Consider the following 56,855-nt stretch of genomic DNA (forward strand, 5'->3'; position numbering starts at 1 on the left):
ATCGGCACGACCGGCAACGGCGCCGACGGCATCTCGTCGACGGGCGCGGGCACGCGCATCGCGACCGATGCGGCGAGCGTCGTGCGCACCGCGGGCGAAAATGCGCGCGGCATCGTCGTGGCCGGCGCCGATGCGACGCTGGCCGCCGACGGCACCACCGTCTCGACCACCGGCGCCGGCGCGCATGGGCTGGTCGTCGGCGGCGGCGCGACCGCGCTGCTGTCGGGCGCGAAGATCGCGGCGGCGGGCGCGGCAGCCGACGGCGTCGTCGCGCAAAACGGCGGCCGGATCGGCGACACCGGCTCGACGCTCACGAGCGCGGCCGGCAACGGCGCGACCGTCGACGGCGGCGGCGCGCTCGCGCTGACCGGCACGACGCTCCACGGCGCGACGGCCGGCTTGCTGAGCGTCGACTCGCGGGCGAGCGGCGCGACGAGTTCGGTGCTGATCGACGGCGGCAGCGTCGCGTCGGTCGCCGGCCCGGCGTTCGCCGCGCGCGGCGGCGCGGTCGACATCGCGGTACGCAACAGCACCATCGTGACGGCCGGCAACGGCACGCTGCTCGACCTCGCGAACGGCAGCGTCGCGCGCTTCGACGCTTCGGCCGTGACGCTGGCCGGCGACATCGTGTCGGACGCGTCGAGCACCGGCACCGTGTCGCTGACGAACGGCACGACGCTGACGGGCAAGATCGATCCGGTCGCGCTGAACGTCGACGCGACGAGCGCATGGCGGATCACCGGCAACTCGGTGCTGAGCAGCCTGAACAACGCGGGCCTGGTCGCATTCGCCGCGCCGTCGGGCGCGGCGACGGCGGCGGGCAGCTACAAGACGCTGACCACCGGCGGCTACGTCGGCAACGGCGGCACGATCGCGCTGAACACCTATCTCGGCGCCGACGCGTCGCCGACCGACCGGCTGATCGTGAACGGCGGCGCCGCAAGCGGCACGACGGCGCTGAAGATCGCGAACACCGCCGGCAGCGGCGCGCAGACGACCGGCGACGGCATTCCGGTGGTGGTCACGGCGAACGGCGGCACGACGGCCGCGTCCGCGTTCCATCTCGCCGGCCCGGTCCAGGCCGGCGCATACGAATACCGGCTCTATCGCGGCGGCCAGCTCGACGCGAACGGCTGGTATCTGCGCTCGCAGCTCGATCCGTCCAACCAGGTCATCGCGGTCGGCCCGCTGACCGCCGGCGGCGGCGCCGGCACGCTCGCGTACCGTCCGGGCGTCGCGGGCTTCGCGATGACGCCGCTCCTGAACGCCGACTACGGCTTCTCGACGCTCGGCAAGCTGCACGAGCGCGTCGGCGACGTGTACAACGTCGACAAGCAGGCGCCCGGCAATCGCGACGGCGTGTGGGGCCGCATCGGCGGACAGAGCTTCGATGCGAACGCGGGCCGCTTCGCGGCCGACGAGCGCACCTTCTTCGCGCAGTTCGGCAAGGACTGGACGCTCGACCAAGCGCCAGGCGGCGGCAGCACGCATGCGGGCGTGACGGCGAGCATCGGCGTGTCGAATGCGAGCTTCAGCGATCTGGCGCGCGCCGATGCGCCGGGCCTGTCGACGTCGACCGGCTCGGTCGAGATGCACGCGCAGAGCGCCGGCGGCTACTGGACGCGCTATCTGGCCGACGGCACCTACTTCGACAGCGTCGGGCAGGTCACGCACTACGGCAACCGCTATCGCGACAGCTACGGCAACGACGCATCGCAGAACGGCTTCGGCATCGCGCTGTCGCAGGAAGCCGGCAAGCCGTTCGGCATCGGCGCCACGCCGATCGCGATCGAACCGCAGGCGCAGCTGATGTATCAGTACCTGAAGCTGAACGGGTTCAACGACAGCGTGTCGGCGGTGTCGGGCACGACGAGCCACGCGCTGCGCGGACGCCTCGGCGTACGGATGTTCCGGCCGAACCTCGGGGCGAGCGCGTTGGGCGCGGCGACGCCGTATTTCACGGCCGACGTGCTGCACGACTTCCTGTCGCCGGGCCAGACCGTCGTCGGCGGCACGCCGTTCGCGACGCATCTGGGCCGCACGTGGTACGAGCTCGGCCTCGGCGTGACCGCGGCCTTCGGCAAGTCGGGCACGCTGTACGCGAACGTCAAATACGCGCGCAACATCGGCGGCGACTACCGGCGCAGCGTCACCGGCCAGGCCGGCTACCGCTACAGCTGGTAACGCAGGACGCGTCGCGTCGCCCGTGCGCCGCTGCCGTTCGGCGGCAGCGGCCGAAAAAAAACCGCCCGGCGCTGGGCCGGGCGGTTCGTCGAAGCGGCGTGCGCTACACGGGAGCGTTCAGTGGAGGATTTTCGCGAGGAAGTCCTTCGCGCGATCCGACTTCGGATTCGAGAAGAAATCGTCCTTGCGGTCGTCCTCGACGATCGCGCCCTTGTCCATGAAGATCACGCGATGGGCGACCTTCTTCGCGAAGCCCATTTCGTGCGTGACGACCATCATCGTCATCCCTTCCTGCGCGAGTTCGACCATCACGTCGAGCACCTCGTTGATCATTTCCGGATCGAGCGCGGAGGTCGGCTCGTCGAACAGCATCGCGATCGGGTCCATCGACAGCGCGCGCGCGATCGCGACGCGTTGCTGCTGGCCGCCCGACAGCTGGCCCGGAAACTTGTGCGCGTGCGCCTTCAGCCCGACGCGATCGAGCAGCTTCAAGCCCTTGTCGGTCGCCTCGTCCTTGCTGCGGCCGAGCACCTTGATCTGCGCGAGCGTCAGGTTCTCGGTGATCGACAGGTGCGGGAACAGCTCGAAATGCTGGAACACCATCCCGACCTTCGAGCGCAGCTTCGACAGGTTCGTCTTCTTGTCGCCGACCGACTGGCCGTTCACGAGGATCTCGCCCTGCTGGAACGGCTCCAGGCCGTTGACCGTCTTGATCAGCGTCGACTTGCCCGAGCCCGACGGCCCGCACACCACGACGACCTCGCCCTTGCTGACCTCGGTCGTGCAATCGGTGAGGACCTGAAACTGGCCGTACCACTTCGAAACGTTCTTGATGGAAATCATCTTGTGACCTTTTTCTGGAGACCTTTGACGAGGGCAGAAGCCAACGAGCAAATCACGAAATAGCATGCGCCGGCGAACAGCACCATCTCGACGGTCGTGCCGTCGCGATCGCCGACGTTCGCGGCCGTGCGGAAGAAGTCCGCGAGACTGATCACGTACACGAGCGACGTGTCCTGGAACAGCACGATCGCCTGCGTGAGCAGCAGCGGCACCATCGCGCGAAACGCCTGCGGCAGGATCACGAGGCGCATCGCCTGCGCGTAGTTCATGCCGAGTGCGAACGCGGCGTTCACCTGCCCGCGCGGCACCGCCTGGATGCCGGCGCGAATGATCTCGGAATAATACGCGGCCTCGAACAGCGAGAACGCGACCATCGCCGACGCGAGCCGGATGTCGATCGTCGGCGACAGCCCGAGCACGCCCTGCAGCAGCTGCGGCACGATCAGGAAGAACCACAGCAGCACCATCACGAGCGGGATCGAGCGGAACACCGTCACGTAGCCCTTCGCGAACCACGCGAGCGGCTTCACGCCGGACAGCCGCATCAGCGCCAGCAGCGTGCCCCAGACGATGCCGATCACGATCGCGATCAGCGTGATCTTGAACGTGACGATCGCCCCCGTCCACAGCGTCGGTATCGCGCCGGGAATACTACTCCAGTCGAACTGATGCATCACTTGCCTCCGATGTAGCCGGGCAGCCGCGTGCGGCCTTCGATCCAGCGCATGAACGCCATCACGACGAGGTTGATGACCACGTAGGCGAGCGTCACCGCGATGAACGACTCGTAGGTCTGCGCGGTGTAGTCGACCAGCTGGCGCGCCTGCGCGGACAGGTCGAGCAGGCCGATCGTCGATGCGACCGCCGAGTTCTTGAAGATGTTCAGGAACTCCGACGTGAGCGGCGGCACGATGATCCGGTACGCGACCGGCAGCAACACGTAGCGGTACGTCTGCCATTGCGTGAAGCCCATCGCGAGGCCGGCCGCACGCTGGCCCTTCGGCAGCGCGTTGATGCCCGAGCGCACCTGCTCGCACACGCGTGCGCCGGTGAACAGCCCGAGACAGACGATCGACGCGGTGAAGAACTGCGTGCCGGGCGGCAGCTGCTTGATCCAGGTGCCGATCGACGCGGGCAGCAGCTCCGGCACGACCAGGTACCAGACGAAGAACTGCACGATCAGCGGGATGTTGCGGAAGATCGACACGTAGACGGTGCCGAGCGCGGCGAGCCATTGGTTCGGCACGGTGCGCAGCACGCCGAACAGCGAACCGACGATCAGCGCGATGACCCAGGCGACCAGCGACACTTCGATCGTCACCCAGAAGCCGGACATCAGCCATCCGAAGTAAGTCGTCGGCTCGCCGGTCGAGACGGGGCTCAGGAAGACGCCCCAGTTCCAGTGGTAAGACATGGGCAAGACTCCAGCAAAAAGAAACGGAAGAAGCGTGGCCTCTTCCGTTTCAGTAGCGTCATTTCTGCGTCAACGGCGGCGTGGTCAGTCGAGCGCCTTGTCGTTCGGGTTCGCGTACAGCTTCTTCATCGAATCGGACAGCGGGAAGTTCAGGTTCAGCCCCTTCGGCGGGATCGGGTTCTCGAACCACTTCGCGTAGATCTTCGCGGCTTCGCCCGACTTCTCGACTTGCGAGATCGCCTCGTCGACGACCTTCTTGAAGTCCGCATCGCCCTTGCGCATCATGCAGCCGTACGCCTCTTCCGACTGCGGCGTGCCGACGATCACCCATTCGCCCGGCTGCTTCGCCTTCGCGCGCTCGCCTGCGAGCAGCGCGTCGTCCATCATGAACGCGACCGCGCGGCCCGATTCGAGCGTGTTGAACGAGTCGCCGTGGTCCTTCGCGCTGATGATGCTCATGCCGAGCTGCTTGTCGTTGTTCATCTTGCGCAGCAGGCGCTCGGACGTCGTGCCCGCGGTCGTCACGACCGTCTTGCCCTTCAGGTCGGCGAAGTCCTTCACGCCGGAATCCTTCTTCGTCATCAGACGCGTGCCGATCACGAAGATCGTGTCGGAGAACGCGGCCTGCTGCTGACGCTCGAGGTTGTTGGTCGTCGAGCCGCACTCGATGTCGACCGTGCCGTTCTGCACGAGCGGGATGCGGTTCTGCGACGTGACCGGGATGTTCTTCACCTGCAGGTTCGGCAGGTTCAGCTTCTTCTTCACGGCATCCACGACCTTCATCTGGAAGTCGCGCGAATAGCCGACGACCTGCTGGTTCTGGTCATAGTAGGAGAACGGAATCGACGATTCGCGGTGGCCCAGCGCGATCACGCCCGTGTCCTTGATCTTCTTCAGCGTGCCGGTCTCCTGTGCATGCGCGCCGCTCGCGAACGCGCACAGCGCCGCGATCATCAGGACTGCCTTCTGGTATTTCATTTTGGTCATCTCCTTGGCTAAAACCCGCGCCAGTGTATCAAAGTAATATTTTTGAAAGTACTGGTTGTTTACCGCACTACGAATCGTCCTGTGCGTCGCCGTCCTCCCGGCTTCGCGCGGCGCTCTGCGCGCCCGAATGCGCACGCGGGCGACGCCGGATTCGGCATCGCCCGCGAGGGTTCATGTACGCAATCGGGTCGATTGCGTCATGTATCGTTCATAGTGGGCCGAGCGACGCTCGGCCACGCACGATCACGGGTACAGACCGCGCATTTCGCGCGCCATCAGGATGCGCTTGCACGCGACGATGAACGCCGCCGTGCGCACCGACACGTTGTGCTCTTCCGCGACCGCCCATACGCCGGCGAACGCTTCGCGCATCACGCGCTCGAGGCGATGGTTGATCTCGTCTTCGGTCCAGAAGAAGCTCGAGAAATCCTGCACCCACTCGAAGTACGACACGGTCACGCCGCCCGCGTTGGCGATCACGTCGGGGATCACCAGCACGCCGTTCGCGCTCAGGATGTCGTCGGCCGCGGTCGTGGTCGGGCCGTTCGCGCCTTCGACGATGATCTTCGTGCGGATCTTCGACGCGTTCTTCTCGGTGATCTGGTTTTCCAGCGCCGCCGGGATCAGGATGTCGGTTTCGACCGTCCAGAACTCGTCGTTCGGCATCGGCTCCGTGCCCTCGAAACCCGCGACGCCGCCCGTGCGCGCCACGTGGTCGAGCAGCTTGTTCGCGTCGAGGCCGGCCGGCTGATAGATCGTGCCCGTGTGATCCTGCACCGCGATCACCTTCGCGCCCGCTTCCTGGAACAGCTTCGCCGCGATGCCGCCGACGTTGCCGAAGCCCTGCACCGCGATGCGCGCGCCTTCGATTTCGAGGCCCTTCTTCTTCGCCGCTTCGCAGCCGACCACGAACACGCCGCGGCCCGTCGCTTCCTTGCGGCCGAGCGAACCGCCGAGCGAGATCGGCTTGCCGGTCACGACGCCGGTCGACGTCTGGCCCTGGTTCATCGAATACGTGTCCATCATCCACGCCATCACCTGTTCGTTGGTGTTGACGTCCGGCGCCGGAATGTCGGTGTTCGGGCCGATGATGATGCCGATCTCGCTGGTGTAGCGGCGCGTCACGCGCTCGAGCTCACCGCGCGACAGCTTGCGCGGGTCGACGCGGATGCCGCCCTTCGCACCGCCGTACGGCACGTTCACGGCCGCGTTCTTCACCGACATCCATGCCGACAGCGCCATCACTTCCGACAGCGTCACGTCCTGGTGGTAGCGCACGCCGCCCTTGCCCGGACCGCGCGACACGTTGTGCTGCACGCGATAGCCTTCGAAGTGCGCGACGGTGCCGTTGTCGAGCTCGATGGGCACGTCGACGATCAGGATGCGCTTCGGACGCTTCAGCGTTTCGAGCCAGCGCGACAGCGAACCGAGGTACGGCGCGACGCGATCGACCTGCTGAAGATAGTTGCCCCACGGGCCGAGATCGTCGGCGTGCAGGTAGGACGGGATGGACTGCAATTGCGAAGACATGGATGCTCCAACGTTCAACGGATTGCGCACATTGTCGAAAAACCCGTTTTTTTTATCCAATGCCGTTTGCTTATTCGATTATGCGTTTCTTGCATGATCGCGATTTTGCGCAAATCCACGGGCGATTTTCGCAAGAACGGCGGCGAACGGGCAGGGATCGGGTGGGGGAAAAATGCGAGGGATCGGGAGCGCGAGGCGGCTTGCGGCGGGCTGCCTGGGGGGATTGCAAGGGAGCCGTTAGGCGCGGGGGTGGGCGGACGGTTGGACGGTTGGACGGTTGGCGGTTGCGCGACCGTTGGTCGTCTCGGTCATCCCAGCCGTCTCGGTCCGTCCCAGCCGTCTCGGTCATCCCGGCCGTCAGCCGGCCCCATGTCCGCCGTCAATCGACCGTCAACCAGCCCTCACCCAGCCGTTTCACGCAGCTCGTCGCGCACGACTTCCCACAGCGCCCGAACCAGCTTCTGGCGCGGGTCGTCGCCCTGCAGCGCGAGCTTGTCGCAGTAGAGGCGGATATCCATCGTCAGCGTGAACGGATGCGTGCCGCCGCGCGCCGAGCGGTCGAGGCGGATCAGGCTGCCGCTCGCGATCGCGTCCTCGACCGCGCTGTGCGGCAGGAACGCGACGCCGTGGCCCGCGAGCGCCATCGCCTTCAGCCCTTCGGCCATGTCGGTTTCGTACACCCGATCGAGGAACAGCGGCGTCGGCGCATTCGCCACGATGACTTCGGTCATCCGGCCGAGATACGCGTTCGGCGTATACGACAGGTACGGCACGCGCGCCTCGGCGGTGCCCGGCAGCGTGTAGCGCGGCCGGCCCGCGCGCGCCGGCGCGGAAAACGCGCTGATCGGCTCGCTGCCGAGCACCAGCATGTCGTAGCGCGCCGGATCGAGCGCGACCGGATGGCTCGGATGGTGATAGCCCATCACGAGATCGCAGCCGCCTTCGACGAGCGACAGCACCGCGTCGTGCACGTTCAGCGCGCGCAACCGCGTGTGGACCTGCCCCATCTTCGCCTCGATCCGCTGCAGCCAGCGCGGGAAATACGTGAGCGACAGCGTGTGCGGCACCGCGAACTCGATCGTCGGCACCGGCGCGCCGACGTGACCGCGCAGCAGCGTGCGCGCCTCGTGCGCCTGCGACAGCATCGTCAGCGCCTGTTCGTAGAAGATCTGGCCGGCTTGCGTGAGCCGCGTCGGATAGACCGAGCGGTCGATCAGCTCGGTCGCGAGCCACGCCTCGAGCGCCTGGATGCGTCGCGAGAAAGCCGGCTGCGACACGTGGCGCAACTCGGCCGACCGGCTAAAGCTGCGCGTTTCCGCGAGCGAAACGAAGTCTTCGAGCCATTTCAGTTCCATGCGGATCGGGCGCGGCGGGCGGCGGGTCGGGGAGAAGCGAGCATTCTACCGGCCGCCGGCCGCACTCGGCCGCAGTCGGTCGCACGCGGCCGGACGCCGCCACGCTCGGCCCGACCGGTTCGGCCGGCCCCGGCCCGCGCCGATGGTAAAATGCCGGATTCTCCTCCCCTCGTTCGCCCGGCCCCCGAGGCCCCGCCCGACCATGTCCGACACTCGTCCCGATACGCTTTTCGCCCTCACCGCGCTCTCGCCCATCGACGGCCGCTACGCCAGCAAGACCGAAGCGCTGCGCGACTGGCTCTCCGAAGCCGCGTTCATGCGCCACCGCGTCACCGTCGAGGTGCACTGGCTGATCGCGCTGTCGCGCGCCGGCTTCGCCGAAATTCCGCGCTTCTCCGACGCGTCCGAGCAATTCCTGCTGCAGCTCGCCGAGCGCTTCACCGCGCACGACGCCGCCCGCATCAAGGACATCGAGCGCGTGACGAACCACGACGTGAAGGCCGTCGAATACTGGCTGAAGGAATCGGTGAAGGGCCAGGCCGAGCTCGAGAAGGCGAGCGAGTTCATCCACTTCGCCTGCACGTCCGAGGACATCAACAACACGTCGCACGGGATGATGCTCGCCGGCGCGCGCGAGCACGTGATCGTGCCGGCGCTGCGCACCGTCCACCAGCGTCTCGTCGCGCTCGCGCACGCCCTGGCCGATCAGCCGATGCTGTCGCGCACGCACGGCCAGCCGGCCAGCCCGACGACGCTCGGCAAGGAGCTCGCGAACGTCGCCGCCCGTCTGGGCCGCGCGATCGCGCGCATCGAGAAGGTCGAGATCCTCGGCAAGATGAACGGCGCGGTCGGCAACTTCAACGCGCATCTGTCGGCGTATCCGGAATTCGACTGGGAAGCGTTCTCGCGCGACGTGATCGAAAACCGCCTGAAGCTCACTTTCAACCCGTACACGATCCAGATCGAGCCGCACGACTACATGGCCGAGCTGTTCGACGCGGTCGCGCGCGCCAACACGATCCTGCTCGACCTCGACCGCGACGTGTGGGGCTACATCTCGGTCGGCTACTTCAAGCAGAAGACGAAGGCCGGCGAGATCGGCTCGTCGACGATGCCGCACAAGGTCAACCCGATCGACTTCGAGAACTCGGAAGGCAACCTCGGCCTCGCGAACGCGACGCTGCGCCACCTCGCCGACAAGCTGCCGGTGTCGCGCTGGCAGCGCGACCTGACCGACTCGACGGTGCTGCGCAACATGGGCGTCGCGCTCGGCTACTCGCTGCTCGCGTACGACTCGCTGATCCGCGGCCTCGACAAGCTCGAAGTGAACCCGCAGCGCCTGCACGACGACCTCGACAACTGCTGGGAAGTGCTCGCGGAGCCGGTGCAGACGGTGATGCGCCGCTACGGCATCGAGAATCCGTACGAGCAGCTGAAGGAGCTCACGCGCGGCAAGGGCATCACGCGCGAAGCGCTGCAGGAATTCGTCGCCACGCTCGCGATCCCGCAGGACGCGAAGGATCGCCTGCTCGCGATGACGCCCGCGTCGTACATCGGCAAGGCCGTCGAGCTCGCGAAGCGGATCGCATAAGCGCGACCGTCGGCTGACGCAAAAAAGCCCGATGCGAACTGCTTCGCATCGGGCTTTTTGCTGTTCAGGCGGTCGGAACGGAATCGTCCGCCCGGCTCGAGCGGCAGCTCAGTGCTGCTGCGCGAGGCCGATCTTCACCATCACTTCGTCGACGATCTGTTCGGGCGTCAATTCGATGCTGACCTCGATCGCTTCGTCCGCGCCCGGCTCCTCGAGCGTCTCGAGCTGGCTCTTCAGCAGCGACGGATCGAAGAAGTGGCCGGTGCGCGTCTTCAGGCGCTCGCGCAACACGTCGAACGAGCCCTTCAGATACACGAACCGCACGTCGGCGTCGGTGCCGCGCAGCACGTCGCGATACGAGCGCTTCAGCGACGAGCACGTGAACACGGCCGTCTCGCCCGCGCGCTGCTTTTCCTCGATGGCCGCCCGAATGGCGCGCAGCCACGGCCAACGGTCGTCGTCGGTCAGCGGAATGCCGTGGTGCATCTTTTCCTTGTTGGCGGCGCTGTGAAACGCGTCGCCGTCGGTATAGCTGCACGACAGGCGTTCCGCCAGCATTTCGCCGATTCGCGACTTGCCCGCGCCCGACACGCCCATTGCGATCAGAATCATTGACTACCCCTTGTTACAGAACCATGCTGAGCGCCAGCGTGAAGCCCAGGCCAAGCACGGAGATGATGGTTTCGAGCAACGACCAGGTCTTGAACGTCTGACCGACCGTCATCCCGAAGTATTCCTTGATCAGCCAGAAGCCGCCGTCGTTCACGTGCGAGAAGATCAGCGAGCCCGAGCCCGTCGCGAGCACCAGCAGCTCCGGGCTGACCGTCGTGCCGGCCGCCGCGGCGATCGGCGCGACGATACCGCAGGCCGTCGTCATCGCGACGGTTGCCGAACCCGTCGCGAGACGCATCAGCGCCGCGACGAACCAGCCGAGCAGCAGCGGCGACAGATGCGCGTGCTTCGCCGTCTCGACGATCTGCTGCGAGATACCGCTGTCGCGCAGCACGCCGCCGAAGCCGCCGCCCGCGCCGACGATCAGCGTGATGCCGGCGATCGGCGCGAGACACTCGCTGCAGAACTTCTGGATCTGGTCGCGGTTGAAGCCCTGCAGCTTGCCGAACGTGAAGAAGCTCACCAGCACGGCGATCAGCAGCGCGACGTCGGAGTTGCCGGCAAAGCGCAGCAGGTTGTTCGGCAGCGACTTCGGCGCGAACACGAGATCGGCCCAGCTGCCGACGAGCATCAGCACCACGGGCAGCAGGATCGTGAACAGCGTGAGGCCGAAGCCCGGCAGCTCGCGATTGTCGCCATCGGCGCGCGTATCGACGAACTGCGCGGCCAGCGGATTGTTGTCCGGCAGCTTCACGAACTTCGAGATCGTCAGCGCGAACAGCGGGCCAGCGATGATCGCGGTCGGCACGCCGACGATCAAACCGAACGCGATCGTCTTGCCGATGTCGGCGCCGTATTGCTGAACGGCCAGCAGCGCGGCCGGGTGCGGCGGGATCAGCCCGTGCACGACCGACAGGCCGGCCACCATCGGCAGCCCGACGACCAGCAGCGACTTGCCGGTACGCTTCGCGACGTTGAACGCGATCGGAATCAGCAGCACGAAGCCGACTTCGAAGAACACCGGCAGGCCGACGATGATCGCGACGAACATCATCGCCCAGTGAATGTTCTTTTCACCGAACCAGTCGATCAGCGTGGTCGCGATCCGTTCGGCGCCGCCCGATTCGGCCATCATCTTGCCGAGCATCGTGCCGAGACCGACGACGATCGCAATGTGGCCGAGCGTGCCGCCCGTGCCCGTTTCGAACGACTTGACGATCTTGTCCATCGGCATCCCGACGGCGAGACCGAGGCCCAGCGAAACGATGATCAGCACCAGGAACGGGTAGATCTTGAAGCGCGCGATCATCAGGATCAACGCGGCAATCGCGATCAGCGTGAAAACGAGCAGCATGCTGCCTTGGACAGCCCCCATGTGGCACTCCTCCTAGGATTGTTCGAAACCGGGCGAGTGGTTGCGAGTATGCCCGGCTATGCAGGTCTCCGAAACACCGGGGGTACCCACCCGGTCAGGACGCTGAATTTTACTTATCTTTGCGGCCCGCGGATAGAACCGGTTCCATCAGCAAAAACCCTCGGAAAAACAAGCACTAAGCGCCCGTTTCCCGAGGGTTCGGATGTCATTGCGTACAAGCATCAACGCGGCAGCTGGCTCGCGGCTTGCGCGAGACGCGTGACTTCGGCCCAGTCCTGCGCGGCGAGCGCGGCCTTCGGCGTGAGCCACGAGCCGCCGACGCACACGACGTTCGGCAGCTTCAGGAAGTTCGGCGCGGTTTCGACCGTGATGCCGCCGGTCGGGCAGAACTTCAGCGCCGGGAACGGGCCGTGGAACGCCTGCAGCATCGGCACGCCGCCGGCCTGCTGCGCGGGGAAGAACTTCACGGTCTCGTAGCCGAATTCGAGCGCCTGGATGATGTCGCTCGGCGTCATCACGCCCGGCAGCAGCGGCAGGCCGGCGTCGAGCGACGCGAGGTGCAGGTCCTTCGTCAGGCCCGGCGACACGCCGAACTTCGCGCCCGCGCGCTTCGCCTGCGCGCAGTGCTCGGGCTTCGTGATGGTGCCGACGCCGACGACGATGTCGTCCGCCAGCTGGCTCGCGCGCTGGATCGCCTCGATGCCGGCCGGCGTGCGCAGCGTGATTTCGAGCACCTTGACGCCGCCCGCGTGCAACGCGCGCGACACGTGTTCGCCCTGCTCGACCGAGTCGAATGCGAGCACCGGAATCACCGGGCCCAGCTTCACGATTTCAGCAATCGTCTTCATTGATGGAGCTCCTTGAAATTCATGCAGCGACGTGAGCGGCGGTTTCGCCGACCAGCGTCCCGAAAACCGATGCGCCCTGCTCGGCCGGCGCGGCCGCCGCGCGGAACACGCCGAACAGTTCGCGCCCGAAACCCGTTTCGTTGTCGGCCTGGTGCAGCGGCTGCGCCACCGGGCGCACTTGCCATTCGGCGTCGTCGATCTCGATGTCGAGGACGCCGGCTTCCGCGTCGATCACGAGCATGTCGCCCGTCTTCACCTTGCCGAGCGGGCCGGCGAGCAGCGCTTCCGGCGACACGTGAATCACCGCCGGCACCTTGCCCGACGCCCCCGACATGCGGCCGTCGGTGACGAGCGCGACATGGAAGCCCTGATCCTGCAGCACGCCGAGCAGCGGCGTCAAACGATGCAGCTCGGGCATCCCGTTCGCACGCGCGCCCTGGAACCGCACGACGGCGACGAAATCGCGCTTGAGCTCGCCGCGATCGAACGCCGCCTGCACGGCCTCCTGCGAATCGAACACGATCGCGGGCGCCTTCACCTTGCGATGCTCGGGCGCGACCGCCGAAATCTTGATCACGCCGCGGCCGAGCCGGCCCTGCATCAGGCGCAGGCCGCCGTCCGGCTGGAACGGCTCGCGAATGCTGCGCAGCACCTTCGTGTCGTGGCTCTCGGCGGTGCCGTCGACCCACGTCAGCTTGCCGTCGATCAGCTTCGGCTCCTGCGTGTAGTGCGACAGGCCCTTGCCGGCGACCGTCGTCACGTCTTCGTGCAGCAGACCGCCTTCGAGCAGGTTGCGCACCAGGAACGCGACGCCGCCGGCCGCGTGGAAATGGTTTACGTCGGCCTTGCCGTTCGGATAGATCTTCGCGAGCAGCGGCACGACCGCCGACAGCTCGTCGAAATCGTTCCAGTCGATCAGGATGCCGGCCGCGCGCGCGATCGCGACGAGGTGCAGCGTGTGGTTGGTCGAGCCGCCGGTCGCGAGCAGCGCGACGATCCCGTTGACGATCGCCTTCTCGTCGATCACGTGGCCGATCGGCGTGTACTGGCCGCGCTCGACCGTCAGGTCGAGCACGCGGCGCGCGGCCTGCGCGGTCAGCGCGTCGCGCAGCGGCGTGTGCGGGTGAACGAAGGCCGAGCCCGGCAGGTGCAGGCCCATCAGCTCCATCAGCATCTGGTTGCTGTTCGCGGTGCCGTAGAACGTGCAGGTGCCGTGACCGTGATACGCGGCCGACTCGGCTTCGAGCAGCGCGTCGCGGCCGACCTGGCCGGTCGCGAACTGCTGGCGGATCTTCGCCTTGTCGTCGTTCGACAGGCCGCTCGTCATCGGGCCGGCCGGCACGAAGATGGTCGGCAGGTGGCCGAACTGCAGCGCGCCGATTAGCAGGCCCGGCACGATCTTGTCGCAGATGCCGAGACACAGCGCCGCATCGAACATGTTGTGCGTCAGCGCGATCGCGGTGCCCATCGCGATCGCCTCGCGCGAGAACAGCGACAGCTCCATCCCGGCGTTGCCCTGCGTGATGCCGTCGCACATCGCCGGCACGCCGCCCGCGAATTGCGCGACGCCGCCGTTCTCGCGCGCGGCGGCCTTGATGATGTCGGGAAAATCCTTGTACGGCGCGTGCGCGGACAGCATCTCGTTGTACGAGGACACGATGCCGATGTTGGGCTCGCGGATCGCCTTGATCTGGAACTTGTCGCTGCCTTCGAGACCGGCGAAGCCGTGCGCGAGGTTCGCGCACGACAGCGCGCCGCGCGCCGGGAACTTGCCTTGCGCGCGGTCGATGCGCTGCAGATAGGCCGAACGGGTCGATTGGCTGCGGGCGATCACGCGATCGGTGACTTTCGCCAGGGTGGGATGCAGCGACGTCATGCTGGGCGCTCCTGTATGCCGGACGACACCGGCGGTTGGAATCGTGGGGACGATCGAGTTGCGTCGAACGAACGAAGGAAGTCTAGTAGAAAAACTACACACATGCAATGCACATGATCCTGCTCGCAACCGCCATTCCCAATACCAGCAAGGCATTACTCAGTGAAAACCCTAATTCGCCCCGACCATTGACCCACAAAGGCATGCCAGATGCGCTAGCATTTTCATGTAGATTTTCTACAATTCGATTGCGATACACTCCGTCATCCGAACCCGATTCCCTTTCCGCCGTCCCATGCTGCCTCGCATCGAAGCGATCCGCCCCGAGTTGCGCCCGTCCGAGCGCAAGCTCGCCGACTACATCCTCGCCGCGCCGCGCGAGGTGCTCGACCTCGCGATGACCGAGCTGTCGACCCGCGCGGGCGTCAGCCAGCCGACCATTGCGCGCTTCTGTCAGGCGCTCGGCTGCAGCGGCTTTCGCGAATTCAAGATCCGGCTCGCGCAGAGCGTCGCGCCCGGCGTGTCGTCGGTGTACCGCGACGTCGAGCCCGACGAGCCCGCGCCCGGCATCATCGGCAAGGTGTTCGACCGCACGATCGGCGCGCTGATCGAAGTACGCAACAGCCTGTCGGCCGGCAGCGTCGCCGACGCGATCGCGCTGCTGTCGCACGCGTCGCGCATCGAGTTCTACGGCGCGGGCGGCTCGGGCATCGCCGCGCAGGACATCCAGCACAAGTTCTTCCGGCTCGGCGTGCCGAGCGTCGCGTATTCCGACCCGCATACGTTCTCGATGTCGTCGGCGCTTCTCGGGCCGCACGACGTCGTGGTCGCGATCTCGAACACCGGCCGCACGCGCGACATCGTCGACGCCGCGCGCTCGGCGCTCGCGTGCGGCGCTAAGGTCGTCGCGATCACGCAAAGCCATTCGCCGCTCGCGAAACTGGCGACGGTGAGCCTCGCGTCGAACGTCGCCGAGGAAACCGACGTGTTCTCGCCGATGACGTCGCGCATGTCGCATCTCGCGATCGGCGACATCCTGGCGGTCGGCGTCGCGCTGTCGCGCGGGCCGGCGCTGATGGAGCGCGTCGGCCGCGCGAAGGAGGCGATCACGCGCCGCCGGATCGACGATCCGGCAAAGGACTAGCGCGCGACGCCACAGCAAAAACGGCGCCCCATCGGAGCGCCGTTGCAGGTCGATAGCCGCGGTTGGCCCGCGGCGCGTGCCGCTCGCTCAGAACGGCTTGATCACGACCAGCGCGACCGCGATCAGCATGCCGAGCACCGGCAGCTCGTTGAACACGCGATACCACTTGTCGGTGCGGCGGTTCTCGCCGCGCTCGAACACCTTCAGCAGATGCCCGCAATACGCGTGGTAGATCACGAGCAGCAGCACCACCGTGACCTTCGCATGAATCCACCCCTGCCCCTGGCCGATGCCGATCACGAGCCAGAGCCACAGCCCGCAAGCGAGCGCCGGCACGGCGATCAGCGTCATGAAGCGGAACAGCTTGCGCGCCATCAGCAGCAGGCGCCGCACCGCGGCCGGATCGGTTTCCATGGCCAGGTTCACGTAGATGCGCGGCAGGTAGAACAAGCCGGCGAACCACGCGGCGATCAGTACGATATGGAAGGTCTTGACCCAGAGCATTGCCATCGGTTGTGCGCCTCGCGTTACTGACGGCCTTCGCCGTGCCCGAGCACGACGTACTTCAGCGACGTCAGCCCTTCCAGGCCGACGGGGCCGCGTGCGTGCAGCTTGTCGTTCGAAATGCCGATTTCCGCGCCGAGGCCGAACTCGAAGCCGTCGGCGAAGCGGGTCGACGCGTTCACCATCACGCTCGCCGAATCGACTTCGCGCAGGAAGCGCATCGCGCGATCGTGATCCTCGGTGACGATCGCATCGGTGTGGTGCGACCCATAGTGATTGATGTGCTCGATCGCCGCGTCGAGCCCGTCGACGACCTTGATCGCGAGCACCGGCGCCAGATATTCGGTGTGCCAGTCCGCGTCGGTCGCGTCGACCAGCGGACCGACGCCCGCATCGGCGAGCACCGCGCGCGCGGCCGCATCGACGCGCAGCTCGACCTGCTTGTCGCGATACAGCTTGCCGAGCGGCGGCAGCAGCGCGGCCGCGATGCCGCTCGACACGAGCAGCGTCTCCATCGTGTTGCAGGTGCCGTAGCGGTGCGTCTTCGCGTTGTCGCACACGGTGAGCGCCTTCGCGAGATCGGCGCGATCGTCGACATACACGTGGCAGATGCCGTCGAGGTGCTTGATCATCGGCACGCGCGCCTCGTTGATCAGGCGCTCGATCAGGCTCTTGCCGCCGCGCGGCACGATCACGTCGACGTATTCGGTCATCGTGATCAGCTTGCCGACCGCCGCGCGATCGGCGGTGGCGACCACCTGCACCGCGTCCTGCGGCAGCCCGGCCGCCTCGAGCCCCTCGCCGATCAGCTTCGCGAGCGCCGCGTTCGATTCGAGCGCCTCGGAGCCGCCGCGCAGGATCGTCGCATTGCCCGACTTCAGGCACAGCGCGGCCGCGTCGATCGTCACGTTCGGCCGCGACTCGTAGATGATCCCGATCACGCCGAGCGGCACGCGCATCTGGCCGACCTGGATCCCGCTCGGGCGGTACTTGAGATTGCTGATCTCGCCGATCGGATCGGCGAGCGACGCGACCTGGCGCAGCCCTTCGACCATCGTCTTCAATGCCTTGTCCGACAGCGTCAGGCGGTCGATGAACGCCGCGTCGAGCCCCTTGTCGCGGGCACGCGCGACGTCGCGCGCGTTCGCTTCCTTCAGCGCCGAGGCGTCGCGCTCGATCGCGCGCGCGACGGCGTCGAGCGCCGCGTTCTTCGCGGCCGTGCTGGCGCGCGCCATCGCGCGCGACGCGTGCCGGGCACGGCGGCCCAGGTCCGTCATGTACTGGTCGATATCCATGGTGTGACTCGAGAAACGAGCCGCTTCGCGCGGCGTGAATTCGGGGGAAAGCGTCGGCGCGCGGGCAACACGGGCCGCGCGGCCTGTCGGAGCATTGTAAGCGGGTTGCAGAACGGACGCTGAGCGCGCCGGGCGGGCTTAACGCCGCACGCGACCCGCGGTCGGCGGTCGCTCGCCGCGCTCGCCCGCGACCGTCATCGCGAGCTGGAACAGGCCGTCCCACGGGTCGGGCGGCGGATCGTCGTGCGTGCGGCGGCCGGGCGTGACGGCCGACAGCCCCTTCACCTGCCGGTCGAGCTTCGCGGCGAACGCGAGCGCCTTCTCGAGCATTGGCTCCGACACGCGATTCAGCGCCGGGGCGATCAGCCGCTCGCGCGGCCCCCACACGCGGTTCTCGCGCAGCAGCGTCGCGAGCGGCTTGCCGGCGCTCGCGCCGCGCTTGATCCGCAACAGCGTGCGCAGTTCCTCGACGACGGCCCACATCACCAGCACGATCGCCTCGCCCTCGCCTTTCAGGCCGTCGATCATCCGCGCGAGCCGCGCGGCATCGCCGGCGAGCATCGCCTCGTTCAGCTTGAACACGTCGTAGCGCGCGACGTTCAGCACCGCGTCGTGCACCTGCTCGAACGCCAGCACGCCTTGCGGATACAGCAGCCCGAGCTTCTGGATTTCCTGATGCGCGGCGAGCAGGTTGCCCTCGACGCGCTCCGCGATGAACTGCAGCGCGCGGCGGCCGTCTTCGCCGGGCGCGACGCGCTGGCCCTGCATCGACAGACGCTGGCCGATCCAGTTCGGCAGCTGCGCACGGTCGACCGGATCGATCTTCAGCGCGACGCCGCCATTCTGCAGCGCGGTGAACCAGGCGGACTTCTGCGTGGCCGCGTCGAGGCGCGGCAACGTGACGAGCATCAGCGCGTCCGGATTGGGCGTCGCCGCGAGCGTCTTCAGCGCGTCGGCGCCTTCCTTGCCCGGCTTGCCCGACGGAATACGCAGCTCGATCAGCTGGCGCTCGCCGAACAGCGACATCGCCTGGGTCGCGCCGAGCAGCACGCTCCAGTCGAAGCCGCGCTCGACCGTATGCACCGAACGCTCGGTGAAGCCGGCCGCGCGCGCGGCCGCACGAATGCGGTCGCACGCTTCCTGCGCGAGCAGCGGCTCGTCGCCGTAGACGGTGTAGAGCCCGGCCATCCCCTTCGCGAGGTGCGGCTCCAGCGCATCAAGTCGCAATTGCATCGGTGCGTGCGCGGCAGATCAGAGCGGCGGCGGCGGCAGCGGCGCGCGCGGCGCCACGCCCGGCACCACGTCTTCCGGCGCCGGCGTCAGCGAGTGGACGATCGCGAGACGCCGCATCAGCTGGTCGACCGCATCGTTCTGCATGTCGGCGTACAGGATGTCGGCTTCCTGGGCCTTCGCGTTCGTGTACTGATCGCTGTACGTCATCGCGCGGTTCAGCGCGATCGCGCTCGGCGGGATCAGCACGGTGCCGTCCTTGCTCGTCAGCGTGTAGTTCAGCGTGTAGAACAGCGCGTACTCCTGCGCCGAGCCGTACTTGTTCAGCGTCAGCGTGTTCTGGCCGCGCGACTCCCACATGCTCAGCACCGCGTCGGCATCGTCCGGCGACTTGACGATCTTCGTGTCGCTGCCGGCCTCGACGAGGCGCACCAGGCGCGCCTGCACCGGCGCCGGCGCGCCGGCGATCAGCAGGTGCTTGAACGCGTAGTTCTGCTGGCCGCGCAACTGGAAACCGCATGCCGACAGCGCGAGCGCGCTGCCGGCGGCGAGCATCAAAAACGATCTGCGGATCACCTTCGCTCCTTCTGTGTGCACCCGACGGCCGGCGGCCGTCAGACGACGATGTTCACGAGCCGGCCCGGCACGACGACGATCTTCTTCGCCGGCTTGCCGTCGCTGAACTTCGCGAATGCTTCGTCGGCCACCGCCGCGGCTTCGATCGCTTCGCGCGTCGCATCCTTCGCGACCTTCAGCGCGCCGCGCACCTTGCCGTTCACCTGCAGCACGAGTTCGATCTCGGCCTGCTCGAGCGCGGCCTCGTCGACCTTCGGCCACGGTGCGTCGAGCAGCGGGCCGAATTCGTCCGCGTAGCCGAGCGCCTTCCACAGTTCGAACGTGACGTGCGGCACGACCGGGTACAGCACGCGCAGCAGCACGCCGTACGTCTCGCGCAGCACGCCGGGCGTCGCGCCCTTCGCGCCGTCGATCGCGTTCAGCATCTTCATCGCCGCCGACACGACCGTGTTGTACTGCAGGCGCTGGTAGTCGAAGTCGGCCTGCTTCAGCACGCTGTAGATTTCGCGGCGCAGCGCCTTGTCGGCGTCGCCGAGCGACGCTGCGTCGAAGCCCGCGCGCGCGGCGAGCGCCTCGCGGTTGCCGGCGCCGAAGCTCCACACGCGGCGCAGGAAGCGGCTCGCGCCCTCGACGCCCGCACCCGACCACTCGAGCTGCTGCTCGGGCGGCGCGGCGAACATCGTAAAGAGGCGCGCGGTGTCGGCGCCGTACTGGTCGATCAGCACCTGCGGATCGACGCCGTTGTTCTTCGACTTCGACATCTTCTCGATGCCGCCGAGCACCACCGGCTGGCCGTCGGCGTTCAGCGTGGCGCCCACCGGGCGGCCCTTGTCGTCGTGCGTGACCGTCACGTCGGCCGGGTTGTACCAGGTCTTCTTGCCGGTCGCGTCTTCGCGATAGTACGTCTCGTTGAGCACCATCCCCTGCGTGAGCAGGTTCTTGGCCGGCTCGCCGAACTTCACGAGGCCGAGGTCGCGCATCACCTTGGTCCAGAAGCGCGAATACAGCAGGTGCAGGATCGCGTGTTCGATGCCGCCGATGTACTGATCCATCGGCATCCAGTAATCGGTGCGCGCGTCGACCATCGTGTCGGCGTCCGGCGCGGTGTAGCGCGAGAAGTACCACGACGAATCGACGAAGGTGTCCATCGTGTCGGTTTCGCGCTTCGCGGCCGCGCCGCACTTCGGGCACGTGCAGTTCAGGAACGCCTCAGACTTCGCGAGCGGGTTGCCCGTGCCGTCCGGCACGAGGTCTTCCGGCAGCACGACCGGCAGATCCTGCTCGGGCACCGGCACGTCGCCGCACGACGGGCAGTGGATGATCGGAATCGGCGTGCCCCAGTAGCGCTGGCGCGACACGCCCCAGTCGCGCAGGCGCCAGGTGACCTGCTTGTCGCCGAAGCCGCCGGCCTTCAGGTCGGCCGCGACCGCGTCGACTGCTTCCGTGTAGCGCAGGCCGTCGTACTTGCCGCTGTTCACGCAGACCGCGGCGTCCTTGTCGCCGTACCACTCCTGCCATGCGTCCAGCGAGTACGTCTGCCCTTCGGCGGCGATCACCTGCTTGATCGGCAGCCCGTATTTCTTCGCGAACGCGAAATCGCGCTCGTCGTGGCCCGGCACGCCCATCACCGCGCCTTCGCCATAGCTCATCAGCACGTAGTTGCCGATCCAGACCTCGACCGCCTCGCCGGTCAGCGGGTGCGTGACCGAGAAGCCCGTCGCGATGCCCTTCTTCTCCATCGTCGCGACGTCGGCTTCGGCGACGCCGCCGCGCTTGCATTCGTCGATGAACGCCTGCAGCTCGGGCTTGCCCTGCGCGAGGCGCGTCGCGAGCGGATGCTCGGCCGCGATCGCGCAGAACGTGACGCCCATGATCGTGTCGGCGCGCGTCGTGAACACGCGCAGCAGCGCCTTCTCGCCGTCGAGCTCGTACGGGAACCCGAAGTTCACGCCGAAGCTCTTGCCGATCCAGTTCTGCTGCATGATCTTCACGCGCTCGGGCCAGCCGAGGCCGTCGAGATCGTTCAGCAGCTCATCCGCGTATTGCGTGATGCGCAGGTAGTACATCGGGATTTCGCGCTTCTCGACGAGCGCGCCCGAGCGCCAGCCGCGGCCGTCGATCACCTGCTCGTTCGCGAGCACGGTCTGGTCGACCGGGTCCCAGTTCACGGTGCCCGTCTTCTTGTACGCGATGCCCTTCTCGAGCATCTTCAGGAACAGCCACTGGTTCCACTTGTAGTAGTCGGGCTTGCACGTCGCGATCTCGCGCGACCAGTCGATCGCGAGGCCCATCGACTGCATCTGCCCCTTCATGTAGTCGATGTTGTCGTAGGTCCACTTCGCGGGCGGCACGCCGTTGGCCATCGCGGCGTTCTCGGCCGGCATCCCGAACGCGTCCCAGCCCATCGGCATCAGCGTGTTGTAGCCGTTCATCCGCAGATAGCGGTACATCACGTCGTTGATCGTGTAGTTGCGCACGTGACCCATGTGCAGCTTGCCGGACGGATACGGCAGCATCGACACGCAGTAGAACTTCGGCTTCTGCGAATCTTCCTTCGTCTTGTAGGCATCGGCTGCGCGCCAGTCGCCCTGGGCGGCGGCTTCGACGTCGGCGGGTACGTATCTCTCGTGCATGGTGTGGTTCGGACTAGGCTTTAAGCGGCGCGCGATTCAGGCGGGCACGCGGAAGTGGACGAAATCGGGCAGCCCGGCGGCGGCGGCAGGCACACGGGTCGCGGGCCTGCATCGTGGTTGCCGGATCTTCGCCGGGTAACCCGGCGGTGCTCCGGGTTACCCGGCGAAACCCTGCCGACCGGGCGGAAACGACGATTATACCGTCCGTGACGGCCGGTACGGCCGGTGTCGCGGGCCGGCATGCATTCTTGTGCGGAGCGCGTGCATGCGACGCACGCCGCTCAGGGTTTCGCGCCCGCGGCGGTGGGCGCGGCGGCGCCCGCCGGCGGCGGGTCGGTGACGAAGCCGATCCGCGTCAGGCCCGCGGCCTGCGCGGCGCCCATCACCTGCGCGATCACGTCGTAGCGGGTCGCGCGCGACGCGCGCAGCCGCAACTCGGGCGGCGCGGCGGCGGCGGCGGCCGCCCGCAGGCGCGCGGGCAGCGCGTCGAGCGTGACGGGCGTGTCGTCCCAGTAGAGCTTGCCGGCGTCGTCGATCGACAACGTGACCGACTGCGGCGTATCGCGCGCGACGCCGGCCGCGACCTTCGGCAGGTCGAGCCGGATCGCGTGCGTCATCAGCGGCGCGGTGATGATGAAGATGACGAGCAGCACGAGCATCACGTCGATCAGCGGCGTCATGTTGATCTCCGCCATCGGCGCGGACGTCTTGTGGTGCTCCAGCCCGCCGAATGCCATGGTCGTTCCTCCGGGCCGCGGGTTATGCGGGTTGGGCGGGTTGGGCCGGCCGCACGGGTTGCGCGCACACGAACACGTGCAGGTCGCGCGCGAAGCCGTCGAGTTCCTCGGTGAGCTGGCGCACCAGCCGTCCGAGGATGTTGTACGCGAGCACCGCGGGGATCGCGACGACGAGCCCGAACGCGGTCATGATCAGCGCCTCGCCGACCGGCCCCGCGACGTTCTCGATCTGCGCCTGCCCGCTCACGGCGATGCTGCCGAGCGCATGGTAGATGCCCCACACGGTGCCGAGCAGCCCGACGAACGGCGCGGTGCTGCCGATCGACGCGAGCAGCACCTGGCCGAACTCGAGGCGCCGCTGCGAGCGCAGCATCGCGTGACGCAGCGCGCGCAACACGCGTTCGCCGCGCTCGACGCGCGCGGCCAGCGCGGCGGGATCGTGTTCGTCGGCCGCATCGCGCGCGGCTTCGGCGAGCGGCACGAACACGCGCTCGCGATCGGCGCCGGCGAGCGCGGCGATGCCCGCGTCGAGCGACGCCGCCCGCCAGAACGCGGCGAGCGCGCGCGGCCCCTGCCGCTTCGCGCGGACCAGCAGCCACGATTTGACGAGCAGGAAGCACCAGCTGGCGACGGACATCGCCAGCAGCACGTAGGCGACGGCGTGCGTGATCGCATCGCCGCTTTCGAGGTAGTGGACAACGCCGGTGGGAATCGCCATCGGAGTTTCCCCGTGAGGATCAGCGCAGGCCGAGCACGTCCTGCATGTCGAACAGGCCGGCGCCGCGCGCCGACAGGAAGCGGACCGCACGCAGCGCGCCCTGCGCGTACGACACGCGGCTCGACGACTTGTGCGTGATTTCGATCCGTTCGCCGATGCCGGCGAACAATACGGTGTGATCGCCGACGATGTCGCCGCCGCGCACCGCCGCGAAACCGATCGACGACGGATCGCGTTCGCCGGTCACGCCGTGGCGGCCGTACACCGCGCAGTCGTCGAGCGAGCGGCCGAGCGCGCCGGCCACGGCCTCGCCCATCATCAGCGCGGTGCCCGACGGCGCGTCGACCTTGTGACGGTGGTGCGCCTCGATGATCTCGATGTCGTAGCCGTGCGAGAAGTGCTGCGCCGCGAATTCGAGCAGCTTCAGCGTGACGTTCACGCCGACGCTCATGTTCGCCGCGAACACGATGCCGAGCTTCGCCGCCGCAGCCTGCAGCTGCGCCTTCTGCTCGGCCGTGAAGCCGGTCGTGCCGATCACGAGCTTCACGTCGTGGCGCAGCGCGGCCTCGATGTGGGCAATCGTGCCCTCCGGCCGCGTGAAGTCGATCAGGTAGTCGGCCTGCGCGAACACCGCGTCGAGATCGTCGGTCAGCTTGATGCCGGTGTCCTTGCCGACGAACGCGCCCGCGTCCTGGCCGAGAAACGGCGACCCGGCGCGGTCGAGTGCGCCGACGAGCTGCGCGTCGGCATCGTTGAGAACGGCTTCGATCAGCATCCGGCCCATACGGCCCGATGCACCGGCAATCGCAATCTTCATGGCTTTCTACACGACAGGTCTAAAGGCGGGCGGCGCCTGCCGCCCCCGATTCCGCACGCGGGCCGCTTACTGGGCCGGCGCGGTGAGCGGCTGGTTCTGCAGGTTGTCCGCGCCCTGCGGGCCGACCGGCGGCGACGCGTCGTTCGACACGTTCGGCTGCGGCGGACGATGGAACTGGAACTGCGGCTGGATCGCCGGCGCCGCGCCCGGCGGCTGGCCGCCCGGCACCGGCGCGCCGCCCGAGGCCTGCGCGGCCGGCGTGAAGCGACGGGCCGTCGCGCCCTGCCCCGATACCTGGTTGGTCGCGCGGTTCGCCGCGCGTGCGGCCTGCGCGTTCGCATCCTGGTCGAGTGCCGCGGCGGACGCCGGCTCGGCGGCCGGGCTCGCGGCAGCGCTCGCCTGCGCGGCGCTGGCGGCGGCAGCAGCGGCGGCTTCGGACGCCTTCTTCGCCGCGGCAGCGGCCTTCGCCTTCTTGCCGCCGCGATCGCCGTCGATATCGGCGAGCAGGTCGAGCTCGGACGGCAGGTTATCCGCACCCGTCCAGCTGGCGAGGCGGTCGCCCGCGAACGTCAGCACGAGGTCGCGCTGCTGGACCACGGAAGTCGAGCCGCGCTTGAAGTAAAAGAGGTAATCCCAGCGATCGGCGTGGAACATGTCCGACAGCAGCGGCGTGCCGAGCAGCGCGCGAACCTGTTCGCGCGTCATGCCGGCCTGCAGTTGAGCGGCCTTCTCCTGCGACACGAAGTTGCCCTGCACAACCGTGATCCGATAGGGCGTGATGCTCTGCGCGATGCGCTGCGTCACGCTGTCGTACGACGAACAACCCGCCAGCGCGGCAACGGCGGCGGCAGCGATGATGGCACTCCGCATGCGACTCCTCTGAAAGTGCGAAAGAGATTCCGGGAACATTTCCGTCACCGAGCTGGCCCGCCCCGCGGGCCGCGCGTGTTTCTGGAACGGCCAAAAGCCGGTAACATTGAAGCCCTGCATTGTACTCTAGGGATGCCTAGCCATGACCAATCCGACCGATCTCAAGAATATCGGGCTAAAGGCCACCCTACCGCGCCTCAAGATTCTCGAGATCTTCCAGCAAAGCCCGGTGCGTCACCTGACCGCCGAAGACGTCTACCGCAACCTGCTCAACGAGCAGCTGGACATCGGGCTCGCCACCGTTTACCGCGTGCTGACGCAGTTCGAGCAGGCCGGCCTGCTGTCGCGCAGCAACTTCGAATCGGGCAAGGCCGTGTTCGAGCTCAACGAAGGCTCCCACCACGATCACCTCGTGTGCCTCGATTGCGGCCGCGTCGAGGAATTCTTCGATGCCGAGATCGAAAGCCGCCAGCAGACGATCGCGAAGGAACGCGGCTTCCACCTGCAGGAGCATTCGCTCGCGATGTACGGCTCCTGCACGACGGAGAACTGCCCGCACCGCAAGCACTGAGACTGAGCGCTCGTCCGCGCATGCGCGACGGCCCGGCCGGCATCCCGCCGCCCGGGCCGTGTCGTTTTTGGCGTCGCCGCCGGCCGGCGCCGCGTCAGGCCGCGCCCGCGCTCGCTGGGCCTAGCCCGAGTTCGAGCACCCACGGGTCGGCCAGCGCGATCTCGTCGCAGTTCGGCTGGGGGCCGCCGCGGTCGACGATCACGAAGTCACTGACCGCGTCGAGCGCGAGCAGCGGATGGTGCCAGACACCTTTTGCGTAGTTCACGCCCTGCCAGCCCTCGGCGACGAACGCGCGCATCGCGTCGGGCCGGAATTCGCCGGCCGGCGCGACGACGATCGCATAGCGCGCGACCGCCGCGAGCGGGATGAATGCCTGGCTGCCGTGCGGATGGCGCTCCATCAGCGTCAGCGCGACGGGCAGCGCGCGCGGCTGCGCGCGAAACACGCTGACGAGCGGCCGGCCGCCGTCCGCGCAGACGTCGATGGTCGCGAGATCGTGGAAGCGCTCGGTCGTACCGCCGTTGATCGGGAAGTGCCGCGCGCCTTCGAGCGCGATCACGTCGCCGAACGGCGCGAACGCGTCGCGGGTCAGGCGCTGCGCGCGCAGGATGCGGGGTCCGCTCATGCCGATGCCCTCCGTCAGGCCGGTTCGCCCCACAGACGCAGCCGCGACACGCCGCCGTCCGGGAAGATGTTGAAGCGCACGTGCGTGACGGGGCCGAGCGCCGCCAGCTGGTCGAAGGTGTGCACGCGGTCCATCTGGAGCTTCTGCTCGCCGAGCAGTTCGGCCCAGAACATCGCCTGCGTGACGAGCGAATCGTCGGTGCCGCCCGCGACGCGCGCCGCCTGCAGCGAACAGCGGTCCGGGAAGTTGCCTTTGAAGAATGCCGTATCGACGTCGACGCGCCGGATGACGCCCGGCCGCGCGAGCGCGACGATCGCCCAGTCGTTGCCGGGCTCGCGGCGCCGCCGCGTTTCCCAACCGTCGCCCATGTTCGCGCCGCGCCCCGGCATCAGCATCTGCGACGCCGCACCGAAGTGCTGGTTGTTCGCCGCCACCAGGTAGCCGCCGTTCTCGATCGCGGCCAGATCGACGAGTTCGCCGGCCGCCACGTCGTGCCAGTCGCGCTGCGGCTGACCGTACACGCGCAGCCGCGCGAGGCCGCCGTCCGGATACAGGTTCACGCGCAGATGCGTGACCGGCTGCGCGTCGCTCACGCTCACGTAGTGGTGCGCGTTGCCCTGCAGCGTCGTCGCGGGGACGATCGTGCGCCATGCGGCGTCGTCGGGCGGCGTGTCGCCGTCGACGCTGCACGCGTCGATCGACGCGGCCGGCGGAAAGTTGCCGGTGAAGTGGCTGGTGTCCAGATCGACGCCGTGGACCACGCCCGGCCGCGCGAGCCGGATCACGCAGAAATCGTGGCCGGTCGTGCGCTTGCGGCGCGTTTCCCAGCCGTCCATCCACTTGCCGTGGTCGTCGTACTTGCCCGGAATGAACACGGCCGGCTCGGGGTTCAGCATGCGCTCCTTCGGCGCGAAGAACTCGTCGCTGGCGAACAGCGCCTGCGCGCCGAGACGCGGATCGGCGAGGTTCATGTAGCGGCGCGTGAACGCCGGCGCATTCGGATCGAGGATGGGGGCTGCCATGTCGTCTCCACTATCTTGATTTTGGCGACGGCCGGCGGATCGTTACGCCGGCCGCGGGAAAGGAATTCGCGCGCCGCGGCCGGGGAAGCCGCGACGCGCGCGTGGGGCTCAGAGCGCGTGCGCCTGATCGCCGGCCACCGGTGCGGCGGCGCCCTGCTCGGCCGCCGGCACGTAGCACAGCTCGCGGTTCAGCACGCGCTTGGCGCGCACGCGGTCGATGTCGTTCTCCCAGACCGCAACGACGACCGTCGCGACGCAGTTGCCGATCAGGTTGGTCACGGCGCGCGCGATGCCGACGAACCAGTCGACCGGCAGGATCAGCACGAGGCCGAGCACGGGAATCGCGGGAATCGCCGACAGCGTCGCCGCGAGGATCACGATCGCCGAGCCCGGAATCCCGTGCGCGCCCTTCGACGTGACGAGCGACACGAGCAGCACGACGATCAGGTCGTGCGTCGACAGCGGCGTGTTGGTGGCCTGCGCGATGAACAGCACGGCGAGCGTCAGGTAGATCGAGAAGCCGTCGAGATTGAACGAATAGCCGGTCGGGATCACGAGGCCGACCGTCGAATCCTTGATGCCCATGTATTCGAGCTTGCTCATGACCTGCGGCAGCACCGCGTCCGACGACGCCGTGCCGAGCACGATCGACAGCTCCTCGCGCAGGTAGCGGATCAGCTTGAACACCGAGAAGCCGGCGATGCGCATCACGATGCCCAGCACGACCGTGACGAACACGAAGCAGCTCAGGTAGAACACCGCGACGAGGTAGCCGAGCTGCTTGAGCGACGCGACGCCGTACTTGCCGGTCGTGAACGCGATCGCGCCGAGCACGCCGAGCGGCGCGAGCTTGATGATGAAGCCGATGATGCGGAAGAACACGTGCGACAGCTCGTCGATCAGGCCGTTCACCCGCTGCGCCTTGTCGCCGAGCAGCGACAGCGCCGAGCCGAACAGCACCGCGAACACCAGGATCTGCAGGATGTCGCCCTTCGCGAAGGCGTCGATCGCGGTCTCCGGGATGATCTTCATCAGGTAGCCGGCCGTGTCCTTCAGGCTTTCGGCGTTCTTCGCGTACGTCGACAGCGACGCCGCATCGAGCGAGCGCAGGTCGATGTTCATCCCGACGCCTGGGCGCGTGAGCCAGGCGAGCACGAGGCCGATGCCGAGCGCGAGCGTCGTCATCACCTCGAAGTAGACGACCGCCTTCAGGCCGACCCGGCCGACCTTCTTCAGGTCGCCCGCGTTGGCCATCCCGCTGACCACGACGCAGAACACGATCGGGCCGATGACCATCTTGATGAGCTTCAGGAAACCGTCGCCGAGCGGCCGCAGCGACTCGGCGAAATGCGGGAAGAACGCACCGAGCGCCACCCCGAGAATCAATGCGATGACTACCCGGCCAAACAGCGAATTGAGGAATTTCGACACGGCGCTCTCCCGATCCAACGGTTGCAGTTTCGTCTGTTCATACTGGTATGACCAGTGCTGTTATGGTGGATAGTAGGAAGCCGATATAGTCGCGTCAAGGATGGACAAAATAGGGATTTCCCGCGCTTCGAGCCCGGCACGACGGGGGCCGGAACGCGACGGGTCGTGGCTTACCCGTAGCGCCGTCGTGCGCGGCGCGCGTGCGGATTACAATGCCGGTCAGACCGGCCATTGCACAGATCATGAAAAACGTTCCGCACACCGTGACCGACGCCGCCATCGCGACGATCCGCGACCGGATCGAGGCAGGCGTGTATCCGGTCGGCAGCCTGCTGCCGGCCCAGCGTCAGCTCTCCGAGGAGCTGGAGATCAGCCGCGCGTCGCTGCGCGAGGCGCTGTCCACGCTCGAGGCGCTCGGGATGCTGCGCATCCGCGCCGGCAAGGGCGTCTATGTGGAGAGCGCGCAGGCGAGCGCCGCGCATGCGTGGCAGTTCGCCGAGCAATCGTCGCCGCCCGACACCTACCAGATGCGCTATGCGCTCGAAGGCTTCGCCGCGCGGATGGCCGCGCACGTCGTCACCGACGACGACATCGCGTGGTTCGAGGACAACCTTGCCGAGCTGCACGTCGCCTTGACCGAAAGCGAGCTCGACGAAGCGTCGCGCCTCGACTTCGACTTCCACATGCGGATCATCCATCTCGCCGGCAACGCGGCGATCGAGTCGGTGCTGCGCAGCAGCGCGGACATCATGAAGGAAAGCCAGCGCATGCCGTTCTACCGGCGCGAGCTGCTGCTGTCGACGTGGCAGGAGCACCGCGCGATCGTCGATGCGCTGAGCGCGCGCGACGCGGCCGCGGCGGGCGATGCGATCGAGACGCACATCACGAATGCTGCGCGCCGTGCCGGGATCTTCTTTCCGACGCCGGGCGGTTGACGCACGGCGCGGGCGTCGCATGGCAGTCGCGCACCTGGCGCTCGCGGGCCGGGGAAACGGCTCGGCGCGCTGCTCATGTAGCGCCGGACAATAAAAAACCCGGCCGAATAACCGGGCCGGGTTCGTGCATCGCGCCGGCCGCGTCGCCGCGGCCGCACGATTCGCAGACTTACTTCGCGTTCGCGAATGCGACTGCCGTATCGAGCATGCGATTCGAGAAACCCCACTCGTTGTCGTACCAGCTCGACACCTTGACGAGACGGCCCGACACCTTGGTCAGCGTTGCGTCGAACGTCGACGAAGCCGGGTTGTGGTTGAAGTCGATCGACACCAGCGGTGCATCGTTGTAGCCGAGGATGCCCTTCAGCGCGCCTTCCGAAGCTTCCTTCATGATCGCGTTGACTTCCTCGACCGTCGTGTCGCGCTTCGCGATGAACGACAGGTCGACGATCGACACGTTGATCGTCGGGACGCGGATCGCATAGCCGTCGAGCTTGCCGTTCAGTTCCGGCAGCACCAGGCCGACCGCCGAAGCAGCGCCCGTCTTGGTCGGGATCTGGCTGTGCGTGGCCGAACGCGCGCGGCGCAGGTCTTCGTGATAGACGTCCGTCAGCACCTGGTCGTTCGTGTAGGCGTGGATCGTCGTCATCAGGCCGGTTTCGAGGCCGATCTGGTCGTTCAGCGGCTTGACGAGCGGCGCCAGGCAGTTCGTCGTGCACGATGCGTTCGAGATGACCGTGTGCTCGGCCTTCAGCACGTTGTGGTTCACGCCGTAGACGATCGTCGCGTCGACGTCCTTGCCGCCCGGCGCCGAGATGATCACCTTCTTCGCGCCGCCCTTCAGGTGGGCGCTCGCCTTTTCCTTCGACGTGAAGAAGCCCGTGCATTCCATCACGACGTCGACGCCCAGCTCGCCCCACGGCAGTTCTGCCGGGTTGCGGTTCGCGAGCACGCGGATCTTGTCGCCGTTCACGACCAGGTAGTCGCCGTCGACCGACACTTCGCCCGGGAACTTGCCGTGCGCGGTGTCGTACTGGGTCAGGTGCGCGTTCGTCTTCGCATCGCCCAGATCGTTGATCGCGACGATCTCGAGATCGTGCTTCTTGCCGTTTTCATAAAACGCGCGCAGCGTGTTGCGGCCGATACGGCCGTAGCCGTTGATTGCGACGCGGATCGTCATGGTCTATCTCCTGATGGCTGAAAAAATTCGTTTCGTGCAGCTTCACGGTGCGACGCGCGCGGCCGGCCGCGCGCGCCGCGAATGCTCTTAGGCCAGCACGGCCTTCGCCGTCTCGATCACGTGCTCGACGGTGAAGCCGAAGTACTTGAACAGCACGCCGGCCGGCGCCGATTCGCCGAACGTGTCGATCCCGACGACGCCGCCTTCGAGGCCGACGTACTTGTGCCAGAAGCCGGTCACGCCCGCTTCGATCGCGACGCGGCGCACGCCGTGCGGCAGCACGCGCTCGCGGTACTCGGCGTCCTGGCGGTCGAACACGTTGGTCGACGGCATCGACACGACGCGCGCCGCGATGCCCTGCTGCGCGAGCGGCTCGACGGCCTTCATCGCGAGTTCGACTTCGGAGCCCGTCGCGATCAGGATGATCTTGCGCGCGACGATCTCGTCGTCCCAGTCCTTCAGCACGTAGCCGCCCTTCTCGATGTTCGCGATCTGCGCATCGGTACGCGGGTTGAACGCGAGGTTCTGGCGGCTGAAGATCAGGCTCGACGGACGGTCGGCGGCAACCGCGTGGGTCCATGCGACGGCCGTCTCGACCGTGTCGGCCGGACGCCACACGTCGTGGTTCGGGATCAGGCGCAGGCTCGATACGTGTTCGATCGACTGGTGCGTCGGGCCGTCTTCGCCGAGGCCGATCGAGTCGTGCGTGAACACGAAGATCGACGGCACCTTCATCAGCGACGCGACGCGCAGCGCGTTGCGGCTGTAGTCGGAGAACGTCAGGAACGTGCCGCCGAACGGCTTGTGGCCGCCGTGCAGCGCGAGGCCGTTGATCGCGGCGCTCATGCCGAATTCGCGCACGCCGTAGTTGATGTGGTTGCCGAGCACGACGCCCGCGCCTTCCGGATTCGCGCGCACCGCCTTCGACGCCTTCCAGTTGGTCAGGTTCGAGCCGGTCAGGTCGGCCGAGCCGCCGAGCAGTTCCGGCAGCACCGCGGCGAGCCCTTCGATCGCCTGCTGCGACGCCTTGCGGGTCGCGACCGTCTCGCCGCGCTGGTTCGCGCCGGCGACGATCGCCGCTGCCTTCTCGGCCCAGTCGGCCGGCAGCTTGTTGGCCATCCGGCGCTCGAATTCGGCTGCTTCGGCCGGGTACTTCGCGCGGTACTGCGCGAACGTGTCGCTCCAAGCCGCTTCGGCGCGCTGGCCGGCGTCCTTCGCGTCCCATGCCGCATAGACTTCCTGCGGAATCACGAACGGCTCCCAGGTCCAGCCGAGGGCTGCGCGCGTCTTCGCGATTTCTTCCGCGCCGAGCGCCGCGCCGTGCACGTCGTGGCCGCCCGCCTTGGTGGCCGCGCCCTTGCCGATCACCGTCTTGCAGCAGATCAGCGTCGGCTTGTCCGACAGCTTGGCCTTCGCGATCGCGGCGTCGACCGCGTCGACGTCGTGGCCGTTCACGTTCGGGATCACGTTCCAGCCGTACGCCTCGAAGCGCTTCGGCGTGTCGTCATGGAACCAGTTGACGACGTCGCCGTCGATCGAGATGCCGTTGTCGTCGTACAGCGCGATCAGCTTGTTCAGCTTCAGCGTGCCGGCCAGCGAGCAGGCTTCGTGCGAGATGCCTTCCATCAGGCAGCCATCGCCGAGGAACACGTAGGTGTGGTGGTCGACGATCTTCGCGCCGTCACGGTTGAACTCGTCGGCCATCAGCGCTTCGCCGAGCGCCATCCCGACGGCGTTCGCGAGACCCTGGCCGAGCGGGCCGGTGGTCGTCTCGACGCCCGGCGTGATGCCGTATTCCGGATGGCCCGGCGTCTTGGAGTGCAGCTGGCGGAAGTTCTTCAGCTCTTCGATCGGCAGGTCGTAGCCGGTCAGGTGCAGCAGCGAGTACAGCAGCATCGAGCCATGGCCGTTCGACAGCACGAAACGGTCGCGGTCTGCCCAATGCGGGTTCGTCGGGTTGTGCTTGAGGTGACGCGACCACAGCGCCACGCCGATTTCGGCCATGCCCATCGGCATGCCGGGGTGGCCGGAGTTCGCTTGCTGGACGGCGTCCATCGCGAGCGCACGGATCGCGTTGGCCATCAAAGTGGTGGAGGCGGGAGACGAAGTCGTCATGTCGAGTCCGGAGAACGAGTCGAGGAAACGGGAGCACGGCGGCATCCGGAAGCTCGAGCGTCGAACGTTCCCGGCGCGCGATGCGGCGCCTGAAGGACGCGAAGCGGACGGAGCCGACGGACGGGGCTGCAAAGCTCGGCATTTTAACAGATGGGCCGACATTTCCCCTGCCGGCGCTCCGTGTTCGGGCACGCATTTCCGGCAAACCGCGCGCCTCCTATAATTCAGGCGTCGGAACTGCCCGCCCCGCGCGCCCCCCCGTGAGCACGACCCTCCTTTTTCATCCCACGCCCGACGCCGCGTACGGCTTTCCCAACGCGCGACGGCTCGCGCACGTCGCCTCGCCGCACCAGCACATCGAAGTGTGGGACACCCCGCAGCTCGGCCGCCTGTTCACGCTCGACGGCCGGCCGATGACGTCGGTCGGCGACGAATACGTGTACCACGAGTGCATGACGCACCCGGCCGCGCTCGCGCATCCGTGCCCGAAGAAGGCGCTCGTGCTCGGCGGCGGCGACGGCGGCGCCGCGCGCCAGTTGCTCAAGCACGCGTGCATCGAGCGGATCGTCGTCGCCGAACTCGACGACGAAGTGGTCGGGATGGCGCGCCGCTATCTCGACGACGTGCACCAGGGCGCGCTCGACGATCCGCGCGTCGAGGTCGTGATCGGCGACGCCGCGCAGTTCGTCGCGTCGACCGTCGAGCATTTCGATCTCGTCGTGTTCGACCTCACGCCGCCCGACTCGCCGGCGGCCGGCCTCTATACGCGCGAGTTCTACGCGCGGCTCAAGCGGATCCTGACGCCGCGCGCCGCGCTGTCGATGCATCTGGGCTCGCCGCTGTTCCATGCGGCGCGCATCGCCGCGCTGCTCGACGATCTGCGCGCGAGCTTCGCGTTCGTCGACCCGCTGTCCGCGCACGTGCCGCTGTACGGCTCCCAATGGCTGATGGCGATCGCGAGCGACACGCTCGACGCGGCCGCGCTGTTCGCACACGACGTCGACGAGCGGCTCGCCGCCCGCCGCGTGCACGGATTGCGCTACTACGATGCGCGACTTCATGCGGCCCTCTTTGCCCTGCCGCGCGCGCTGCGCGATACACTGGGCGGGCGCCGCTGAGCTTGGCGCAACGCGTCGTGATGCCGGTTGATCGCGCGCTCGTCGGCGCGCAGCGGGCGGGCGCGGTAAACGCCCGTCGCGGCGGCCGCATGCGGCCGAACGCCCGCGCGACGACCTTTCCACAGGAGATTTGATGACCGATCCACGTCCGGCCAACGTGCCTTGGTTGACGCCTTATCTGGCCGTGCGCAACGCGCGCGCCGCCATCGACTTCTTCAAGGCCGCATTCGGTTTCGCGCTGCGCGACGTCCATGACGAGGACGGCGCGATCATGCACGTCGAGATGACCTATCACGATCAGCTGATCGTGATGTTCGCGCCCGAAGGCGCATTCGGCTCGACCGCGCTCACGCCGAAGCATGCGAACGCGACCGCGCCGCAGTCGTTCTATCTGTACGTCGACGACGTCGACGCGACCTGGCAGCGCGCGCTCGATGCGGGCGCGAAGTCGCTGAGCGCGCCGCAGGACCAGTTCTGGGGCGACCGCTTCGCGCAGATCGAGGATCTCGACGGCTACCGCTGGGCACTCGCGTGCCGGGTGCGCCCATGAACGGAGCCGCAATCGAGATGAACGAGGCGACCACCACCGCGGCCGTGCCGCGCTTTTTCGTCGAAGCGACGCTGCGCGCCGGCGCGACGCTCGCGTTGCCGGCCGACGTCGCGCGTCACGCGCAGGTGCTGCGGCTGGAGCCCGGCGACGCGCTGGTGCTGTTCGACGGCAGCGGCGGACAGTACCGCGCGCAGCTCGTCGAGATCGACAAGCGCAACGCGCTTGCGCAGCTCGACGCGTTCGAGCCGGTCGAGGCCGAGCCGCCGTACCGTGTGACGCTCGCGCAAGGCATCGCCGGCGGCGACAAGATGGACTGGGTGATCGAGAAGGCCGTCGAGCTCGGCGTCGCGGCGGTCGTGCCGCTGACGACGGCGCGCGGCGTCGTGAAGCTGTCGGGCGAGCGCGCGGACAAGCGCGTCGCGCACTGGCGCGGCGTCGTGCGCGCATCGTGCGAGCAGTGCGGGCGCAACCGCGTGCCCGAAGTCGCCGCGGTGCGCGGGTTCGGCGCGTGGCTCGACGCGCTGCCCGCGGCGCCGGCCGACGGCGAGTTGCGGCTGCTGCTGTCGCCGCGCGCGAGCATTCCGTTCGCGTCGCTGCCGGATCAGCCGCCCGCGGCTACGGTCACGCTGCTGATCGGGCCGGAAGGCGGGTTGTCGCCGGACGAGGAAAACGCGGCGCGTGCGCACGGCTTCACCGCGCTGTCGCTCGGCCCGCGCGTGCTGCGCACCGAAACGGCCGGCGCGGCCGTACTCGCGGCGCTGGCCGCGCGCTGGGGCGGGTGGTGATGCGGCGGGCCGCCGCGCGTGGCAAGCGGCGGCCCCGAACTCTCGGCGAGTCGCATATCGAGCACCGGCTGCGCCCGGCCCGCGCGAGCGCGGACGCAAAAAAGCCCGCTCGACGCGGGCTTCCTGCAGGATGGGCCGCGTAGGCGGCCGCCGCACCTGCGCTTACGCGAACGAATAGAACACGCGGAACGCGACCTTGCGCTCGGCCCAGAACTCCGCGGCCTCGCGGAACACGTCGAGCAGCGTCTCGCGCCCTTCCTTGTCGAACTTCTGCGCGATCGGCAGCCCTTCGAGGACGATCACGAAACCGGGCTGTGCGCCGGCCTTCGCGACGAGGTCGGTCAGGCAGTCGTACAGCGCGTCGTAGTTCTTGCCGAAATGCTTTGGAAACAGAAACGACGTCGCGATCGTCTCCATCACTTCCTGCTTCGACTGCGCGGCGCCGCAATACGCATACAGGAAATGCTGGCCGAGCCGACCGGCTTCGTCGGCGAGATCCTGCACGCGGAACGCGCGGATCGACTGCACGAGATTGGGTCGGACGGTCGTGAAAAGGCTCATAGGCTCCTCGTTCGATGAAAGCCCGGGCTCGGCCGCCTGTTGCTCAGGCGCGCCGCCGGCCTGTGCCGCCGCGTGTAGTTGCATCACGCGCTGAAACAGATTGCCGTCGCCGGCCGCGAACAGTTCCGCCGCCGCCGTATCGTGCGCGTAGATGGAGTCGCTCATGCCGTTCATCCCGAAGTCATTCAACAATACGTTTAAAACTGTTGTAGTGGTCGTCTGTGTAATAACAGTTGTCGGTCCGGCGCAGCGGCCCGCCACAGACGATCCGACGCGCGCCGCGATTGCGCGCGCGCGGCGTCGGGACCGTGTACTCGTGGTAGTAGCCGCGCTTCGCCTTGGGCAGGATCCGTTCGCGATTGCCGAACACGACGCCGTCCTTCTCGTAAGGATAGGGGCCGCCGTCGGCGATCAGGCCAAGCGTGGTCACGGCCTCGCGCGGCAAACGCGCCGCGGGGACCGTATCGACCCCGGCTGCGGCGACGTCGGCCGAAGCGGCCTGCCGTGCGTATGCGGCGGAAACCAGACTGCCCGTCGGCGCGCCGACGATACCCATCGCAAACATCGCGAAGACGGACGCGAGCGCGCCGTTGCGGAGCCACTTGCGTGCCATGAACCAGGGTTCCCGCTGTTAAATCAAGTAGTTGACGACCAACCAAAGGCGTTAGCGTAGCGCTATTGTTCCCGCGAATCAATGTTCGTTTGGAAACCGAAAGCCCGATGCCCCGCCGCAACGGGCATTTTTTACCTAAATCACGTCACTTTTATCTTTCATAGGATAAAATGGCGGCGGCATCTGTCACCTGGCGAGATCTGCCTCCTTGCCACGCTCATTACCCGGAGTGGAGAGATGCCGTTGTTGATTAGGGAAAGCGCCTTCGCGCGATACCCGACGGCGTGCCCGTTGCGGGCACGCCTCTTTTTGCCTTTGTTGACAATTTCATCCGCTGTGCCGCGCCGGTTCGACCGGGCGGCACTCGCGTGTTGGCTCAGCGCGACGCGTTCACGTCGGCGACCAGCAGCGCCGCCATATTGACGATGCGGCGAACGGTCGCCGATTCGGTCAGCACGTGCACCGGCTGCGCGGCGCCCAGCAGGATCGGCCCGATCGCGATGTTGTTGCCGGCGGCCGTCTTCAACAGGTTGTACGCGATGTTCGCCGAATCGATGTTCGGCAGGATCAGCAGGTTCGCGTCGCCCTCGAGCGTCGATTCGGGCAGGATCTCCTTGCGCAGCGCCGCGTCGAGCGCGACGTCGCCGTGCATCTCGCCGTCGACCTTCAGCTCCGGCGCGCGTTCCTGCAGGATCGCGAGCGTATCGCGCATCTTCTGCGCGGACGGCGCGTTGCTCGTCCCGAAATTGGAGTGCGACAGCAGCGCGACCTTCGGCTCGATGCCGAACCGGCGCACTTCCTCGGCGGCCATGATCGTGATCTCGGCGAGTTCCTCCGGGGTCGGATCGACGTTCACGTGCGTGTCGACCAGGAAGATCTGGCGGCCCGGCAGCACGAGGCCGTTCATCGCCGCGTAGACGCTGCAGCCCGGGCGCTTGCCGATCACCTGGTCGATGAAGTGCAGGTGGCGGTGCGTGGTGCTGATCGTGCCGCAGATCATCCCGTCCGCTTCGCCCTTCTTCACCAGCATCGAGCCGATCAGCGTCGTGCGACGACGCATCTCCACACGCGCCAACTGCTCGCTGATGCCCTTGCGCGCCATCATCTTGTGGTACGTCTGCCAGAAATCGCGGTAGCGCTCGTCGTGCTCGGTGTTGACGACGGTGAAATCGGCGCCCGGCGTCAGGCGCAGCCCGTAGCGCTGGATACGGTGCTCGATCACCGACGGGCGGCCGATCAGGATCGGCTTCGCGAGCTTCTCGTCGACGATGATCTGAACCGCGCGCAACACGCGCTCTTCCTCGCCCTCCGCGAACACGACGCGCTTCTTCTCGCCGGGCGCGGCGCGCGCGATCTGGAAGATCGGCTTCATCGTCGTGCCGCTGTGATAGACGAACTGCTGCAGATGCTGCTTGTACGCGTCCATGTCCTCGATCGGGCGCGTCGCGACGCCGCCGTCCATCGCGGCCTGCGCGACGGCCGGCGCGATCTTGACGATCAGGCGCGGGTCGAACGGCTTCGGAATCAGGTATTCGGGGCCGAACGACAGATCCTGGATCCCGTACGCGGTCGCGACGATGTCGCTCTGCTCGTGCTGCGCAAGCTCGGCGATCGCATTGACCGCCGCAATCTCCATCTCGCGCGTGATCGTCGTCGCGCCGACGTCGAGTGCGCCGCGGAAGATGAACGGGAAGCACAGCACGTTGTTGACCTGGTTCGGATAGTCGGTGCGGCCGGTGGCCAGCACGGCGTCCGGGCGCACTTCGAGCGCGAGTTCGGGCAGGATCTCGGGCGTCGGGTTCGCGAGCGCGAGGATCATCGGCCGTTCGGCCATGCCCTTCACCATCTCCTGCTTCAGCACGCCGCCGGCCGACAGGCCGAGGAAGATGTCGGCGCCTTCCATCACCTCGGCGAGCGTGCGTGCGTCGGTTTCGCGCGCGAACCGCTCCTTGTCCGGGTCCATCAGCTCGGCGCGGCCCTTGTACACCACGCCGGCCAGGTCGGTCACCGTGATGTTCTCGAGCGGCAGGCCGATGTCGACCAGCAGGTCGAGACACGCGAGCGCGGCCGCGCCGGCGCCCGACGCGACCAGCTTCACCTTCTTGATGTCCTTGCCGACGACCTTCAGGCCGTTCGTGACGGCCGCGGCCACGACGATCGCGGTGCCGTGCTGGTCGTCGTGGAACACCGGAATCTTCATCCGCTTGCGCGCTTCGCGCTCGACGATGAAGCAGTCGGGCGCCTTGATGTCCTCGAGGTTGATCCCGCCGAAGGTCGGCTCGAGCGCGGCGATCACGTCGACGAGCTTGTGCGGGTCCGACTCGTTCAGTTCGATGTCGAACACGTCGATGCCCGCGAACTTCTTGAACAGCACGGCCTTGCCTTCCATCACCGGCTTCGACGCGAGCGGGCCGATGTTGCCGAGCCCGAGCACGGCGGTGCCGTTCGTGACGACGCCGACCAGGTTGCTGCGCGCGGTGAAGCGCGCGGCGTTCAGCGGGTTCTCGACGATCTCCTCGCACGCGAACGCGACGCCGGGCGAATACGCGAGCGCGAGGTCGCGCTGGTTGATCATCTGCTTGGTGGGGGCGATCGCGATTTTCCCGGGCGTCGGGAATTCGTGATAGTCGAGGGCGGCTTCGCGGAGCTTGGCTTTGGAGGAGGCTTGAGTCGACATGTGTCTCGTGGCGGGCGGATTAGAATGACTGTTCCACGGCATTGTAGCGCCAATCCAACCCCGTCAGACCGGCGTTTCGGGTGCAACAGCCGCGACAAAAATGGACTGAACGGTGCAGAAACGGCGCCGTTCGCCTCGTACAATGCCGTTCCTTTCACCGCTTCCGGGTCCGTCCGCCGTGCCAGCCGCCCTGTCCGAGTTTTCGCTGATCGATCGCTTCTTCGCGCGCCGCGCGGCCCGCGGCGCCCGCACGTCGACGCTCGGCATCGGCGACGATTGCGCGCTGCTCGAGCCGCGCTCCGGAAAACTGCTGGCCATTTCGACCGACATGCTGGTGGAAGGCCGCCACTTCTTCCCCGACGTCGCGCCCGACGCGCTCGGTCACAAGACGCTCGCGGTCAATTTGTCCGACCTCGCCGCGATGGGCGCCGCGCCGCGCGCGTTCACGCTCGCGTGCGCGCTGCCGCGCGCGGATGCCGCGTGGCTCGACGCGTTCAGCCGCGGGCTGTTCGCGCTCGCCGACCGGTTCGGCTGCGAGCTGATCGGCGGCGACACGACGAGCGGGCCGCTGAACCTGTGCGTGACGGTGTTCGGCGAAGTGGCGCCGGACGCCGTGCTGCGGCGCGATGCCGCGCGCCCCGGCGACGACGTCTGGGTGTCCGGCACGCTCGGCGACGCGCGCGCGGGCCTCGGCGTCGCACGCGGAGAATGGCGCGCCGGCGCGGACGACGCAGCGGCGTTCCGCCGCGCGCTCGAGCGTCCCGAGCCGCGCATTGCGCTCGGGCTCGCGCTCGCCGGCGTAGCGCACGCGGCGCTCGACATCTCGGACGGGCTCGCCGGCGATCTCCAGCACATCCTGACGCGCTCGAACGTGGGCGCGGACGTCGACGCCGATGCGGTGCCGCGCTCGGCGGCGCTCGCGGCGTTGCCGCCCGACGTGCAGCGGCGCTGCGCGCTCGCCGGCGGCGACGACTACGAGCTGTGCTTCACCGCGCCGCCCGCGGCCCGCGCGGCGGTCGAGGCAGCCGGCGCGAGCGCGACGGTGCGGGTCACGCGAATCGGTACAATACGCGCGTTGTCTTCGCCGTCGGAGCGGCCCGCGATCGCGTGGCGCGACGCCGCCGGCGCGCCCCTCACCCTCACGTTGCACGGCTTCGACCACTTCGATGCACACTGATCCGACGCACGCGCAAGCCGAGGCAGCGCCCGGCGCCGCCCCGCTCGCCCCGCGGCGCGCGAGCGCGCGCTTCATGCTGTCGCACCCGGCGCACCTCGTGTCGCTCGGCTTCGGCAGCGGGCTCGCGCCGTTCCTGCCCGGCACGTTCGGCACGCTGTTCGGCTGGCTGACGTTCGTCGTGCTCAACCGCTATCTGACGGTGCCCGAATGGTGGGCGCTGATCGCGCTCGGCTTCGCCGCCGGCACCTGGCTGACCGGCTTCACCGCACGCAAGATGGGCAACGCCGATCCGGGCCCCGTCGTCTGGGATGAAATCGTCGCGATCTGGCTCGTGATGCTGTTCGTCACGCCGGCGACCTTCGTCGGCCAGCTGTGGGCGTTCGTCGTGTTTCGCCTGTTCGACATGTTGAAGCCGCCGCCGATCCGCTACTTCGACCGCCGCGTGAAAGGCGGGCTCGGCATCATGGTCGACGATCTGGTCGCCGCGTTCATGACGCTGCTCGTGATCGCGCTGTGGCGCTCGGTCGTCGGCTGACCGATTTCCCGACTCCCGTTTCCCGACGCGCATGCCAACCGATTCCGTCGTCCATCAGCTTGCGATCCGCGCAGGCAACAAACTGCGTGACGAGCACCTGTCGCTCGCCACCGCCGAGTCCTGCACGGGCGGCATGATCGCCGCCGCGATCACCGACATCTCCGGCAGCAGCCAGTGGTTCGAGCGCGGCTTCGTCACCTATTCGAACCAGGCCAAGAGCGAGATGATCGGCGTGCCGCCCGACCTGATCGAGAAGCACGGCGCGGTCAGCGAGCCGGTCGCCCGCGCGATGGCCGAAGGCGCGCTGCGCAACAGCCGCGCGCAGGTCGCGCTGTCGGTCACCGGCATCGCCGGGCCGGGCGGCGGCAGCGAGAAGAAGCCGGTCGGCACCGTGTCGTTCGCGTGGAGCAACCGGCTGCACACCGACGTCGAGACGCTCGTGTTCAAGGGCGACCGCGAGCAGATCCGCACGCAGGCGGCCGCGCATGCGCTGCGCGGGCTCTTGAAGCTGCTCGACGAACGCGAGGGCTGATCCGCCCGCCCCGCCCGCTCGGCGGATCGCGCCGTACTTCACGACGATCCGGTTTCCGTCTGCCGTCTCCCCGGCGTGCCGTTATTACGGATCGATGACAAGCGCGAGCGACGCGCGCTGGCCGCGCAACGATGCGGCAGGAATCCGAGGGGAAGGTATTCGTCGCGTGCGCCAGGACGGCACACGTTGCGATCGACGCGCGCAGTTCGCGGTCCACGAATGCGGCTGCGCACGCCGACGCGGCGAGCGGCCGCCCGAACGGGCGGCCGGCAAGGTCAGCGATACGCGTTGATCGCGTCGCGCGTCTTCTGAGCGGCAAGCGCGGCGGCTTCGGCGAAATCCTCGTCGCGGCTCGCGTACAGGATCGCGCGCGACGAGTTGATCATCATCCCCGTGCCGTCGGCGGTGCGGCCCGCGGTGACGGTCGCCTGCACATCGCCGCCCTGCGCGCCGATGCCCGGAATCAGCAGCGGCATGTCGCCGACGATCCCGCGCACGACCTCGATCTCGTTCGGGAACGTCGCGCCGACCACGAGGCCGAGCTGGCCATTCTTCGCGTTCCACTTGTTCGCGGCCAGATCGGCGACGACCTGGTACAGCGGCCGGCCATTGGTGTCGAGGAACTGCAGGTCGGAGCCGCCCGGGTTCGACGTGCGGCACAGCACGATCACGCCCTTGCCTTCATGCTCGAAGTACGGCTCGACCGAGTCGTAGCCCATGTACGGATTGACCGTGACCGCGTCCGCGCGATAGCGCTCGAACGCTTCGCGCGCGTACTGCTCGGCCGTGCTGCCGATGTCGCCGCGCTTCGCGTCGAGGATCACGGGCAGGCCCGGATGCTGCAGATGGATATGGGCGATCAGGCGCTCGAGCTGGTCTTCCGCGCGATGCGCGGCGAAGTACGCGATCTGCGGCTTGAACGCGCTCGCATACGGCGCGGTGGCGTCGACGATCTGCCGGCAGAATTCGAAGATCGCATCGGGCTGGCCGTCGAACTGCACGGGAAAGCGCGACGGCTCGGGATCGAGGCCGACGCACAGCAGCGAATTCGTGCGCTGCCACGCGGCGCGCAGCGATTCGATGAAAGTAAGCGGGGAAGACATGGCGGATACTCGCGGCAAACCGTTGGTAGACCGCGTATTTTACCCGCGTCGCCAGCGCGCTTCGCGCGCGGCCGCGTCGACCCGCGCATCGGTGCGCGCGACGGTGAACGAAAAGCGCCGCGTGAGCCGTTCGCCGGGCGCGAGCAGCGTCATCCCGTGCGCGGCCGCGCCGCCCGGCAGGTTCACCGCATTGATCGGATGATCGACCGGCTCGAAGCAGAAGAAATCCTCGCCGGGCGGCGTGTACAGCACATACGCGTCGACGTCGGCGGCGATCGTCAGCGACAGCGCGCGGCGCGGCCAGCTGATCGTCGCGTGGCCGCCCCAGCCGGTGAACGCGTGATTGACGAGCGTGGGCGGCAGCGGATACGCGACGCCGAACTGCCATGCGGGCGGCACGCTCACGTGCCGCACCGGCAGGAAATCGGCGCCCGACAGCCACAGTCCGCCGGCGGCGGCGGCCAGCTCGGTCGTGTCGTCGCGCACCACGAACGGATGCAGGCCGAGCCCGAACGGCAACCGCGCGCGTCCGGCGTTCTCGATCGACAGCGCGATCGACAGCGTCGCGTCGTCGAGCTCGAACGACTGGATCGCCCGGAACGCATACGGCGCGCCGCTCGCGCGGTCGAGCGACAGCTGCAGCGACGTGGCGGTCGCGTCGTCGACCTGCCACCGCGCGAGCCAGCCGTCGCCGTGAATCGGCAGCGGCTCGTCGCGCCGGTTGCGCGGCACCGCGACGTTGCGCCCGTCGCATTCGAAGCGGCCGTTGCCGATCCGGTTCGAGTAAGGCAGCAGCGGATAGCACGCGAGCGCGTTCGGATCGGTCGCGCTATCCGGCTGCTCGCAACGGCGGAACACCGGCACCGCCACGCCGTGATCGCCGCGCCAGTCGAAGCGCGCGATGCCGCCGCCGAGATGCGGCAGCACGTCGAGCCGCAGCAACGCGTTCGACAGCGTGACGGCCGCCGCATGCGCGGCGCCGACGCCCTGCGCGAACGCGGCGGTCTGCGGGCCGGCGCTGACCGGCTGCGCGGCGGCAGCCAGGCGCGCGCGGCGCGTCTGGCTCGTGGACGACGATGCGCGCGAGGGCGTGGCAGTCATGTCGAACTCCTTTCCTTCGTCGATGAAACGATACGGCGCGCTCGCGCGGCGCCGTGCGAACGCGACATCGCAATCAGGCCCAGCCGCCGTCGACCACCACGTCCTGCGCGGTGATCATCCGGCTGTCGTCGGCCGCGAGAAACAGCGCCATGCGCGCGAGATCGTCCGGCAGCAATTCGGCGTCGATGCACTGGCCGGCCTTGATCGCCGCGCGGCCCGCGTCGTCGAGCCACAGCCTGCGCTGCTTGTCGGTCATCACCCAGCCGGGCACCAGCGAATTCACGCGGATCCCGAACGGCCCGAGATCGCGCGCGAGCCCGCGCGTGAGCCCCTGCACGGCCGCCTTCGCCATCACGTAGACGGGATAGCCGCCGTTCTTCAGCATCCAGCTGATCGAGCCGAGATTGATGATCGCGCCGCCGCCCTGACGCTTCATGTCGTCGATCACGGCTTGCGCGGCGAAGAACTGGTGACGCAGGTTCACCGCGATGCCGGCGTCGAACGACGCGGGCGTCACGTCGGCGATCGCGTGGCGCGCATCGTTCGCCGCGTTGTTCACGAGCACGTCGATCGCGCCGAGCCGCGCGCGGATCGCGTCGATCGTGCCGCGCAGCGCGTCGATGTCGGTCAGGTCGCACGCGACGAACAGCGGCGCGTGGTGTACCTCGGGCTCGCCGGCGAGGCGTTCGGCCAGCGCCACGCCCGCCTGCGCGTCGAGATCGACGAACGCGACGCGCGCGCCCTGGCGCGCGAAGTGCTCGACGAACGACGCGCCGATGCCGGTCGCGCCGCCCGTGATCAGCACCGCGCGATCGGCGAGGCTCGGGTAGCGCGCATAGCGCGCGTGCTGCGCGGAAGTGTCGAGAGTCATGCGGATCGTCTCCGTGGAATCGGTCAGTCGCGTACGCCGCGGTTCTTCAGCTGGTCGAGCAGCACGGCCGCGAGCAGGATCGCGCCGCGCACCAGGTACTGATAGAACGCGTCGATGTTCAGCAGGTTCATCACGTTCTCGACCGTGCCCATGATCAGCACGCCGATCACGACGCCCGAGATCGTCGCGCGGCCGCCCATCAGCGATACGCCGCCGAGCACGCACGCGGAGATCACGTTCAGCTCGAAGCCCTGCGCGGCGTTCGGCTGGCCCGACGTGATGCGCGACGCGAGGATCACGCCCGCGAGCGCCGTCACCGCGCCCTGGATCAGGAAGATGTAGACGCGCGTGCGCTCGACGTTGATCCCGGCGAGGCGCGACGCCTCCGGGTTGCCGCCGATGGCGAGCGTGTTGCGGCCGTACACGGTCTGGTTCAGCAGCACGCCGAACACGATGAAGCACAGCAGCGTGACCCAGATCGGCAGCGACACGCCGAACAGCGACAGCCCGCCCAGCGCGATGAAGGTATCCGACGACACGCCGACCGCCTGCCCCTTCGACACGATGAAGCCGAGCCCGCGCACGATCTCCATCGTCGCGAGCGTCGTGATCAGCGCGTTGATGCGCAGGTACGCGATCACCGCGCCGTTCACGAAGCCGATCGCCGCGCCGGCCGCGACCGCCGCGACGATCGCGACCAGCGTGTTGTCGGTCGCGTTCAGCACCATCGCGCACAGCACGCCGGAGAACGCGACGGTCGAGCCGATCGACAAATCGAAGTCGCGCGACGCGAGACAGAACATCATCGTGCACGCGACCATCCCGATCTGCGAGATCGACAGCGCGAGGCCGAGCATGTTGTCGATCGAGAAGAAGTGATCGACCGTCAGCGACATCGTGATGAACATCACCGCGAAGATCGCGATCAGGCTGTATTCGGTGAGGTGCTGCCACCACTTCTGGCGATCGCTCTGCTGCGGCACCAGCGCGTCGGCCGACGGCTTCACGGCTGCGCTCGCGAGGTTTTCCCTGACTTGCATGGTTGTGTCTCCTGCTCCTGCTTCGCGCGGCCCGTGCCGCGCGTGATCGATTCGAATGTCCCGGCCGCGTGCGGCCGCCTCAGGCCGCCTGCGCGGCGCTCGTCTGCGGCAGAGCGAGGCTCAGCACCGCATGCTCGTTCGCGCGCTCGCGCGGCAGCTCGCCCGCGATGCGCCCTTCGCGCATCACGACGATGCGATCGGACACGCCCAGCACTTCGGGCAGCTCCGACGACACCATCACGATCGCGCAGCCGCGCTCGGCAAGCCGGTAGATCACGTCGTAGATCTCGTGCTTCGCGCCCACGTCGATGCCGCGCGTCGGCTCGTCGAGGATCACGACCTTCAGGTCGGGCTCCGCGAGCCAGCGCGACAGGATCGCCTTCTGCTGATTGCCGCCCGACAGGAAGCGGATCTTCTGCCGGCGGTTCGGCGTCTTGATCTTCAGCCGCTGGATGAAGCGGTCGGCCGTTTCGATTTCGGTCTTGCGGTCGATGAACAGCCCCGCGCGCAGCGAATGGCGGCGGCAGCTGATGTTGATGTTCTCCGCGACCGACGCCATCGCGATGATCCCTTCCTCCTTGCGGTCCTCCGGACACAGCACGATGCCGTGACGGATCGCGTCGCCGGTGCGCTTCACGTCGATGCGCCGGCCGTCGAGCGTCAGCACGCCCGCGCGCCGGCGGTCCGCGCCGTACACGAGCCGCATCAGCTCGCTGCGTCCCGCGCCCACCAGCCCGAAGAAGCCGACGATCTCGCCCGCGCGCACCGAGAAGCTCGCCGGCTCACGCAGCGCCGGGCCATCGACGCCTTCGGCCGAAAACCGCACGTCGCCGAGCGCGCGCGGCGCGTAGTGGTAGATGTCCGCGATCTCGCGCCCGACCATCTCGGCGACCAGCCGCTCGCGCGGCACGTCGGCAAGCGCTTGGTGCGACGCGATCTTGCGGCCGTCGCGGAAGATCGTGCATGCGTCGCAGAGCCGGTAGATCTCGTCCATCCGGTGCGAGATGTAGATCAGCGCGCGGCCCTGCGCGCGCAGATCGTCGACGAGCTTGAACAGCACTTCCGTCTCGCGATGCGACAGCGAGCTGGTCGGTTCGTCGAGCGCGATCACGCGCGCGTTGCGCATCAGCGCCTTGCAGATCTCGACCATCTGGCGCTGCGCGATCGACAGCCGCCCGAGCTTCGCGTCGGGGTCGAGATCGACGCCCATCGCGGCGAGCCGCTCGCGCACGTGGCGCTTCGCCTCGCCCTTCTTCACCCAGCCGAGCGCGTTCGGCAGCCGGCCGAGCAGCAGGTTCTCCGCGACCGTCAGGTCGGGCACGTACTGCAGTTCCTGGTGAATCACCGCGATGCCAGCCGCGATCGACGCGGCCGCACTCGAAAAATGCACGGGCTGGCCGTCGACCAGCACGCTGCCCGCATCGGGCTGGTATTCGCCGCCGAGAATCTTCAGCAGCGTCGACTTGCCCGCGCCGTTCTCGCCCATCAGGCCATGCACCTCGCCCGCATGCACGTCGAACGAGATGCCGTCGAGTGCGCGCACGCCGGGAAATACCTTGCCGATATTGTCAAAACGCAGTGCCGCTGACACGTCGTCTCCCCACTTCCAGATCGATCGATCGCCGGCCGCCGCATCGCCGCGGCGGCCGGCATCCCGCTTGCTCGCTTACTTCGACGCGAGCCCCATCTCCTCGCGCACCTTCGCCACGTTCTCGCGCGTCGCGAGCATGCCCGTCGTCAGCGTGAGCGGCGGCGGCGCCTTGCCCTGCGTGATCCACGCGTACATCAGTTCCGAGGTTTCCTCGCCGTGGCGCTTCGGGCTGATGATCACGGTGCCGTAGAAGCCGGTCGGCTGCGGCTTCTTGAACTCGTTCAGCGCCGACTCCGAGCCGCCGATGCCGATCCCGATCATGTTGTCGGCCTTGAAGCCGCGCCCTTCGGCCGCGCGCACCGCGCCGAGCACGGCCTCGTCGTTCAGGCCGTAGGCGACCCAGTGCTTGAACTGCGGGTTCTTGGTGAGCGCGATGTTCGCCGCGTTGAACGCGTTCTCGGTGTCGGTCTTCGCCTGCGGCGCGGCGATCACGTTGGCCTTCGGGAAGCCGGCGGCGACCAGCGCGTCGGTCGCGCCGCTCGTGCGGTCGTGCGCGGTCGGCAGCTGCTCGTAGGTGATGTCGATCGCGCCGACTTCCTTCATGTTCCAGCCGCGCTTCTTGATCTCCGCCGCGATGCCGTCGCCGACCTGCTTGCCGATGTTGTACGCGGAGATGCCCATGTGCGGCACCGATTCGATCGGCTTGCCCGCGCCGTCGACGAGGCGGTCGTCCACCGTCATCATCTTCAGGTTGTGCGACTTCGCCTTGGCGACGATGCCCGGCCCGAGCTTCACGTCGGGCGTGCAGATGATGAAGCCCTGCGCCTTCTGCGCGGACAGGTTGTCGATCGCGCTCATCACCTTCTCGCCCGACGGCGCGCCGATCTTCACGAGTGTGAAGCCCTTGTCCTTGGCGGCGATCTCGGCGAACTTCCATTCGTCCTGGAACCACGGCTCTTCCGGCTGCTTCACGAGGAAGCCGATCTTGACCGGATCGGCCGCCTGCGCGAGCGGGCTGCCGATCACCACCGCGGCCGCCGCGGCCAGCGTTACGAAGGTTCTGCGTTTCATGTCCAGTGTCTCCTTGTCTTCATCGAACGGGATGCAGCCGCTTGTTGGTTTCGACGCAGCGTGCGCGCGGCCGTCGCACGTGCGGTCTTTCGAATCGTTACGTCAGGCGCCTCAGTCGTGGTACAGCGCCGCGCGCCCGCCGTCGACGGTGATGCACGTGGCATTGATGAACGGCGCCTCGTCGGACGCGAGGAACACGGCCGTCATCGCGACTTCGTCCGGCTGGCCGATGCGCTTCATCGGCTGCAGCGCGAGCGTCTGCGCGCGCGCCGCCGCCGGGTCGTCCTGCGCATCCCACCAGTCGCGCGTGAGCTGCGTGTCGATGTAGCCGGGCGCGATCGCGTTCACCCGCACGTTGCGCGCCGCGTATTCGATGCCGAGCGCACGCGTGAGCCCGAGCACGCCGTGTTTCGCGACCGGGTACGGAAAGCAGCCCGGAATGATGCTGAACGCATGCGTCGACGCGATGTTCACGATGCAGCCGCGGCCACGTTCGACCATGCCCGGCAGCGCCGCGCGGCAGCCGTGCCACACGCCGTCGAGGTCGACCGCGAAGCAGCGGCGCCAGTCGTCGTCGCTCATCGTCAGCGGATCGGCGAACACGTTGATGCCCGCGTTGTTCACCAGCACGTCGAGCGGGCCGAATTCGGCTTCGGTCCGCGCCAGCGCAGCGCGCACCGAGTCCTGGCGCGTGACGTCCGCATGCAGTGCGAGCACGCGCGCGCCGTCGACCTCGGCGGCGATCGCGGCGGCGGTGCGCTGCGCGTGCTCGACGTCGACGTCGAGCAGCGCGACGCACGCGCCCTCGCGCGCGAACGCATGCGCGATCGCCGCGCCGATGCCGCGTGCCGCGCCCGTCACCGCGGCGACCTTGCCGGCCAGCCGCGCCATCACGCGGCTCCGCCGCGCGCCGCGCGCAGGCCGGCCTGGAACGCGCGCGCGTTCGCGGCCGTCGCGTCCGCCGTCTGGCCCGGCCGATACAGCGCCGAGCCGAGCCCGAAGCCGTTCGCGCCGGCCGCCAGGAACGGCTGCATGTTGTCCGGCGTGACGCCGCCGACCGGAATCAGCGGCACCGCGCGATCGATCACCGCGCGCCACGCCTTCACGACCGGCACGCCGAGCTGCTCGGCCGGGAACATCTTCAATACGTCGGCGCCGTTGGCGAGCGCGGCGAACGCCTCGGTCGGCGTCGCGACGCCCGGCGCGCTGGCGAGGTCCAGCTCGCGCGCGCGGCGGATCACGGCGGCGTCAGAGTGCGGCATCACGATCAGCGCGCCGCCCGCGTCGCGCACGCGCTCGACGAACTCGGCGCGCAGCACGGTGCCTGCGCCGACGATCATGTCGTCGGGCAACGCGCGGCGCAGCGCGGCGATGCTGGCGAACGGTTCGGGCGAATTGAGCGGCACCTCGACGATCCGGAAGCCGGCTTCATGCAGCGCGAGCCCGTGATCGACGGCTTCCGCGGGCGTGATGCCGCGCATGATGGCGATCAGCGGACACGCGTCGAACGCACGCATCAAGGCGGGGTGCGGCGTATACGGTGCGGGCAGCGTGAGGTCGGACGGCATGGACGGTTCCTCTTCAATCGGTTCGTTGGTCGGCGCCCGCGTGCTCGCCGTCGGCGCGCACCAGCCCGGCGCGCGCGGCGATCCACCACAGGCCGCGTTCGGTCGCCTGCGCGACGACGCGCGCATGGGTGCAGCCGAACCCGCGCAGCGCATCGACGTAGCGGGCGCACAAGCCGTCGTCGCCGATCAGCAGCAGCGGCTGGTTCGCGAGCGCGACGCCGCGCTCCGCGAGCATCGCGTCGAGCGCATTCAGTTCATGGCCGATCAACAGGCCGGACAGGTAATCGCCCTGCGCATCGGGCGCGAGCCGCCCGGTCAGGCCGAGCGTGCGCGTGCTGAAGACGGTCGCGAGCAGCCCCGTGTGCCGCGCGCCGCGCGCGACCGCGACGCCGCGCTCGAACGCCGCGCGGTCGGACGACGCGCTCGCGCGCATGGTGCGGCCGAGGATCGTGTGATCGCGCAGCGCCGCGTACAGCTCGCCGGTCATGAAGGTCTGGAAGCGCTCGATCAGCCCGTCCTTCACCCACGCCCACTTCGCATGCGTGCCCGGCAGCCCGATCAGTACGCCTGAACGATCGGCATCAAGCAATGGATCGTTCGCGAGTGCGCCGAAGATCTGGGTTTCCTCGCCGCGCATCACGTCCGGCAGTTCGCCCGTCGCGATCACGCCCGGCACGATCGCCACCGTCGTGCCGCGCGCGGTGCTCACCGTGACGAGGCCGGCGACGAGCGCATCGGCGCCGGCCGGCACCGCGACGTACGGCGCCTCGCGCCAGCCCTGCGCGCTGCCGACCATCCCGGCGGCCAGCACCGGCACGCCGGGCGCGCGGTCGAGCCAGTCACCGCACGCCTCTTCGAACACGTCGTCGAACGCGCGCGCGCCGTCGGCGGGCACGTGCATCACGCCTGCCGCGCGGCTGCGCGTGTCGATGAGCGCGCCGTGCGCGTCGAACAGATAGGCGCGCAGCGACGTCGTGCCCCAGTCGAGCGCGATCAGCGACGGTGCGGAGTCCGGAGCGGTCCCGGTCGAATTGGTCATCGTTTGATCCTGCGGGTACCCTGCGGCGGGCTCCAGCCCAGCTCCGCGGAAATGGCTCGCGCTTCGCGCTGCACGAGCGGAATCAGTTCGTCCATCCGGTCGTGCGGCATGTACGGAATCGTGCTGGCAACCGACACGGCCGCCACGATCGCGCCCGATGCATCGCGGATCGGCGCGGCCACGCAGCGGATCGACGCCTCGTTTTCCTCGAGGTCGAACGTGTAGCCGCCGGCCGCGTAGTGCGCCATGCGCTGCAGGAACGCGCTCGTCTCCGGCCGGTTGTCCGGCTTGAAATTCACGCCGGCCAGCGCGCGCCGCGCGGCTTCGAACAGCGAGCGCCACAGGTCCGGGTCGAGGTCGAGCATCATCGCCTTGCCGATGCCGGTCGACGCGAGCGGCATCCGGTGGCCGACGCGCGAACGCATTTCCAGCCCGCGCGTGCCGGGGATCTTGTCGATGTACAGCACGTCGTCGCCGTCGCGCACGCCGAGATGGATCGTGTCGAGCGTCGCTTCGGCGAGCGCTTCGAGATGCGGGCGCGCGACCGCCGTCAGCGGCATCTGCTCAAGGGCGATCGTGCCGAGCTCGATCAGCTTCGGCCCGAGCAGATAGCCGCCCTGCACCTGACGCAGGTAGCGCGCCTGCACGAGGCTGCTGACGAGACGGTGCGTCGTGCTGCGCGTCGTGCCGAGCGCGGCGCCGATCGAACGCATGTCGCGCGCGCCGTTCGCGATCGCTTCGAGGATCGCGAGGCCGCGCAGCAGCGTCTGCGTGCCGGCCTGCTGCGCGGCGAGGTCGAGCGGCGTGCTGGTCGCGCCGATGCTGTCGGTCAGCGGCGCATCGTCCGGCGTCGCGCGCCGGGCGTCGAGAGCAAGGGTGTCGGGCATGTTGGTCATGGAGCGGGCTTCGTCAACGGAATCGGTGAAGCCGCCGTCGCGACGCGCAAGCGAGCGCGGGCGTCGCGGCGACGCGGCAGTCGATGCACCGAGGAAAGCGCCCGGCGAAGGTCATGGAAGGTGTCTCCGTATGCGTCGGGCGCCGCGCGGTGCGTGGGTCCGAAGCTGTCGATGTGCTTCGGATTGTAGGAGCGCACGCACTCGTCTCCAATATTTGAATGCGTTGTCCAGATAATGAGAAGTACGCGCCGCCGTGCTGCCGGCGGCGCGATGCGCACGGGGGCGGAGCCCGCGCACCGCAGGCTCCGCCCCCGTTGTTCGCCTGCGCCGCGCTTACTGCTGGCTCGTGCTGCGCGCCTGCATGTAGCGCTGCACGTCGGCGAACGACACGCGGCCGCTGCCGCTCGCATCGATCTGCCGGAAGTGGTTCGCGACGTAGCCGAGGCCGGCCGCGCGCGCCTGCGCTTCGGTGATCGAACCGTTGTTCTGCGTGTCGGCCGCGCCGAACTGCCGCGCGAGCTTGCGCACGACCTGCGCGTGCAGCGCGGCGCCGGTGGTCTGCGTGCCGGCGGTCGGCTTGCGCGCGGCCGGCGGCACGTACGGATCGCCGAGTTGCGCCTGGCGGGCCCGCGCGGGCGCGGCGGCCTCGCCGGCCTGCGCGAATGCGGCAGCGGTTGCTGACGCCGCCGCGCATGCGAGCGCGACGGCCACCACGAGGAAACGTTTGTTCATGTCAGGCTCCAGTCTGGAATGAGGTGTCGTCGACGGCCGGCGCCGTGCGCCGGCCCGCACATCGCATCAGTGCGCGGCCGCGCCGTAGAAAGTCACGAGGTCGGCTTTCTCCTGCGGACGCGACGTGTCGTCGAGATAGACCATGTGCCCGCCCTGATAGTCCTTGATCGTCAGGTTCGGTTGCGTGCCGAGCCGCGCGAGGTCGAGCTCGGTCTGATAGAACGGCGTCGCGATGTCGTGATAGCCGTTCAGCGACAGCACCTTCAGCGACGGATTCAGCGTCAGCGCGGTCGCGAGATCGGGAATCGTGTCGGGCATCGCGAGGCCGTCGTGGGTCCAGTCCCACGTCTGGATCGCGTCGCTGCTCACCGAATACGCGGACTGCGCGCTGTACTTCAGCACGTTCGGCAGGTAGCTGCCGATCGTGTCGGTGAACGGCTTCGTGATGAAGGTGCTCGACGGATCGCCGTCCGCCGCGAGCGGACTCGACGACGGCACGTTCACGCGCGCGTCGTAGCGGCCGATCAGCGTGCCCGGGATCAGCGACACCTGGAAGCTGTTGTCGAAGAAGGTCGGCACCACGTTGAAGTCCGCGTTCCACAGCGCCTGCTTGACGCCGGTAGCATTGACCATCGTCGTGACGAGCGACGACGGCGGCGGCGTATGGCTCGCGAGATACGCGTTCACCGCGGGCGCGTAGCTGCCGGCGGTGAGCAGGCGCATCTGGTCCGCGTACTGCGGCAGGTTCGACGGGTTCGGATTGTCGAGCTGGTAGTACGCGCCGACGGTGCCGTAGGACGGCACGAAGCCCGCGCAGCTCACCGGGCTCGCGCCGTTGTTCGAGTTGCCGACATAGTCGCTCGCCATGTCGCAGTTGGTGTTGTAGTTCAGGATCGACGACTGCAGCACGATGCCGTCGAGCTTCACGCCGGCCGTCTCGAGCAGGTTCGCGAGCACGTCGGTGCGCGGCGTGCCGTACGACTCGCCGAACAGGTATTTCGGCGAAGCGTTGCGCTGGTTCACCGTGAGGTAGCGCGTGACGAAGTCGCGGAATGCGCCGGCGTCCTGATCGACGCCCCAGAACGTCTGGTTCGTGTTCGGCGCGATCGCCTCCGAGAAGCCGGTGCCGATCGCGTCGACGAACACGAGGTCGGTGGTGTCGAGCAGGCTCTCCGCGTTGTCGACGAACGGAAAGCTCGACGTGTTCGCGTTCGGATCGCCGGTCTGAATCCGCTTCGGGCCGAACGAGCCGAGATGCAGCCACACCGATGCGGAGCCGGGGCCGCCGTTGTACAGGAACGTGACCGGACGCTTCGCGGCGGGCTGGTTGTCGGCGGTGTAGGCGACGTAGAAGAACGACGCTTCGGGCGCGCCCGTCTGCGGATTGCGGGCGACGAGGTGACCGGCGCTGGCCGTGTAGCGGATGGTCTGGCCGTTCAGCGTGATCTGGTGATGGGTGACGGCGGCCTTTTCGACCGCGGCGGATGCGTCGAGCGACGCGCTCGCGCTGGACGAATAGCTGTTCGGATCGTTGTACGGCTGGTCCGTCTGGGCGGCGGGATCGGCCGAACTGGCGGCGCCTGCTGCGGCCGACGACGTCACGTCGTCGTTGCAGGCCGTCAGAATCAGCGAAGAGAACACGACCCCCAACAACAGCTTCGCTTTGCTCGCTGGCATCGTTGCTTTCCTTCTCTCGAATGTTTTTTGTGTCGAGCAGCCCGGTAAGCCGCCCCCCGCCTCGCTTGCGGCCGATGAGCCGAGGCGCTGGCCAATATACGCGAGCGTTCCGGCTTTGAAAAATTTGGAAATATTCGACCGAAGTTCGGTGCAGCGCACACCTTTCATCAACGCTTCGATTACCGAACTGTCCGGTTTCGCGCAGCTTTCAACGGCGTTCGCGCTGCGGACAAACTAGGAGAGGCGCACGGATTGCGTGCGACGCCCGCAACGAACGTCGCGGTGCGGAGGAGATTGCTCGGAAAAGCGAAATAGACGGATTCGTCTAACGGATTGCGCCCGGCCTACCGGCGGCCTGCTTGCGCTGCGCCGCAGCATCGGCGCATGAACGCCATGAGCGGCGCTGCGGCGGCGCGAGCGCGCCGCTTACTGCGATTGCGGAAGCTCGGCCGCGCCCATCCGGCGCGCGATGATTGCGGCGCGCTGCGCCTGATAGGCCGAGCCGCGATGCGCGTCGAACCAGCGCGGCTTCGGCAGCATCACCGCGAGGCGCGCCGACTGCCACGCGCCGAGCCGGCTCGCGGGGATCCGGTAGTAGTAACGGGCGGCGGCCTCGGCGCCGTAGACGCCGCGGCCCCATTCGACCGAATTCAGGTAGATCTCGAAGATGCGCTCCTTGTCGAGCACCGTTTCGAGCATCCACGTGATGATCAGCTCCTGCCCCTTGCGGATGTAGCTCTTCTCGCGCGACAGGAACAGATTGCGCGCGAGCTGCTGCGTGATCGTCGAGCCGCCGGCGACGATGTGGCCGCGCGCCTTGTTCTTCTCCCACGCCTGCAGGATCGCGTCGACGTCGTAGCCGTTGTTGGTCGCGAAGGTCGCGTCCTCCGATGCGATCAGCGCGCGCTTCAGGTTGCGCGAGATCTGGTCGTACGGCACCCATTGATGCTGGATCTGCGCAGGCGGCTTGTCGTGCGACAGCCACCATGCGTCGGTGCGCATGAACGCGGTCGAACCGGGGTTGATGAACGACCACAGCGCGATCTGCACCAGATAGAACAGCTGCGTCGCGAGCCACGCGCCGGCGAATACCGAGCCCGCATAGACGATCCAGCGGGCCAGGCCCACCGTGCGCGTGCGCTGCGTACCGCTTGCCGCCACCATCTGCCGCGCCCCGTTCAGCCCGCCGCGAGCGCCTGGCGCAGCGCGGCCAGCACCGGCGCGCCGTCCGGCCGCACGCCGCGCCAGATGTAGAACGATTCGGCGGCCTGCTCGACCAGCATCCCGAGCCCGTCGGCCGTGCGCGCGCCGAGCGACGCCGCGTGCTGCATGAACACCGTCGGCTGCGCGCCGTACATCATGTCGTACGCGAGCGTGTGCGGCCCGAACGCGGCCGGGTCGCACGCCGGCAGCGCCGCGTCGAGGCTGCCGGCCGTCGCGTTGACGATCACGTCGTACGGTTCGGCGCGCACGACGTCCGGGCCGCCGCCCGACAGCACGCAGCCCGCGTCGTGCGCGGCCTGCGCGAACTGCCCGACCAGCGCCTCGGCCTTGCTCGCGGTGCGATTGACGATCGTGATCGACAGCGGCGCGCGCTCGAGCAGCGGCAGCACGACGCCGCGCGCGGCGCCGCCGGCGCCCAGCAGCAGGATCCGCGCGCCGGCGAGCGACACGCCGAGATTCGACTCGATGTCGCGCACGAGGCCGACGCCGTCGGTGTTGTCGCCGAAAATCCGGCCGTCGGCATCGATGCGCAGCGTGTTCACGGCGCCCGCGGCTGCCGCGCGCGGCGACAGCGTGTCGGCGAGCGCATGCGCGTCGAGCTTGAACGGCACCGTCACGTTCGCGCCGCGGCCGCCTTCGGCGACGAACGCGCGCACCGCCGTCTCGAAGCCGTCGACCGGCGCGAGCCGGTGTTCGTAGACGAGCGCCTGGCCCGTCTGCGCGGCGAACTGCGCGTGGATGAATGGCGACTTGCTGTGCGCCACCGGGTTGCCGAACACCACGTAGCGGTCTGCCCCGCTCGTCGACGCCGTCGCGCTCATGATGCGCGCCCCGGTGCGCTTTCCGGCTCGCTTTCGTGCTCGCCGCCGGTTGCGGCGTCGCCGCCTTCGGCCGCGGCGCCGTCCGATTCGGCCAGCGCCTCGGCTTCCGATTCCGCCGACGCATCCTGCGCGTCGACCAGCGTGTCGTCGCCGCCTTCGCCTTCGGCGTCGTCTTCTTCGTCGGCCCCATCGCCGCTCGTCACGGTCGGCGCGTCGAGCACGCTCAGCGGCCGCACCGACGCCTCGATCGTCAGCTCGTCGAGCGACATCACCTCGAGCAGCACGCGCGTGCCGCGCGCATGCACGCCCAGCCCCGGCACGTGCAGCAGCAGCGGAATTTCCTCGAGGCGCACGAGATCGCCCTTCACGACGCTCGCGACTACCTGCTTCTTCTGCTCCTGCGCGAGCCAACGCAGGCACCAGAAGTATTCCATCCGGCGCTGGTAGTCGGCGTAGGCGCTATAGGTGTCGTCGAAGCCCTGCACGACCGCGTACAGGTCGGCGTCCTTCGGCTTGAACGGCGCGGCGAGCTTCGCGGTGACGCCGTGCTGCACG

The 56,855-nt window shown here is 68.2% G+C and carries 53 protein-coding genes (2 of these 53 running past the window's edge); 11 read left to right on the forward strand and 42 right to left on the reverse strand.

Features of this window, described 5'->3' with window-relative positions; translation table 11 throughout:
• Nucleotides 1-2,184, forward strand: partial view of an autotransporter outer membrane beta-barrel domain-containing protein gene (locus tag MBR110_RS14165; protein ID WP_181709100.1) — the end only. The gene continues 3,066 nt to the left of window position 1, outside the view; 2,184 of the gene's 5,250 nt are visible here — the last part of the coding sequence; the start codon falls outside the window, past its left edge; the stop codon is at nt 2,182-2,184.
• 117 nt (nt 2,185-2,301) lie between these two features.
• Here MBR110_RS14165 and MBR110_RS14170 read toward each other — a convergent pair whose 3' ends face one another.
• From MBR110_RS14170 to MBR110_RS14195, 6 genes are all read right to left on the reverse strand, one after another.
• On the reverse strand, nt 2,302-3,027 hold the full coding sequence (locus MBR110_RS14170) for an amino acid ABC transporter ATP-binding protein (RefSeq protein WP_011883277.1): 726 nt from the start codon (nt 3,025-3,027) through the stop codon (nt 2,302-2,304).
• On the reverse strand, nt 3,024-3,701 hold the full coding sequence (gene gltK, locus MBR110_RS14175) for a glutamate/aspartate ABC transporter permease GltK (RefSeq protein ID WP_011883276.1): 678 nt from the start codon (nt 3,699-3,701) through the stop codon (nt 3,024-3,026). Before gltK ends, MBR110_RS14170 begins: the two co-directional genes overlap by 4 nt.
• A complete protein-coding gene (locus MBR110_RS14180) occupies nt 3,701-4,441 on the reverse strand; it encodes an amino acid ABC transporter permease (protein ID WP_045578534.1) in 741 nt (246 codons plus the stop codon). The genes gltK and MBR110_RS14180 overlap by 1 nt, the downstream gene beginning before the upstream one ends.
• An 84-nt stretch (nt 4,442-4,525) precedes the next feature.
• The gene (locus tag MBR110_RS14185) at nt 4,526-5,419 is read right to left on the reverse strand and encodes a glutamate/aspartate ABC transporter substrate-binding protein (RefSeq protein WP_011883274.1); all 894 of its coding nucleotides are present in this window, start codon (nt 5,417-5,419) and stop codon (nt 4,526-4,528) included.
• Nucleotides 5,420-5,671: 252 nt separating this feature from the next.
• Entirely contained in the window at nt 5,672-6,958 is a 1,287-nt protein-coding gene (locus MBR110_RS14190) for a Glu/Leu/Phe/Val family dehydrogenase (RefSeq protein WP_011883273.1), read from the reverse strand.
• A 401-nt stretch (nt 6,959-7,359) separates the two neighbouring features.
• Nucleotides 7,360-8,313 carry a LysR substrate-binding domain-containing protein gene (locus tag MBR110_RS14195; RefSeq protein WP_011883272.1) on the reverse strand — a complete coding sequence of 318 codons (954 nt, stop codon included), beginning with the start codon at nt 8,311-8,313 and terminating at the stop codon, nt 7,360-7,362.
• 202 nt (nt 8,314-8,515) lie between these two features.
• On the opposite strand from MBR110_RS14195, the gene purB reads away from it, so the two are divergent.
• Nucleotides 8,516-9,904, forward strand: coding sequence for an adenylosuccinate lyase (gene purB, locus MBR110_RS14200; protein WP_011883271.1), 1,389 nt, complete (start codon nt 8,516-8,518; stop codon nt 9,902-9,904).
• 108 nt (nt 9,905-10,012) lie between these two features.
• On the opposite strand, the gene MBR110_RS14205 is transcribed toward purB, so the two are convergent.
• From MBR110_RS14205 to edd, 4 genes are all read right to left on the reverse strand, one after another.
• Nucleotides 10,013-10,516, reverse strand: a complete 504-nt coding sequence (locus tag MBR110_RS14205) for a gluconokinase (protein WP_011883270.1) — start codon at nt 10,514-10,516, stop codon at nt 10,013-10,015.
• Between the two features lie 13 nt (nt 10,517-10,529).
• Nucleotides 10,530-11,891: a GntP family permease gene (locus tag MBR110_RS14210; protein ID WP_046422617.1), complete on the reverse strand. Its 1,362-nt coding sequence runs from the start codon at nt 11,889-11,891 to the stop codon at nt 10,530-10,532.
• Nucleotides 11,892-12,112: 221 nt separating this feature from the next.
• A complete protein-coding gene (eda, locus tag MBR110_RS14215) occupies nt 12,113-12,739 on the reverse strand; it encodes a bifunctional 4-hydroxy-2-oxoglutarate aldolase/2-dehydro-3-deoxy-phosphogluconate aldolase (RefSeq protein ID WP_011883268.1) in 627 nt (208 codons plus the stop codon).
• Between the two features lie 19 nt (nt 12,740-12,758).
• Nucleotides 12,759-14,615: a phosphogluconate dehydratase gene (gene edd / locus MBR110_RS14220; RefSeq protein ID WP_181709101.1), complete on the reverse strand. Its 1,857-nt coding sequence runs from the start codon at nt 14,613-14,615 to the stop codon at nt 12,759-12,761.
• 295 nt (nt 14,616-14,910) lie between these two features.
• On the opposite strand from edd, the gene MBR110_RS14225 reads away from it, so the two are divergent.
• Nucleotides 14,911-15,759, forward strand: coding sequence for a MurR/RpiR family transcriptional regulator (locus MBR110_RS14225; protein WP_011883266.1), 849 nt, complete (start codon nt 14,911-14,913; stop codon nt 15,757-15,759).
• Nucleotides 15,760-15,846: 87 nt separating this feature from the next.
• On the opposite strand, the gene MBR110_RS14230 is transcribed toward MBR110_RS14225, so the two are convergent.
• The 9 genes from MBR110_RS14230 to MBR110_RS14270 all read right to left on the reverse strand — a co-directional run bounded on the left by MBR110_RS14230 (nt 15,847) and on the right by MBR110_RS14270 (nt 25,139).
• Entirely contained in the window at nt 15,847-16,269 is a 423-nt protein-coding gene (locus MBR110_RS14230; RefSeq protein ID WP_014722442.1) for a CopD family protein, read from the reverse strand.
• A 17-nt stretch (nt 16,270-16,286) separates the two neighbouring features.
• Nucleotides 16,287-17,558: a glutamate-5-semialdehyde dehydrogenase gene (locus MBR110_RS14235; protein WP_011883264.1), complete on the reverse strand. Its 1,272-nt coding sequence runs from the start codon at nt 17,556-17,558 to the stop codon at nt 16,287-16,289.
• A 138-nt stretch (nt 17,559-17,696) separates the two neighbouring features.
• Complete coding sequence (gene holA / locus MBR110_RS14240) at nt 17,697-18,791, reverse strand: DNA polymerase III subunit delta (protein WP_046422614.1); 1,095 nt, start codon at nt 18,789-18,791, stop codon at nt 17,697-17,699.
• A gap of 18 nt (nt 18,792-18,809) precedes the next feature.
• Nucleotides 18,810-19,364 carry an LPS-assembly lipoprotein LptE gene (locus MBR110_RS14245; RefSeq protein WP_014722440.1) on the reverse strand — a complete coding sequence of 185 codons (555 nt, stop codon included), beginning with the start codon at nt 19,362-19,364 and terminating at the stop codon, nt 18,810-18,812.
• 38 nt (nt 19,365-19,402) lie between these two features.
• Entirely contained in the window at nt 19,403-21,997 is a 2,595-nt protein-coding gene (gene leuS, locus MBR110_RS14250) for a leucine--tRNA ligase (protein WP_034194161.1), read from the reverse strand.
• Nucleotides 21,998-22,278: 281 nt separating this feature from the next.
• Entirely contained in the window at nt 22,279-22,734 is a 456-nt protein-coding gene (locus MBR110_RS14255; protein ID WP_034194162.1) for an ExbD/TolR family protein, read from the reverse strand.
• 22 nt (nt 22,735-22,756) lie between these two features.
• On the reverse strand, nt 22,757-23,452 hold the full coding sequence (locus tag MBR110_RS14260; protein ID WP_034194163.1) for a MotA/TolQ/ExbB proton channel family protein: 696 nt from the start codon (nt 23,450-23,452) through the stop codon (nt 22,757-22,759).
• Nucleotides 23,453-23,471: 19 nt separating this feature from the next.
• On the reverse strand, nt 23,472-24,269 hold the full coding sequence (gene dapB, locus MBR110_RS14265; protein ID WP_011883258.1) for a 4-hydroxy-tetrahydrodipicolinate reductase: 798 nt from the start codon (nt 24,267-24,269) through the stop codon (nt 23,472-23,474).
• Nucleotides 24,270-24,335: 66 nt separating this feature from the next.
• Entirely contained in the window at nt 24,336-25,139 is an 804-nt protein-coding gene (locus tag MBR110_RS14270) for an outer membrane protein assembly factor BamE (RefSeq protein ID WP_181709102.1), read from the reverse strand.
• Between the two features lie 142 nt (nt 25,140-25,281).
• Here MBR110_RS14270 and fur point away from each other — a divergent pair, with 142 nt between their 5' ends.
• A complete protein-coding gene (gene fur / locus MBR110_RS14275) occupies nt 25,282-25,710 on the forward strand; it encodes a ferric iron uptake transcriptional regulator (RefSeq protein WP_011883256.1) in 429 nt (142 codons plus the stop codon).
• Between the two features lie 94 nt (nt 25,711-25,804).
• Here fur and MBR110_RS14280 read toward each other — a convergent pair whose 3' ends face one another.
• The 3 genes from MBR110_RS14280 to MBR110_RS14290 all read right to left on the reverse strand — a co-directional run bounded on the left by MBR110_RS14280 (nt 25,805) and on the right by MBR110_RS14290 (nt 28,788).
• Nucleotides 25,805-26,335 (reverse strand): ureidoglycolate lyase, encoded by a 531-nt coding sequence (locus MBR110_RS14280; protein ID WP_181709103.1) that lies wholly within the window; start codon nt 26,333-26,335, stop codon nt 25,805-25,807.
• Nucleotides 26,336-26,349: 14 nt separating this feature from the next.
• Entirely contained in the window at nt 26,350-27,357 is a 1,008-nt protein-coding gene (gene alc / locus MBR110_RS14285; protein WP_011883254.1) for an allantoicase, read from the reverse strand.
• Between the two features lie 108 nt (nt 27,358-27,465).
• Nucleotides 27,466-28,788 carry a C4-dicarboxylate transporter DctA gene (locus MBR110_RS14290; protein ID WP_011883253.1) on the reverse strand — a complete coding sequence of 441 codons (1,323 nt, stop codon included), beginning with the start codon at nt 28,786-28,788 and terminating at the stop codon, nt 27,466-27,468.
• Nucleotides 28,789-29,000: 212 nt separating this feature from the next.
• Here MBR110_RS14290 and MBR110_RS14295 point away from each other — a divergent pair, with 212 nt between their 5' ends.
• Complete coding sequence (locus MBR110_RS14295; RefSeq protein ID WP_014722435.1) at nt 29,001-29,723, forward strand: FadR/GntR family transcriptional regulator; 723 nt, start codon at nt 29,001-29,003, stop codon at nt 29,721-29,723.
• A gap of 169 nt (nt 29,724-29,892) precedes the next feature.
• Here MBR110_RS14295 and gap read toward each other — a convergent pair whose 3' ends face one another.
• Both gap and tkt read right to left on the reverse strand, forming a co-directional pair.
• Nucleotides 29,893-30,903 (reverse strand): type I glyceraldehyde-3-phosphate dehydrogenase, encoded by a 1,011-nt coding sequence (gap, locus tag MBR110_RS14300; protein WP_011883251.1) that lies wholly within the window; start codon nt 30,901-30,903, stop codon nt 29,893-29,895.
• Between the two features lie 87 nt (nt 30,904-30,990).
• Nucleotides 30,991-33,063 (reverse strand): transketolase, encoded by a 2,073-nt coding sequence (gene tkt, locus MBR110_RS14305; protein WP_014722434.1) that lies wholly within the window; start codon nt 33,061-33,063, stop codon nt 30,991-30,993.
• 215 nt (nt 33,064-33,278) lie between these two features.
• Between tkt and speE the strand changes: the two genes are divergently transcribed.
• The 3 genes from speE (at nt 33,279) to MBR110_RS14320 (ending at nt 35,471) form a co-directional block, all read left to right on the forward strand.
• Nucleotides 33,279-34,136 carry a polyamine aminopropyltransferase gene (gene speE, locus MBR110_RS14310; protein WP_011883249.1) on the forward strand — a complete coding sequence of 286 codons (858 nt, stop codon included), beginning with the start codon at nt 33,279-33,281 and terminating at the stop codon, nt 34,134-34,136.
• A 133-nt stretch (nt 34,137-34,269) separates the two neighbouring features.
• A complete protein-coding gene (locus tag MBR110_RS14315) occupies nt 34,270-34,686 on the forward strand; it encodes a VOC family protein (RefSeq protein WP_011883248.1) in 417 nt (138 codons plus the stop codon).
• Nucleotides 34,687-34,703: 17 nt separating this feature from the next.
• Nucleotides 34,704-35,471, forward strand: a complete 768-nt coding sequence (locus MBR110_RS14320) for a 16S rRNA (uracil(1498)-N(3))-methyltransferase (protein WP_011883247.1) — start codon at nt 34,704-34,706, stop codon at nt 35,469-35,471.
• 162 nt (nt 35,472-35,633) lie between these two features.
• On the opposite strand, the gene MBR110_RS14325 is transcribed toward MBR110_RS14320, so the two are convergent.
• The 3 genes from MBR110_RS14325 to MBR110_RS14335 form a co-directional block, all read right to left on the reverse strand.
• A complete protein-coding gene (locus MBR110_RS14325) occupies nt 35,634-36,197 on the reverse strand; it encodes a barstar family protein (RefSeq protein WP_011883246.1) in 564 nt (187 codons plus the stop codon).
• Nucleotides 36,198-36,213: 16 nt separating this feature from the next.
• Nucleotides 36,214-36,645 (reverse strand): ribonuclease, encoded by a 432-nt coding sequence (locus tag MBR110_RS14330; protein WP_011883245.1) that lies wholly within the window; start codon nt 36,643-36,645, stop codon nt 36,214-36,216.
• Nucleotides 36,646-37,021: 376 nt separating this feature from the next.
• On the reverse strand, nt 37,022-39,364 hold the full coding sequence (locus MBR110_RS14335; protein WP_269466230.1) for an NADP-dependent malic enzyme: 2,343 nt from the start codon (nt 39,362-39,364) through the stop codon (nt 37,022-37,024).
• A gap of 100 nt (nt 39,365-39,464) precedes the next feature.
• Between MBR110_RS14335 and thiL the strand changes: the two genes are divergently transcribed.
• Genes thiL through MBR110_RS14350 form a run of 3 tightly spaced genes read left to right on the forward strand, consistent with a single transcriptional unit; the run spans nt 39,465 to nt 41,566 of the window.
• Nucleotides 39,465-40,499, forward strand: a complete 1,035-nt coding sequence (gene thiL / locus MBR110_RS14340) for a thiamine-phosphate kinase (RefSeq protein ID WP_155625053.1) — start codon at nt 39,465-39,467, stop codon at nt 40,497-40,499.
• Nucleotides 40,489-41,034, forward strand: a complete 546-nt coding sequence (locus MBR110_RS14345) for a phosphatidylglycerophosphatase A family protein (protein WP_034194167.1) — start codon at nt 40,489-40,491, stop codon at nt 41,032-41,034. Before thiL ends, MBR110_RS14345 begins: the two co-directional genes overlap by 11 nt.
• A 31-nt stretch (nt 41,035-41,065) precedes the next feature.
• On the forward strand, nt 41,066-41,566 hold the full coding sequence (locus MBR110_RS14350) for a CinA family protein (RefSeq protein ID WP_011883241.1): 501 nt from the start codon (nt 41,066-41,068) through the stop codon (nt 41,564-41,566).
• A 275-nt stretch (nt 41,567-41,841) separates the two neighbouring features.
• Here MBR110_RS14350 and pyrF read toward each other — a convergent pair whose 3' ends face one another.
• From pyrF to MBR110_RS14425, 15 genes are all read right to left on the reverse strand, one after another.
• Entirely contained in the window at nt 41,842-42,669 is an 828-nt protein-coding gene (pyrF, locus tag MBR110_RS14355) for an orotidine-5'-phosphate decarboxylase (protein ID WP_011883240.1), read from the reverse strand.
• Nucleotides 42,670-42,708: 39 nt separating this feature from the next.
• Nucleotides 42,709-43,770, reverse strand: coding sequence for an aldose 1-epimerase (locus MBR110_RS14360; RefSeq protein WP_014722427.1), 1,062 nt, complete (start codon nt 43,768-43,770; stop codon nt 42,709-42,711).
• Between the two features lie 73 nt (nt 43,771-43,843).
• Entirely contained in the window at nt 43,844-44,641 is a 798-nt protein-coding gene (locus MBR110_RS14365; RefSeq protein WP_181709104.1) for an SDR family NAD(P)-dependent oxidoreductase, read from the reverse strand.
• 23 nt (nt 44,642-44,664) lie between these two features.
• A complete protein-coding gene (gene araH / locus MBR110_RS14370) occupies nt 44,665-45,681 on the reverse strand; it encodes an L-arabinose ABC transporter permease AraH (protein WP_011883237.1) in 1,017 nt (338 codons plus the stop codon).
• 79 nt (nt 45,682-45,760) lie between these two features.
• Entirely contained in the window at nt 45,761-47,272 is a 1,512-nt protein-coding gene (araG, locus tag MBR110_RS14375) for an L-arabinose ABC transporter ATP-binding protein AraG (RefSeq protein ID WP_014722425.1), read from the reverse strand.
• A gap of 75 nt (nt 47,273-47,347) precedes the next feature.
• The gene (locus tag MBR110_RS14380) at nt 47,348-48,343 is read right to left on the reverse strand and encodes an arabinose ABC transporter substrate-binding protein (protein ID WP_059455097.1); all 996 of its coding nucleotides are present in this window, start codon (nt 48,341-48,343) and stop codon (nt 47,348-47,350) included.
• Between the two features lie 111 nt (nt 48,344-48,454).
• Nucleotides 48,455-49,234 carry an SDR family oxidoreductase gene (locus tag MBR110_RS14385; RefSeq protein WP_060091223.1) on the reverse strand — a complete coding sequence of 260 codons (780 nt, stop codon included), beginning with the start codon at nt 49,232-49,234 and terminating at the stop codon, nt 48,455-48,457.
• Complete coding sequence (locus MBR110_RS14390; RefSeq protein WP_011883233.1) at nt 49,234-49,911, reverse strand: 2-dehydro-3-deoxy-6-phosphogalactonate aldolase; 678 nt, start codon at nt 49,909-49,911, stop codon at nt 49,234-49,236. Before MBR110_RS14390 ends, MBR110_RS14385 begins: the two co-directional genes overlap by 1 nt.
• A gap of 13 nt (nt 49,912-49,924) precedes the next feature.
• Nucleotides 49,925-50,950 (reverse strand): 2-dehydro-3-deoxygalactonokinase, encoded by a 1,026-nt coding sequence (locus MBR110_RS14395; RefSeq protein ID WP_060091225.1) that lies wholly within the window; start codon nt 50,948-50,950, stop codon nt 49,925-49,927.
• Nucleotides 50,947-51,846 (reverse strand): IclR family transcriptional regulator, encoded by a 900-nt coding sequence (locus MBR110_RS14400; RefSeq protein ID WP_011883231.1) that lies wholly within the window; start codon nt 51,844-51,846, stop codon nt 50,947-50,949. Before MBR110_RS14400 ends, MBR110_RS14395 begins: the two co-directional genes overlap by 4 nt.
• Nucleotides 51,847-52,179: 333 nt before the next feature.
• Entirely contained in the window at nt 52,180-52,578 is a 399-nt protein-coding gene (locus MBR110_RS14405; protein WP_059461829.1) for an EF-hand domain-containing protein, read from the reverse strand.
• Nucleotides 52,579-52,644: 66 nt separating this feature from the next.
• A complete protein-coding gene (locus tag MBR110_RS14410; protein WP_034194173.1) occupies nt 52,645-54,255 on the reverse strand; it encodes a S10 family peptidase in 1,611 nt (536 codons plus the stop codon).
• A gap of 426 nt (nt 54,256-54,681) precedes the next feature.
• Complete coding sequence (mtgA, locus tag MBR110_RS14415) at nt 54,682-55,419, reverse strand: monofunctional biosynthetic peptidoglycan transglycosylase (protein WP_014722419.1); 738 nt, start codon at nt 55,417-55,419, stop codon at nt 54,682-54,684.
• A gap of 14 nt (nt 55,420-55,433) precedes the next feature.
• Entirely contained in the window at nt 55,434-56,300 is an 867-nt protein-coding gene (aroE, locus tag MBR110_RS14420) for a shikimate dehydrogenase (RefSeq protein ID WP_059735996.1), read from the reverse strand.
• Nucleotides 56,297-56,855, reverse strand: partial view of an RNB domain-containing ribonuclease gene (locus MBR110_RS14425; protein WP_059735994.1) — the final stretch only. It continues 1,550 nt past the right edge of the window; only the last 559 of its 2,109 coding nucleotides appear in the window; its start codon lies beyond the right edge, outside the window — the gene reads right to left on this strand; the stop codon is at nt 56,297-56,299. The genes aroE and MBR110_RS14425 overlap by 4 nt, the downstream gene beginning before the upstream one ends.

It is taken from the genome of Burkholderia sp. MBR-1 (genome assembly GCF_013822785.1).
GTDB lineage: Bacteria > Pseudomonadota > Gammaproteobacteria > Burkholderiales > Burkholderiaceae > Burkholderia > Burkholderia vietnamiensis.

Coding starts and splice junctions, on each gene's coding strand:
- MBR110_RS14170 (WP_011883277.1), bottom strand. CDS start 3,027: ATGATTTCCATCAAGAACGTTTCGAAGTGGTACGGCCAGTTTCAGGTC.
- gltK (WP_011883276.1), bottom strand. CDS start 3,701: ATGCATCAGTTCGACTGGAGTAGTATTCCCGGCGCGATACCGACGCTG.
- MBR110_RS14180 (WP_045578534.1), bottom strand. CDS start 4,441: ATGTCTTACCACTGGAACTGGGGCGTCTTCCTGAGCCCCGTCTCGACC.
- MBR110_RS14185 (WP_011883274.1), bottom strand. CDS start 5,419: ATGAAATACCAGAAGGCAGTCCTGATGATCGCGGCGCTGTGCGCGTTC.
- MBR110_RS14190 (WP_011883273.1), bottom strand. CDS start 6,958: ATGTCTTCGCAATTGCAGTCCATCCCGTCCTACCTGCACGCCGACGAT.
- MBR110_RS14195 (WP_011883272.1), bottom strand. CDS start 8,313: ATGGAACTGAAATGGCTCGAAGACTTCGTTTCGCTCGCGGAAACGCGC.
- purB (WP_011883271.1), top strand. CDS start 8,516: ATGTCCGACACTCGTCCCGATACGCTTTTCGCCCTCACCGCGCTCTCG.
- MBR110_RS14205 (WP_011883270.1), bottom strand. CDS start 10,516: ATGATTCTGATCGCAATGGGCGTGTCGGGCGCGGGCAAGTCGCGAATC.
- MBR110_RS14210 (WP_046422617.1), bottom strand. CDS start 11,891: ATGGGGGCTGTCCAAGGCAGCATGCTGCTCGTTTTCACGCTGATCGCG.
- eda (WP_011883268.1), bottom strand. CDS start 12,739: ATGAAGACGATTGCTGAAATCGTGAAGCTGGGCCCGGTGATTCCGGTG.
- edd (WP_181709101.1), bottom strand. CDS start 14,615: ATGACGTCGCTGCATCCCACCCTGGCGAAAGTCACCGATCGCGTGATC.
- MBR110_RS14225 (WP_011883266.1), top strand. CDS start 14,911: ATGCTGCCTCGCATCGAAGCGATCCGCCCCGAGTTGCGCCCGTCCGAG.
- MBR110_RS14230 (WP_014722442.1), bottom strand. CDS start 16,269: ATGGCAATGCTCTGGGTCAAGACCTTCCATATCGTACTGATCGCCGCG.
- MBR110_RS14235 (WP_011883264.1), bottom strand. CDS start 17,558: ATGGATATCGACCAGTACATGACGGACCTGGGCCGCCGTGCCCGGCAC.
- holA (WP_046422614.1), bottom strand. CDS start 18,791: ATGCAATTGCGACTTGATGCGCTGGAGCCGCACCTCGCGAAGGGGATG.
- leuS (WP_034194161.1), bottom strand. CDS start 21,997: ATGCACGAGAGATACGTACCCGCCGACGTCGAAGCCGCCGCCCAGGGC.
- MBR110_RS14255 (WP_034194162.1), bottom strand. CDS start 22,734: ATGGCATTCGGCGGGCTGGAGCACCACAAGACGTCCGCGCCGATGGCG.
- MBR110_RS14260 (WP_034194163.1), bottom strand. CDS start 23,452: ATGGCGATTCCCACCGGCGTTGTCCACTACCTCGAAAGCGGCGATGCG.
- dapB (WP_011883258.1), bottom strand. CDS start 24,269: ATGAAGATTGCGATTGCCGGTGCATCGGGCCGTATGGGCCGGATGCTG.
- MBR110_RS14270 (WP_181709102.1), bottom strand. CDS start 25,139: ATGCGGAGTGCCATCATCGCTGCCGCCGCCGTTGCCGCGCTGGCGGGT.
- fur (WP_011883256.1), top strand. CDS start 25,282: ATGACCAATCCGACCGATCTCAAGAATATCGGGCTAAAGGCCACCCTA.
- MBR110_RS14280 (WP_181709103.1), bottom strand. CDS start 26,335: ATGAGCGGACCCCGCATCCTGCGCGCGCAGCGCCTGACCCGCGACGCG.
- alc (WP_011883254.1), bottom strand. CDS start 27,357: ATGGCAGCCCCCATCCTCGATCCGAATGCGCCGGCGTTCACGCGCCGC.
- MBR110_RS14295 (WP_014722435.1), top strand. CDS start 29,001: ATGCCGGTCAGACCGGCCATTGCACAGATCATGAAAAACGTTCCGCAC.
- gap (WP_011883251.1), bottom strand. CDS start 30,903: ATGACGATCCGCGTCGCAATCAACGGCTACGGCCGTATCGGCCGCAAC.
- tkt (WP_014722434.1), bottom strand. CDS start 33,063: ATGCCGCCGTGCTCCCGTTTCCTCGACTCGTTCTCCGGACTCGACATG.
- MBR110_RS14315 (WP_011883248.1), top strand. CDS start 34,270: ATGACCGATCCACGTCCGGCCAACGTGCCTTGGTTGACGCCTTATCTG.
- MBR110_RS14320 (WP_011883247.1), top strand. CDS start 34,704: ATGAACGAGGCGACCACCACCGCGGCCGTGCCGCGCTTTTTCGTCGAA.
- MBR110_RS14325 (WP_011883246.1), bottom strand. CDS start 36,197: ATGAGCGACTCCATCTACGCGCACGATACGGCGGCGGCGGAACTGTTC.
- MBR110_RS14330 (WP_011883245.1), bottom strand. CDS start 36,645: ATGGCACGCAAGTGGCTCCGCAACGGCGCGCTCGCGTCCGTCTTCGCG.
- MBR110_RS14335 (WP_269466230.1), bottom strand. CDS start 39,364: ATGCCGTGGAACAGTCATTCTAATCCGCCCGCCACGAGACACATGTCG.
- thiL (WP_155625053.1), top strand. CDS start 39,465: ATGCCGTTCCTTTCACCGCTTCCGGGTCCGTCCGCCGTGCCAGCCGCC.
- MBR110_RS14345 (WP_034194167.1), top strand. CDS start 40,489: ATGCACACTGATCCGACGCACGCGCAAGCCGAGGCAGCGCCCGGCGCC.
- MBR110_RS14350 (WP_011883241.1), top strand. CDS start 41,066: ATGCCAACCGATTCCGTCGTCCATCAGCTTGCGATCCGCGCAGGCAAC.
- pyrF (WP_011883240.1), bottom strand. CDS start 42,669: ATGTCTTCCCCGCTTACTTTCATCGAATCGCTGCGCGCCGCGTGGCAG.
- MBR110_RS14360 (WP_014722427.1), bottom strand. CDS start 43,770: ATGACTGCCACGCCCTCGCGCGCATCGTCGTCCACGAGCCAGACGCGC.
- MBR110_RS14365 (WP_181709104.1), bottom strand. CDS start 44,641: ATGACTCTCGACACTTCCGCGCAGCACGCGCGCTATGCGCGCTACCCG.
- araH (WP_011883237.1), bottom strand. CDS start 45,681: ATGCAAGTCAGGGAAAACCTCGCGAGCGCAGCCGTGAAGCCGTCGGCC.
- MBR110_RS14380 (WP_059455097.1), bottom strand. CDS start 48,343: ATGAAACGCAGAACCTTCGTAACGCTGGCCGCGGCGGCCGCGGTGGTG.
- MBR110_RS14385 (WP_060091223.1), bottom strand. CDS start 49,234: ATGGCGCGGCTGGCCGGCAAGGTCGCCGCGGTGACGGGCGCGGCACGC.
- MBR110_RS14390 (WP_011883233.1), bottom strand. CDS start 49,911: ATGCCGTCCGACCTCACGCTGCCCGCACCGTATACGCCGCACCCCGCC.
- MBR110_RS14395 (WP_060091225.1), bottom strand. CDS start 50,950: ATGACCAATTCGACCGGGACCGCTCCGGACTCCGCACCGTCGCTGATC.
- MBR110_RS14400 (WP_011883231.1), bottom strand. CDS start 51,846: ATGACCAACATGCCCGACACCCTTGCTCTCGACGCCCGGCGCGCGACG.
- MBR110_RS14405 (WP_059461829.1), bottom strand. CDS start 52,578: ATGAACAAACGTTTCCTCGTGGTGGCCGTCGCGCTCGCATGCGCGGCG.
- MBR110_RS14410 (WP_034194173.1), bottom strand. CDS start 54,255: ATGCCAGCGAGCAAAGCGAAGCTGTTGTTGGGGGTCGTGTTCTCTTCG.
- mtgA (WP_014722419.1), bottom strand. CDS start 55,419: ATGGTGGCGGCAAGCGGTACGCAGCGCACGCGCACGGTGGGCCTGGCC.
- aroE (WP_059735996.1), bottom strand. CDS start 56,300: ATGAGCGCGACGGCGTCGACGAGCGGGGCAGACCGCTACGTGGTGTTC.